Origin of the sequence: Brevibacterium sp. HMSC24B04 (genome assembly GCF_001806835.1) — a bacterium.
Lineage (GTDB): Bacteria > Actinomycetota > Actinomycetes > Actinomycetales > Brevibacteriaceae > Brevibacterium > Brevibacterium ravenspurgense.
In genome coordinates, this window is the sequence record NZ_KV786082.1 from 1 (window position 1) to 57,103 (window position 57,103).

General features: G+C 64.1%; 51 protein-coding genes, 1 tRNA gene and 2 pseudogenes (1 of these 54 cut by a window edge). 20 read left to right on the plus strand and 34 right to left on the minus strand.

The window, feature by feature from the left end; translation table 11 throughout:
• Positions 1-71: 71 nt before the first annotated feature.
• Positions 72-299 carry an amphi-Trp domain-containing protein gene (locus HMPREF3092_RS03090; protein ID WP_070423803.1) on the minus strand — a complete coding sequence of 76 codons (228 nt, stop codon included), beginning with the start codon at positions 297-299 and terminating at the stop codon, positions 72-74.
• 85 nt (positions 300-384) lie between these two features.
• Positions 385-1,008 (minus strand): PH domain-containing protein, encoded by a 624-nt coding sequence (locus HMPREF3092_RS03095; protein WP_070423804.1) that lies wholly within the window; start codon positions 1,006-1,008, stop codon positions 385-387.
• Between the two features lie 144 nt (positions 1,009-1,152).
• Between HMPREF3092_RS03095 and HMPREF3092_RS03100 the strand changes: the two genes are divergently transcribed.
• Positions 1,153-2,694 carry an AMP-binding protein gene (locus HMPREF3092_RS03100; RefSeq protein ID WP_256174363.1) on the plus strand — a complete coding sequence of 514 codons (1,542 nt, stop codon included), beginning with the start codon at positions 1,153-1,155 and terminating at the stop codon, positions 2,692-2,694.
• A gap of 159 nt (positions 2,695-2,853) precedes the next feature.
• Here HMPREF3092_RS03100 and HMPREF3092_RS03105 read toward each other — a convergent pair whose 3' ends face one another.
• From HMPREF3092_RS03105 to HMPREF3092_RS11295, 3 genes are all read right to left on the minus strand, one after another.
• Complete coding sequence (locus HMPREF3092_RS03105) at positions 2,854-4,500, minus strand: long-chain-fatty-acid--CoA ligase (protein WP_070423806.1); 1,647 nt, start codon at positions 4,498-4,500, stop codon at positions 2,854-2,856.
• A gap of 151 nt (positions 4,501-4,651) precedes the next feature.
• Complete coding sequence (locus HMPREF3092_RS03110; protein ID WP_070423807.1) at positions 4,652-5,170, minus strand: ferritin; 519 nt, start codon at positions 5,168-5,170, stop codon at positions 4,652-4,654.
• Between the two features lie 120 nt (positions 5,171-5,290).
• Positions 5,291-5,461 (minus strand): hypothetical protein, encoded by a 171-nt coding sequence (locus tag HMPREF3092_RS11295; protein ID WP_176745681.1) that lies wholly within the window; start codon positions 5,459-5,461, stop codon positions 5,291-5,293.
• 143 nt (positions 5,462-5,604) lie between these two features.
• Here HMPREF3092_RS11295 and HMPREF3092_RS03115 point away from each other — a divergent pair, with 143 nt between their 5' ends.
• The 3 genes from HMPREF3092_RS03115 to HMPREF3092_RS03120 all read left to right on the plus strand — a co-directional run bounded on the left by HMPREF3092_RS03115 (position 5,605) and on the right by HMPREF3092_RS03120 (position 7,727).
• Positions 5,605-6,006 (plus strand): DoxX family protein, encoded by a 402-nt coding sequence (locus tag HMPREF3092_RS03115; RefSeq protein WP_070423808.1) that lies wholly within the window; start codon positions 5,605-5,607, stop codon positions 6,004-6,006.
• 183 nt (positions 6,007-6,189) lie between these two features.
• Entirely contained in the window at positions 6,190-6,660 is a 471-nt protein-coding gene (locus HMPREF3092_RS11590) for a helix-turn-helix domain-containing protein (protein ID WP_370919358.1), read from the plus strand.
• Between the two features lie 50 nt (positions 6,661-6,710).
• On the plus strand, positions 6,711-7,727 hold the full coding sequence (locus HMPREF3092_RS03120) for a DNA-processing protein DprA (RefSeq protein WP_256174364.1): 1,017 nt from the start codon (positions 6,711-6,713) through the stop codon (positions 7,725-7,727).
• Positions 7,728-7,800: 73 nt separating this feature from the next.
• Here the strand turns inward: HMPREF3092_RS03120 and HMPREF3092_RS03125 are convergent, their stop codons facing one another.
• A complete protein-coding gene (locus tag HMPREF3092_RS03125; RefSeq protein WP_050992936.1) occupies positions 7,801-8,184 on the minus strand; it encodes a hypothetical protein in 384 nt (127 codons plus the stop codon).
• Between the two features lie 237 nt (positions 8,185-8,421).
• Between HMPREF3092_RS03125 and HMPREF3092_RS03130 the strand changes: the two genes are divergently transcribed.
• Positions 8,422-9,612 carry an integrase catalytic domain-containing protein gene (locus tag HMPREF3092_RS03130; RefSeq protein ID WP_062020688.1) on the plus strand — a complete coding sequence of 397 codons (1,191 nt, stop codon included), beginning with the start codon at positions 8,422-8,424 and terminating at the stop codon, positions 9,610-9,612.
• 116 nt (positions 9,613-9,728) lie between these two features.
• Here HMPREF3092_RS03130 and HMPREF3092_RS03135 read toward each other — a convergent pair.
• From HMPREF3092_RS03135 to HMPREF3092_RS03170, 8 genes and pseudogenes are all read right to left on the minus strand, one after another.
• Positions 9,729-10,730, minus strand: a pseudogene (locus HMPREF3092_RS03135) (conjugal transfer protein); the annotation flags it as partial.
• 661 nt (positions 10,731-11,391) lie between these two features.
• Complete coding sequence (locus tag HMPREF3092_RS03140) at positions 11,392-12,480, minus strand: ABC transporter substrate-binding protein (RefSeq protein ID WP_070423811.1); 1,089 nt, start codon at positions 12,478-12,480, stop codon at positions 11,392-11,394.
• Positions 12,477-13,529 carry an ABC transporter substrate-binding protein gene (locus HMPREF3092_RS03145; protein ID WP_070423812.1) on the minus strand — a complete coding sequence of 351 codons (1,053 nt, stop codon included), beginning with the start codon at positions 13,527-13,529 and terminating at the stop codon, positions 12,477-12,479. The genes HMPREF3092_RS03140 and HMPREF3092_RS03145 overlap by 4 nt, the downstream gene beginning before the upstream one ends.
• Before the next feature lie 194 nt (positions 13,530-13,723).
• Positions 13,724-14,560, minus strand: coding sequence for an ABC transporter ATP-binding protein (locus tag HMPREF3092_RS03150; RefSeq protein WP_070423813.1), 837 nt, complete (start codon positions 14,558-14,560; stop codon positions 13,724-13,726).
• Positions 14,557-15,540 (minus strand): FecCD family ABC transporter permease, encoded by a 984-nt coding sequence (locus HMPREF3092_RS03155; RefSeq protein ID WP_256174365.1) that lies wholly within the window; start codon positions 15,538-15,540, stop codon positions 14,557-14,559. The genes HMPREF3092_RS03150 and HMPREF3092_RS03155 overlap by 4 nt, the downstream gene beginning before the upstream one ends.
• Positions 15,541-15,626: 86 nt before the next feature.
• Positions 15,627-16,679 (minus strand): FecCD family ABC transporter permease, encoded by a 1,053-nt coding sequence (locus tag HMPREF3092_RS03160; protein ID WP_070423874.1) that lies wholly within the window; start codon positions 16,677-16,679, stop codon positions 15,627-15,629.
• Between the two features lie 58 nt (positions 16,680-16,737).
• Positions 16,738-17,802: an iron-siderophore ABC transporter substrate-binding protein gene (locus HMPREF3092_RS03165; protein WP_070423814.1), complete on the minus strand. Its 1,065-nt coding sequence runs from the start codon at positions 17,800-17,802 to the stop codon at positions 16,738-16,740.
• Between the two features lie 161 nt (positions 17,803-17,963).
• Entirely contained in the window at positions 17,964-18,803 is an 840-nt protein-coding gene (locus HMPREF3092_RS03170; RefSeq protein WP_141737945.1) for a helix-turn-helix transcriptional regulator, read from the minus strand.
• Between the two features lie 115 nt (positions 18,804-18,918).
• On the opposite strand from HMPREF3092_RS03170, the gene HMPREF3092_RS03175 reads away from it, so the two are divergent.
• Genes HMPREF3092_RS03175 through HMPREF3092_RS03185 form a run of 3 tightly spaced genes read left to right on the plus strand, consistent with a single transcriptional unit; the run spans position 18,919 to position 23,124 of the window.
• Positions 18,919-20,553, plus strand: coding sequence for an ABC transporter transmembrane domain-containing protein (locus HMPREF3092_RS03175; RefSeq protein WP_070423816.1), 1,635 nt, complete (start codon positions 18,919-18,921; stop codon positions 20,551-20,553).
• Positions 20,550-22,328 (plus strand): ABC transporter ATP-binding protein, encoded by a 1,779-nt coding sequence (locus HMPREF3092_RS03180; RefSeq protein WP_070423817.1) that lies wholly within the window; start codon positions 20,550-20,552, stop codon positions 22,326-22,328. The genes HMPREF3092_RS03175 and HMPREF3092_RS03180 overlap by 4 nt, the downstream gene beginning before the upstream one ends.
• Positions 22,329-22,332: 4 nt before the next feature.
• The gene (locus tag HMPREF3092_RS03185; protein WP_070423818.1) at positions 22,333-23,124 is read left to right on the plus strand and encodes a siderophore-interacting protein; all 792 of its coding nucleotides are present in this window, start codon (positions 22,333-22,335) and stop codon (positions 23,122-23,124) included.
• A gap of 166 nt (positions 23,125-23,290) precedes the next feature.
• On the opposite strand, the gene mobF (HMPREF3092_RS03190) is transcribed toward HMPREF3092_RS03185, so the two are convergent.
• The 5 genes from mobF (HMPREF3092_RS03190) to HMPREF3092_RS03210 all read right to left on the minus strand — a co-directional run bounded on the left by mobF (HMPREF3092_RS03190) (position 23,291) and on the right by HMPREF3092_RS03210 (position 30,597).
• On the minus strand, positions 23,291-26,746 hold the full coding sequence (mobF, locus tag HMPREF3092_RS03190) for a MobF family relaxase (RefSeq protein ID WP_256174366.1): 3,456 nt from the start codon (positions 26,744-26,746) through the stop codon (positions 23,291-23,293).
• Positions 26,747-26,933: 187 nt separating this feature from the next.
• Complete coding sequence (locus HMPREF3092_RS03195; RefSeq protein WP_034375273.1) at positions 26,934-27,941, minus strand: FecCD family ABC transporter permease; 1,008 nt, start codon at positions 27,939-27,941, stop codon at positions 26,934-26,936.
• Positions 27,938-28,948, minus strand: coding sequence for a FecCD family ABC transporter permease (locus HMPREF3092_RS03200; RefSeq protein ID WP_070423819.1), 1,011 nt, complete (start codon positions 28,946-28,948; stop codon positions 27,938-27,940). The genes HMPREF3092_RS03195 and HMPREF3092_RS03200 overlap by 4 nt, the downstream gene beginning before the upstream one ends.
• Complete coding sequence (locus HMPREF3092_RS03205) at positions 28,945-29,928, minus strand: ABC transporter substrate-binding protein (protein WP_218078998.1); 984 nt, start codon at positions 29,926-29,928, stop codon at positions 28,945-28,947. The genes HMPREF3092_RS03200 and HMPREF3092_RS03205 overlap by 4 nt, the downstream gene beginning before the upstream one ends.
• 69 nt (positions 29,929-29,997) lie before the next feature.
• Positions 29,998-30,597, minus strand: coding sequence for a TetR/AcrR family transcriptional regulator (locus tag HMPREF3092_RS03210; protein WP_070423875.1), 600 nt, complete (start codon positions 30,595-30,597; stop codon positions 29,998-30,000).
• Between the two features lie 54 nt (positions 30,598-30,651).
• On the opposite strand from HMPREF3092_RS03210, the gene HMPREF3092_RS03215 reads away from it, so the two are divergent.
• From HMPREF3092_RS03215 to HMPREF3092_RS03225, 3 genes are all read left to right on the plus strand, one after another.
• Positions 30,652-32,259 carry an ATP-binding cassette domain-containing protein gene (locus HMPREF3092_RS03215; protein WP_034375285.1) on the plus strand — a complete coding sequence of 536 codons (1,608 nt, stop codon included), beginning with the start codon at positions 30,652-30,654 and terminating at the stop codon, positions 32,257-32,259.
• Between the two features lie 86 nt (positions 32,260-32,345).
• A complete protein-coding gene (locus HMPREF3092_RS03220; RefSeq protein WP_256174367.1) occupies positions 32,346-33,851 on the plus strand; it encodes an ATP-binding cassette domain-containing protein in 1,506 nt (501 codons plus the stop codon).
• Positions 33,848-34,726 carry a siderophore-interacting protein gene (locus tag HMPREF3092_RS03225; protein WP_034375290.1) on the plus strand — a complete coding sequence of 293 codons (879 nt, stop codon included), beginning with the start codon at positions 33,848-33,850 and terminating at the stop codon, positions 34,724-34,726. The genes HMPREF3092_RS03220 and HMPREF3092_RS03225 overlap by 4 nt, the downstream gene beginning before the upstream one ends.
• Here the strand turns inward: HMPREF3092_RS03225 and HMPREF3092_RS03230 are convergent.
• A complete protein-coding gene (locus HMPREF3092_RS03230; RefSeq protein WP_218079000.1) occupies positions 34,723-36,156 on the minus strand; it encodes an MFS transporter in 1,434 nt (477 codons plus the stop codon). The two genes, HMPREF3092_RS03225 and HMPREF3092_RS03230, sit on opposite strands and share 4 nt — an antisense overlap.
• Positions 36,157-36,206: 50 nt before the next feature.
• Between HMPREF3092_RS03230 and soxR the strand changes: the two genes are divergently transcribed.
• Positions 36,207-36,668 carry a redox-sensitive transcriptional activator SoxR gene (gene soxR, locus HMPREF3092_RS03235; protein ID WP_034375295.1) on the plus strand — a complete coding sequence of 154 codons (462 nt, stop codon included), beginning with the start codon at positions 36,207-36,209 and terminating at the stop codon, positions 36,666-36,668.
• A gap of 131 nt (positions 36,669-36,799) precedes the next feature.
• On the opposite strand, the gene HMPREF3092_RS03240 is transcribed toward soxR, so the two are convergent.
• Positions 36,800-38,158, minus strand: coding sequence for an aminotransferase-like domain-containing protein (locus HMPREF3092_RS03240; RefSeq protein ID WP_034375297.1), 1,359 nt, complete (start codon positions 38,156-38,158; stop codon positions 36,800-36,802).
• 110 nt (positions 38,159-38,268) lie between these two features.
• On the opposite strand from HMPREF3092_RS03240, the gene HMPREF3092_RS03245 reads away from it, so the two are divergent.
• The 3 genes from HMPREF3092_RS03245 (at position 38,269) to HMPREF3092_RS03255 (ending at position 40,232) form a co-directional block, all read left to right on the plus strand.
• On the plus strand, positions 38,269-38,874 hold the full coding sequence (locus tag HMPREF3092_RS03245; protein WP_034375299.1) for a LysE family translocator: 606 nt from the start codon (positions 38,269-38,271) through the stop codon (positions 38,872-38,874).
• Positions 38,875-39,015: 141 nt separating this feature from the next.
• Complete coding sequence (locus HMPREF3092_RS03250) at positions 39,016-39,648, plus strand: ClpP family protease (protein WP_034375303.1); 633 nt, start codon at positions 39,016-39,018, stop codon at positions 39,646-39,648.
• Positions 39,645-40,232, plus strand: coding sequence for a ClpP family protease (locus HMPREF3092_RS03255; protein ID WP_034375306.1), 588 nt, complete (start codon positions 39,645-39,647; stop codon positions 40,230-40,232). Before HMPREF3092_RS03250 ends, HMPREF3092_RS03255 begins: the two co-directional genes overlap by 4 nt.
• A 30-nt stretch (positions 40,233-40,262) precedes the next feature.
• Here the strand turns inward: HMPREF3092_RS03255 and HMPREF3092_RS03260 are convergent, their stop codons facing one another.
• Positions 40,263-40,634, minus strand: a complete 372-nt coding sequence (locus HMPREF3092_RS03260) for a helix-turn-helix domain-containing protein (protein ID WP_081976562.1) — start codon at positions 40,632-40,634, stop codon at positions 40,263-40,265.
• A 601-nt stretch (positions 40,635-41,235) separates the two neighbouring features.
• On the opposite strand from HMPREF3092_RS03260, the gene HMPREF3092_RS11480 reads away from it, so the two are divergent.
• Both HMPREF3092_RS11480 and HMPREF3092_RS03270 read left to right on the plus strand, forming a co-directional pair.
• Positions 41,236-41,754 (plus strand): hypothetical protein, encoded by a 519-nt coding sequence (locus tag HMPREF3092_RS11480; protein ID WP_226998064.1) that lies wholly within the window; start codon positions 41,236-41,238, stop codon positions 41,752-41,754.
• A 30-nt stretch (positions 41,755-41,784) separates the two neighbouring features.
• A complete protein-coding gene (locus HMPREF3092_RS03270) occupies positions 41,785-41,997 on the plus strand; it encodes a hypothetical protein (protein WP_034375397.1) in 213 nt (70 codons plus the stop codon).
• Positions 41,998-42,041: 44 nt separating this feature from the next.
• Here the strand turns inward: HMPREF3092_RS03270 and HMPREF3092_RS03275 are convergent, their stop codons facing one another.
• Complete coding sequence (locus tag HMPREF3092_RS03275; RefSeq protein WP_070423823.1) at positions 42,042-43,613, minus strand: recombinase family protein; 1,572 nt, start codon at positions 43,611-43,613, stop codon at positions 42,042-42,044.
• A gap of 55 nt (positions 43,614-43,668) precedes the next feature.
• Entirely contained in the window at positions 43,669-46,221 is a 2,553-nt protein-coding gene (gene mobF, locus HMPREF3092_RS03280) for a MobF family relaxase (RefSeq protein WP_256174368.1), read from the minus strand.
• 480 nt (positions 46,222-46,701) lie between these two features.
• On the opposite strand from mobF (HMPREF3092_RS03280), the gene HMPREF3092_RS03285 reads away from it, so the two are divergent.
• On the plus strand, positions 46,702-47,379 hold the full coding sequence (locus HMPREF3092_RS03285; RefSeq protein ID WP_061942168.1) for a metal-dependent transcriptional regulator: 678 nt from the start codon (positions 46,702-46,704) through the stop codon (positions 47,377-47,379).
• Between the two features lie 34 nt (positions 47,380-47,413).
• On the opposite strand, the gene HMPREF3092_RS03290 is transcribed toward HMPREF3092_RS03285, so the two are convergent.
• Positions 47,414-48,070, minus strand: a complete 657-nt coding sequence (locus HMPREF3092_RS03290) for a metal-dependent transcriptional regulator (RefSeq protein WP_070423824.1) — start codon at positions 48,068-48,070, stop codon at positions 47,414-47,416.
• A 28-nt stretch (positions 48,071-48,098) separates the two neighbouring features.
• The gene (locus HMPREF3092_RS03295; protein WP_070423825.1) at positions 48,099-48,974 is read right to left on the minus strand and encodes a metal ABC transporter permease; all 876 of its coding nucleotides are present in this window, start codon (positions 48,972-48,974) and stop codon (positions 48,099-48,101) included.
• A gap of 26 nt (positions 48,975-49,000) precedes the next feature.
• Between HMPREF3092_RS03295 and HMPREF3092_RS03300 the strand changes: the two genes are divergently transcribed.
• Complete coding sequence (locus HMPREF3092_RS03300) at positions 49,001-49,438, plus strand: hypothetical protein (protein ID WP_070423826.1); 438 nt, start codon at positions 49,001-49,003, stop codon at positions 49,436-49,438.
• Between the two features lie 24 nt (positions 49,439-49,462).
• Here HMPREF3092_RS03300 and HMPREF3092_RS03305 read toward each other — a convergent pair whose 3' ends face one another.
• The 4 genes from HMPREF3092_RS03305 to HMPREF3092_RS03320 all read right to left on the minus strand — a co-directional run bounded on the left by HMPREF3092_RS03305 (position 49,463) and on the right by HMPREF3092_RS03320 (position 53,230).
• A complete protein-coding gene (locus HMPREF3092_RS03305; protein ID WP_062020602.1) occupies positions 49,463-50,425 on the minus strand; it encodes a metal ABC transporter solute-binding protein, Zn/Mn family in 963 nt (320 codons plus the stop codon).
• Positions 50,422-51,264 carry a metal ABC transporter permease gene (locus HMPREF3092_RS03310; RefSeq protein ID WP_061942160.1) on the minus strand — a complete coding sequence of 281 codons (843 nt, stop codon included), beginning with the start codon at positions 51,262-51,264 and terminating at the stop codon, positions 50,422-50,424. The genes HMPREF3092_RS03305 and HMPREF3092_RS03310 overlap by 4 nt, the downstream gene beginning before the upstream one ends.
• Positions 51,265-51,266: 2 nt before the next feature.
• Positions 51,267-52,010: a metal ABC transporter ATP-binding protein gene (locus HMPREF3092_RS03315; protein ID WP_070423827.1), complete on the minus strand. Its 744-nt coding sequence runs from the start codon at positions 52,008-52,010 to the stop codon at positions 51,267-51,269.
• 305 nt (positions 52,011-52,315) lie between these two features.
• Positions 52,316-53,230, minus strand: coding sequence for a phosphoenolpyruvate carboxykinase domain-containing protein (locus HMPREF3092_RS03320; protein ID WP_083274237.1), 915 nt, complete (start codon positions 53,228-53,230; stop codon positions 52,316-52,318).
• Positions 53,231-53,383: 153 nt separating this feature from the next.
• Here HMPREF3092_RS03320 and HMPREF3092_RS11595 point away from each other — a divergent pair.
• Positions 53,384-53,464, plus strand: a pseudogene (locus HMPREF3092_RS11595) (hypothetical protein); the annotation flags it as partial.
• A 598-nt stretch (positions 53,465-54,062) separates the two neighbouring features.
• Here the strand turns inward: HMPREF3092_RS11595 and HMPREF3092_RS03330 are convergent.
• The 4 genes from HMPREF3092_RS03330 to pstC all read right to left on the minus strand — a co-directional run.
• Positions 54,063-54,138: transfer RNA gene (locus tag HMPREF3092_RS03330), tRNA-Lys, on the minus strand.
• Positions 54,139-54,444: 306 nt separating this feature from the next.
• Positions 54,445-55,224, minus strand: a complete 780-nt coding sequence (gene pstB, locus HMPREF3092_RS03335) for a phosphate ABC transporter ATP-binding protein PstB (protein ID WP_070423829.1) — start codon at positions 55,222-55,224, stop codon at positions 54,445-54,447.
• A 110-nt stretch (positions 55,225-55,334) separates the two neighbouring features.
• Positions 55,335-56,495, minus strand: coding sequence for a phosphate ABC transporter permease PstA (gene pstA / locus HMPREF3092_RS03340; RefSeq protein WP_070423830.1), 1,161 nt, complete (start codon positions 56,493-56,495; stop codon positions 55,335-55,337).
• On the minus strand, positions 56,495-57,103 hold the 3' portion of the coding sequence (pstC, locus tag HMPREF3092_RS03345) for a phosphate ABC transporter permease subunit PstC (RefSeq protein ID WP_019175814.1). It continues 360 nt past the right edge of the window; 609 of the gene's 969 nt are visible here — the last part of the coding sequence; the start codon falls outside the window, past its right edge; its stop codon occupies positions 56,495-56,497. The genes pstA and pstC overlap by 1 nt, the downstream gene beginning before the upstream one ends.

Here is a 57,103-nt window from a genome sequence, read left to right on the forward strand (position 1 = left end):
GGTGCCGGTGCAGAATTCTGCACCGGCACCTCGTTTTTGTGTGGGCTGTTCGGCTGCGGCGGCTGCCGCGCTCACTTCCAGGTGATGGCGATTTCGATTTCGGACTTGCCGCCTTCTTTGACCTCGATTTCGTATTCGTAGGTCACGGTGTCGGGGACGTCGACGGTGACGTCGTGTTCGCCGTCGGTCACGCGGACCTTGTTCTGGCGGGCCAGGGCGTCGGCGAGTTCGCGCAGGCGCTCTGCGGCCTGTTCGCGGGTCATGGTTTCTTCGGTTTCGTGTTCAAAGAGTTTGCTCATGCGCCCATTCAAGCAGCGGAGTGTGAACGCGCGGTGAGCGGCGGCTGGGGCGGACTTGGGGCGCCCGGGGCAAACGATGACGCGCTTATGCGATGACGGCGAAGACGATGGAGGCCGCGGTGAGGCCTGCGAACACGAGCCACGAGGTGGCGTTCCAGGATCTGTGCACCTGCCGGGGTGCGCTGTTCTCCTTGTTTTTCTCTCCGCTGTGTTCGGCGATTGTGCGGCGGATCAGGTCGACTGTGCCCGGCTGTGCGTGATCGGGAATGGCCTTCGGGTCGAGGCCGGAAGCCAGAAGGTCAGCATCGGCGGCCTTTTTGCGCAGCTTCTGCTTGTGGGTGCGCACAGCGGACAGGGGAGCGGCCCATACGCGCGTGACTTCGCCGGCAGTGTCGGTCAGCTCGGCAAAATAACGGCCCCCCGCCTGGGCAATGGAGCCCCACGGCAGGAAAACGGTGCGCAGCGGATTGCGGACTTCCAGCCCGTCCCGGTGTGCGATGAGGGCGGGGAACACGAACAGGTTCAGTGAGAGCCAGCACAGAGCGGCACCTCCGAAGAAGACTGCCGTGGCGATTGTGAACCAGCCGCGGGCCGCACAGTCGATCACTGCAAGCAGCACCAGTACGCCGAGGACGGCCGTCCACACGGCGGCTGCCCTGGAGCGGGTCAGCCGGACGCTGCGGTCGGCGGGAGAATCGGAGTCAGGCATGCCCTTAAGCCTATGCGGTGGGGTGCTCGCGCCGTATCGTGCCGTGGCCGCGCAGCGGTGTGTCTTATGAAAAGAGACCCCTGCGCGGCCTGCATCGCCCGCTCGATACGATGACCTGAATCACACACAGAGATGGGAGTCACCATGGCAATTGATCAGACAACGGTCGATACGTGGCTGGAAGAAGTGCTGGCCGGTGATGTCGATGCCGCCGCGAAGCTGTGCGATAGCCACCCGCAGGATGCTGTCGCCTTCACTTTCGTCGACCACGACCTCAACGTTGCAAAGCTCACCTACGGTCAGCTGGAGGAACGCAGCCGCAAGCTTGCCGGCCATTTCAAAGCCCAGGGCATCGGCGAAGGCGACCGCGTGGGTGTTCTGCTGACCAAGCGCGAAGAGCTCGTGGTGACTCTTGTTGCCCTCGTCCGTTTGGGCGCGGTGTACATTCCGCTGTTCACCGCTTTTGCCACCCCGGCGGTGGAAATGCGCATGAAGGCCTCCGATGCGAAGCTCGTCGTGACGGAGGACTCGCAGCTGTTCAAGGTTGAACCGCTGGGTCTTCCGGTGTTCATGGCGGGTGAGGAATACCAGCGCGCGCTCGAAACCGCAGAGCCGGTCACCGAGAACTACCTTGCCGCGCCGGATCACCCGTTCCTGCAGCTGTACACCTCGGGCACCACGGGTGCGCCCAAGGGTGTGCCGGTTCCCGTGCGTGCGCTCGCGGCCTTCAAGACGTACATGAGGATCAGCCTCGATGTGCGCGATGACGACGTCTTCTGGAACGCCGCGGACCCCGGCTGGGCATACGGCCTGTACTACGGCGTGGTCGGCCCACTGGCCATCGGCGTGCCGAACATCCTGTACACCGGCAAGGCCGGTCCGGAGGACACTCTGCGCGTGCTGACGGAACTGGGTGTGACGAACTTCGCCGGCGCTCCGACGCTCTACCGCACTTTGGCGAAGGCGGACACGGATCAGAAGGCCAACCTGCGCAGGGCATCCTCGGCCGGTGAGCCGCTGACGGCGGATATCCTCGCGTGGTCGCCGGACGCTCTGGGCTGCGAGGTTCGCGACCAGTACGGACAGACGGAACTGGGCATGGTCATCTGCAGCCACTGGGCCGACGGCTACCGTCAGCCGGTCAAAAAGGGCTCCATGGGCCGCCCCATGCCGGGCATCGTGGCTGACGTCATCGAGGGCGTCATCGCCATCGACACCCAGAACAGCCCCAACTTCTGGTTCATGGGCTACCACAACGAACCCGAGCGCACCGCGGTCCGCTACTCGGATGACGGCCGTTGGTACCTCACGGGCGACCTCGGCCGGATTGACGAAGACGGCGACGTCTTCTTCGCCAGCCGTGATGACGACCTCATCCTTATGGCCGGCTACCGCATCAGCCCGTTCGACGTTGAATCCGTGCTCGTTGAACACGACTCCGTGGCTGATGTCGCGGTTGTCGGAAGGCCCGACCCGGAAGGCGTGCGCGGTGAAATCGCCGAAGCCTTCATCGTCCTGCGCTCCGGTTGGACCGGCAGCGACGAACTGGCAAAGGAACTTCAGCAGGCAGTCCGCGAAGGCTACTCCGCCCACGCCTACCCGCGCCGCTTCCACTTTGTCGACGAACTGCCCAAAACCCCGTCGGGCAAAACGCAGCGCTACAAGCTCAAAGAATACGAAGGCTGAGTCAGCAGCATGACAGTGCCCGGGTGGGAGGAAAACTCTCACCCGGGCACTTCTGTTCAGGTGACCCCGCTCCCGAGGTGCCGCCCGCTTCCCGGGGACTGGCACCTCGGGAGCGGCCCACCCGGACTGGCCCGGCACCTCGTGAGCCTTGTCAGCCGATCAGCCCTGAACGCTGCTGTCGTGGCCCTGCCAGGCGGTATTGCGCAGTTGGAACTTCTGGATTTTGCCGGTGGAGGTTTTGGGCAGTTCGTCGACGATTTCGACGACCTTCGGGACTTTGTAGCGGGCAATGTGTGTGCGCACGTGTTCGATGATCTCCTGCGGCTGCGCACTCTGGCCCGGACGCAGCACGACGAACGCGGCGGGGCGCTCGCCCCAGTCTTTGTCGGGAATGCCGATGACCGCGACCTCGCTGACAGCCGGGTGCGAGCCGACGGCGTGTTCGACTTCGATTGTCGAAATGTTTTCGCCGCCGGAGATGACGACGTCTTTGGCGCGGTCGCGGATTTCAACGTAGCCGTCCTCGTGCCACACCGCGAGGTCCCCGGAGTGGAACCAGCCGCCGGCAAACGCCTTGTCGGTGGCTTCTTGGTCGCGGAAGTACCCGGCCATGACGGTGTTGCCGCGCATGACGATCTCACCGACAGTCACACCGTCGCGCGGCACATCGACCAGGCGGCCGTCAGCATCGGGGGAGGCCTCAACTACGCGAATGGGGTCGGACAGCACCTGGGCAACACCCTGCCGTGCCTGGAAGCGTGCGCGGTGCGGCGCGGGCAGCTGAGCCCATTCGGTCTGCGGTTCGCACACCGTGTACGGCCCGTAGGTTTCGGTAAGCCCGTACACGTGGAGGACGGTGAAGCCGAGCGCTTCGACTTCCGACAGCGTGGTGGGGCTCAGCGGTGCCGCCGCCGAGGTGATCGTCAGCGGGTGCGCCAGCTGATGCGCCTCGGGGGCGTGGGTGATGGTGCGGATGACGGTGGGTGCTGCGCACAGGTGGGTCAGGCGGTGGTGCTCGATCAACCGCCATACTTCGTCGCTGCGCACTGACCGCAGACCCACCTGGAGGCTGCCGGCGGCTACGAGCGCCCACGGGTTCGTCCAGCCGTTGCAGTGGAACATCGGCAGCGTCCACAGGTAGCGGCTGCCGTGGTTCAGTCTCAGGTGGGTGATCTGGTTAAGCGCGTTGAGGTAGCTGCCGCGGTGCGTGTAGAGAACGCCCTTCGGTTTGCCGGTGGTGCCGGATGTGTAGTTGAGGCAGATGTGCCGGTTCTCGTCATCGACAGTCCAGTCGAGGGCGGCTGGCTCTGTCGTGGCTTCGCTTGCGGCCAGCAGGTCTTCGAAAGGCGTGCCCACCTGGGCGGCCGAGGTGCCTGCTGGGCTGTCGGCATGCGGGTCGGTGATGACGCCGATCGTGGTGACGGTTTCGAGTTCGTCGGCAATGTCGGCGATGGTCGGCAGGAACTCAGCGTCGATGATGAGTGCCTTCGCGCCGGAGTGATCGAGGATGTAGCGGACTTCTTCCTGCGCCAGGCGGGTGTTGATCGCCACGAGCACGCCGTCGATGAGCGGCACGGCGTAGTGGGCGGCCAGCATTTCCGGCACGTTCGGAAGCATGTAGGCCACCCGGTCGCCCGGTTCGATGCCCAAATCCAGGAACATGTGTGCGCGCTTCTCCGCGGCTTCTTTCAGCTCGGCGAATGTCCAGACGGTGTCCTTGTAGTCAATGGCAGGGCTGTCCGGGAACACCTCCGCTGAACGTTCGAGAAACGACAGCGGGGTCAGCTGCGTGATCCAGGGTTGCACGTGGTCTCCTTCGTGTGCGGTGTGCTGTGTATTGGGATCAACACAACCACGTGACCTGGCAGCGCGGAGGTGAAAATGTCACAGGCCGACCGCTGCGGGTGCAGTGGTCGGCCTGTGAGAATTCAGGTTCGTGCCCGAGGTGGACTCAGGCTCAGTCGTCGTCTTCGGTTCCCGCGCTGGTGCGGGCGCCCAGTTCGCTGTCCAGACGCAGCAGACCGGAGCCGTCACCGTCGATCAGTTCGAGCTGGCCGACGATTTCGCCGACGGTGTCTTCTTCTTCAAGCTGTTCGTCGACGAACCAGTTGAGGATGGGGCGGGCGTCGATGTCACCGGCTGCTTCTGCAGCACGGTAGAGCTCGCGGATGGCTTCCGAGACCTTCTTTTCGTGGTCGAGAGCGGCCTGGAAGATTGTCAGAGCTGACGGTTCAGCTGCGACCTTCGGGGCAGCCAGAGCGCCGATGATGGGCGAACCGTCGCGGGCCAGCAGGTGGTTGATGAACTTGTTGGCGTGCTCGATTTCTTCGTCAGCCTGTGCGCGCAGCCAGTTGGCGAAGCCTGAAAGGTCCTGTTTGTCAGCTTCGATGGCCAGCTGGCGGTAGACCATGTTGGCTTCGAATTCGAGGGTGATCTGGTCGTTGAACTTCGCTTCGAGTTCTGGTGTGAGTGTCATGTTTCCACTCTAGGCCTGCCACCTGTGTATTTGAAGAGAGCAGTGGTGGAAAACACCAGGAGAAAACAAGCGGGGCCCGGAAGCGCACGCTTCCGAGCCCCGAACAGGCGAATCAGCAGATCAGTTGTTGAAGATCTCGCCGACGGACTTCATGAAGCCGCCCTGGACAACACCCCGGGCGCTGCCTGCTGCAGCGAGCACGACACCGAGAACCACGGCGACGACGAGTGCGATTGCCAGGTATTCGATGGAAACGGCGCCCTTCTCGTTGACGCGGTCCTGTTCCGACATTCTGCCTACAATCTGCACAAATCGGGGCTTTTGAACTGAGAGGGAGTGGAACTACTCACTATCGACTATGGCCGTGACGAATGCGGCTTACCGAGGCGTAGGGTTGAAAGTGCAAGCAGATTTTCTCGACTGAAAGAAGATGCATGTTCAACGCCCTTGCCCGCACCGCCGGTCGTCTGGCCATTGCCCCGCTGTTCGTCGTCAACGGACTCGCCGCCGCCAAGGCGCCGGGCCCTCGACCCCAGATGGCCGCCTCGACGCTCGAGACTATGCGCGAGTACGTTCCGGCAATCCCGAATGACGATGAGCTCGTCGTGCGCATCAACGGCGGCATCCAGGCTGCGGCGGGCCTAACCCTGGGCCTGGGCTTGTTCCCGAAGGCTTCGGCCGCCGTGCTCGCCGGTTCGCTCATTCCCACCACGCTTGCAGGCCACGCATTCTGGAAGGAAGAAGACGAAGGTCAGAAAGCGGCGCACAAGACACAGTTCTACAAGAACGCGGCCATCGTCGGCGGCCTGCTCGCCGTCGTCGGCGCAAAGAAATAAGACGTCGCGCCCCATCCACACGCCTGCCCGCCCTGTAGCCGGTTTCTGCGCCTTAGCAGCTGCTTCTAAGCCGCAGAAACCGGCTTAGGGGAGTGTCAGCACTGCTAACGGGTGTTTTCCGGCTAAGGGGTGTGCGAAACGGCTTGCACGACTATTCGTGCAGGGCGTAAAGGGCATAAAAAAGTGGGCCTTCGTAGGTACTTCTCAAACCCCAGTAAGCCGCGAAGAACGTTGATTTCGCGTGTTCTCAAGGGATCGAAGACACAGCGACAGCGCCCTGGCACCCCTCACACGACAGATTCTAGGGGTCCGGTACGTGAAAATTCGAGTCAGTCTCAAACCCGTTTGAGTGCCTCGAATCGTGAAGAACTCCTCGTTGGGTACACCGAGGGGGTGCCGGTTCAGGAGCTGGCAAGAAGGTTCAATATCCATCGCGCGACGGTGCGAGAGATTGCTCGGCGAGCGGGTCATCCGAGCAGAGCCCCAGAACATTCACAACAGCTACGAAGTGAGGCGGCACGCCTCTACGCTGAGGGTTTCACGCTCAGTCAAGTAGCAGTGCAGTTGGGCATCGGCGACGAAGCCGTTCGCTCGGCCGTGGTAGCGAATGGGGGCACGATTCGACCCAAAGGCCGCCGTCGAATGAATGCTTGACTCGGGCGTCGAATGCTCACCTTCCCTTCAACGACGAAGGGACCGGGAACATGGACACGCTCTTGACATTCATGACGGACGAACGTGCGGCACGGATCGCCCTGACCATGATCACGGACCCCACTGATTCAACAACAGGGCATCTCCTTGCAGTTCACGGCGCAGTCAACACTGTCACGATGCTTGCCGATGACGCACCGGTACCCGGTTTGGATAACGTGGAAGCTCAGCTATGGCGTAAACGCTTGCTGCCCCGGGTGGAACCACGACTGATCCAAGAAGCACTCGACCTCACCGAGCACGGTAGCTTCAAGACGCTTATTCCCAGCGATGACAACTATCCGGCGTCGCTCCACGATCTCGGCGACGATGCTCCCTATGTCCTCTGGGTCAAAGGCGAGGAGTCACTACTCGCAATGCCAGTGAGCGATCGCTTTACGATCACGGGTGCACGCGCGGCAACCAGCTACGGCGTCCAGGTCGCGAACGAGATCTCTGCTGACCTTGCCAGTGACGGGAAAGTCATTGTCGCTGGTGGCGCATACGGCATAGATGGTGAAGTACACCGGTCTGCGTTGGCGGTTGCGGGTCATACGATTGCGGTGATGGCCGGTGGAATTGACCGTCCATACCCAGCGGGTCATCGAGATTTGCTCGAACGTGTGAGCGATGTCGGACTGCTGGTGAGCGAGCAGCCACCGGGAGCCACGCCGACACGAGCACGGTTCATGGTCCGCGCCCGCATCGAAGCTGCACTTTCGTGTTCAACGACGATCATTGAAGCCGGTTCACGGTCGGGCTCGCTGCTGGTGGCTCAACAGGCATACTCGCTGGGGCGCAGCGTCGGTGCGGTTCCGGGGCCGGTGACAAGTGCCACGAGCTTTGGCCCGCATCGGCTCATTGCCCAGGGCATCGCCAGTGTCGTGACTAATGCCAACGACGTGAGGGCGCTTTCCGAGAAACAGCCGTCTTCCGGCTCGATGCCGCAACTCAGCGCCGAAGCATTCCGTATGGACAGCTACTCGGCACATGTTCGTGCCGCTCATTCAGTTCACCGTGATCTCTGATGGAACCTACGAGATCAACGATCGCCGTACGGATCGTTTGGTCTTGTGATGCGTGTGTAGATAATGACGCGGATCAGCGCGCCGTTTCCAAATCACGATACTCAGCACCTTCGCCAAACACATGCTGGGTCATCTGCTGATTCCTGGGCTTGGCCTTCATCCGGTTGACCTGGAGACGCACAAGCAGCACCAGACTCAACGGGCCAATCCACAACATCTTGAGTCCGTTCCAAATGCTCAAGAGGACGAGCACATTAAGCCAAGCTGGGCCGCCATCCTTGATGACCTGTACCAGGATTGCCGCGATCAAGAAGTATGGGATCGCCAACAGCATCGCTGGCACACCCCATTTGAGACCGCGTGGGGTGCGGATCGCATCAAGCAGGATATTGGTCGGCATGTACCGACGCAGAAAATTTCGGGTATGGACGCTTCCAGTCCAGAGCAAGCGGATCACGATCTCGTTCCTCTCCATCGCACAAACAACTCCGACGAGGCGATGCGTTGAAGAGTGACCAGGAGGGTCTGCCACAAGTGGCGCGTTGGAAGGAGTATCCGCCTCTGTGACCAGGATACGACGAAGCACTGACAGGAGGGAAGCCCGCGAGTTGACTCATCGGAAACCTCCGCTTGTGCGGGGTCGTTGCCTCAGGTAAGGAACTTCGCGTGAGCACCATCGTGGATGGAGCTGACGATGAGTCAACGCAAGGCCGTGACGAAGAAGAAGGCGCTGGCCTACCGCAGCGCGGACCGGGCGGATAAGTCTCGGATCTTGGATGAGCTGGTCGAACTGACTGGCTGGCACCGGGACTATGCGCGGGCAGCGCTGCGCCAGGCGCTGGTGATCCGGGAGGTGAAGCCACGCAAGGCGCGCCCACGGATCTATGGCGATGATCTGTTGCCGGCGCTGATCCGCTGTTGGGTGCTGCTGCGGGCCCCTGCCGGCAAGATCATGGCCCCATTCATGCCGGTACTGGTGCCGCTGCTGCGCGCCGAGGGCGAGATCAAGGTCACCGATGCCCAGGCCGAGCTGCTCAGCGGGGTCTCGGCGGCCACGATCGACCGAATGCTCAAGACCGAACGGCAACGGATGACTCTGCGGGGACGTTCGCGCACCAAGCCCGGTTCGCTGCTCAAGCACCAGATCCCGATCCGCACCTTCGCTGACTGGAACGACGCCGAGCCCGGGTTTGTGGAGATCGACCTGGTCGCCCATGACGGCGGTGTGGCGGCCGGGGAGTACTGCTACACCCTGACCATGACCGACATCGCCACCGGCTGGACCCTCAACCGCTCAGTGCCCAACCGGGCACGGGTGTGGGTGATCGAGGCGATCGACCACGCTGCGGCGATGTTCCCGTTTCCGATCCGCGGGATCGACTCCGACAACGGATCGGAGTTCATCAACCACCACCTGCTGGCCTACTGCGAGCAGCGCGAGATCACCTTCACCCGCGGGCGGGCGGGCAAGAAGAACGACGGCTGCTACGTGGAACAGAAGAACTGGGCCCGGGTGCGCGAGCTGGTCGGCCACTACCGCTACGACACCGGCGACGAGCTGGATGTGCTCAACCAGATCTGGGAGGCCGATGACGCCTTCGCGAACTACTTTCTGCCCAGCCTCAAGCTCGCCTCCAAGCACCGCGACGGGGCCAAAGTCGTCAAGAAGTACCACCAGGCCGCCACCCCACACCAGCGCGCCCGCGCCCACCCCGCGATCCGCAAACGGCCCGTAATCACCATGAACGCCCGCTTCAAGCGACTACGCCTCGGCGCACTACAACGCCAGATCCTCGACCTCACCAGGCGCCTCGAGACCCTCGCCCAAGCCAAGGGCCGCACCCGCCACAACCAACAAGCCCGAGCCGGTCAGCTCACGGGGTAACCGGAGGAAATAGCTGAGTCAACGACCCACCACCCCCGGAGATCGGCACCTGAGGCAACGATCAACTCATCCGGAGGTCTTGACATGAGGCATCACGGCCCGAGACCTTCTTGGCCTCAGAGTCCGAGGGCGTGAATGACCTGTCGCTGCTGTTCACGGTGTGAAGGTGGTTGAGTCGATGGACGAAATTGTATGACCGCTGCTTGGGCTCGTGCATAGTCAATCTTCTGCGCAGTACGCTCCGGCACTGGGCCAAGTGGATCACTGCTGCTGACCTGGTACCGGTCGCGGTAGGCAGCGATGACGCGTGCACGCCGCCGCCAACCAGTCATCATGTGCTCGTTCTGACGTTGTGGGAAGAGCGGCTGCACCCAATCGGCTGCTTCATCGACAGCGTGGTCAACGAGTGCATCGGCGCGTTGCTCGATCAGCTCGCGCCGCTCATTGAGTGCCTGCCGCATTTCTGGACTCATGGTTCCTTCGGCGTGTGGGATAAGTCCTGCGATCAGGCGTGGCTGTTTTCGCGTCCGTCCTGACCCGGCTGGACGAGCAGTGGCTTTGACGAGTCGCGCGTGCAGTACCGATGCGATGTCATCGGCATCCTCGACGCTGCGTGCCTGTACGAGGCGTGGCAGGAGCCGATCCACATCGTGGTGATTCGCTTCCGCTCGTCGCAACTCCGCCGATAGTGCACCATACGCATCGGAGGTAAGCGCGTCTTCAGCCTGTTCAGGTGTGAGGCCACTCGCACGTAGCAAGGTCGCCCAGCGGTCGTATTGTGCTGCTTGCGCGATCGTCTCGTACTCGGCCGCGAGCTGCGCGATCGAGCCCCACAGTTCCTGCTCCGCCGTGATGGTTTCGTGGGCGGAGAGTTCAGCGCCGACGTGTTGCATGACTCCGTAGAGCACGGATCTGGCAGTGGCATCACTGTTATCACCGGGGTGGGGCTGGCTGTGCGCATCATCGGGTTTGTCTACGGCGACATAAGCGTGGTTGGCGTTGCGGCCGCGGGTCATCGCGACGTAGAAGTTCTCCCGTGTCGTTGTCGTAGTCACAACTGTATGTGCGGTGTCGGTGGTGATGCCTTGTGCTCTGTGGGCGGTGACGGCGTAGCCGAGGTGCCCCAAACACACTCACCTGTGATTGTGTGCGTTTGCGCGGCTCCAGTCTACGGGCGGCGAGATATAGCGCCGAAGCCCTGGCGTATCGCTGAGCTTTCAGACGCGTGGGTGTCGGCGCTCCAGCCTGGCGGCGAGCTTGTCGGCTCGACCGGCTTTGTATCCGATGGTGTATACGCGTGCGTGAAGCGTGAGCGCACATCGACTTCTCGTGGCGGCTTCGCCTCCGGGAGATAGACGCTGACGGGAGCCGATAGATCGCGTGTGCCTGCGCGGTGAGGTTGTTCGACGATCCGGGCGGTCACGGTCTTTATGACCGATCCCCATTCGAGCATCGAGGCACCTTGGTCCAGCGCTCCCGACTGTTCGGCCGTGATTTGTCGCCGTCACGGATGTCACATGGAATCTCTGACGTCAGTAGTTGCCGGCAGCTGTCAGTCGTGGCGGCGCTTTCGGGTTCGCACCGATCCGTCCGCCACAGAATCTGGTCTGCGGGTCTGTATCGGCCGCCCCGGGGCCCGACAGCTGGAGCGGGGCCTGCGGCGGCTGCGAAACATCATCGTGAGCCAAACCACACCGCCCGCTTCCACCCATTCGCGATGACGTCATCTCTGCCATCTACGTGCCGGCAGACGGCGCCGTTCACTGCTCAGGGCGACGGCTATTCGTCGCCGGTGCGTATAACCGCATCGGCCCCGAGCGCGGACGTGATGTCATCCAGGAATCCGTGCTGGACGGCCCAGGGGACGCTCAACACGGAGGGAGTGGTGACTGCCATCAGAAGCTCTGGGTCTTCCAAGTAGTAGTAGCGGCCTTCGGCAATCGGAGCCCACCGCGACATCAGCGGATGGGCGAGAGTCTGCGCGATCTTGTCTCGGGAGTTCGACCATCCGATGAACACATCGGTGGTGAGCGCATCCAGTCTCTCGAGGCTGACAGATCCGTAGTAGTCGTCACCGAATGAGCCGACTTCCTGAGCGACGGACGGGGCGTCGGTCATGCCGAACTCACGGAGCAGCGTAGGACGGGGGTCATCGGGCGAGTAGACGGCAAGGTCCGTGGAGCCGTCTTCCAGCCACTCTCCGAAGACGAAGCTCCTCCCCTCGAGCTGAGGGTGGGCATCGCGCGCTGAATCGACCGCTGCCTGTGTTCGAGAGATCAGTTCCGCAGCCTGTTCGGGGCGTCCCAGCGCGGTGCCTGCGAGTTCGACGATGTCCGACCACGTACCGTAAGTCCACGGTGTGCGCGCATAGGCGATCGTCGGGGCGATGTCACTGAGTTGCTGATAGTCGGCTTCGGTGATCCCGGAGTATGGCGCGAAAATCAGGTCCGGGGCGTAACTGAGGATCTCCTCTGGGTCGTAAACACCGTCCTTTCCTGGGGAGAGAACCGGCGGCAGTTCGGCACCGAGCTCGGCAGTCACGTGCTCTCGGAACCAAGCGGTGTATCCGTCCGGCGTACCGTATTCTTCGGGGACCGCGACGGGGACGACGCCCAGGGCGGCGACCGCGTCTTCGGCGCTACCCCCGAGGACGACCACACGTTCTGGGGTTGACGGGATACTCGTCTCGCCGTGCGCGTGCGTCACGGATATCGGAAAGCCGTCCGGCTGCGGTCCTGAGATCGGGCGCTTGTCTGCGGATGATCCGCACGCTGTCAAGGACAGTGTCAGAGCCAGAACGACGAACGGAGCCAGCGCGCGGCGAGGTCCGGCCGGACGTGGCGCCTCCTTCATGGCATCGGAGGTCACGATGCGCTTCCTTCCCCACGGTTCTCGGTGACGACGCGGCTGATGTCGTCGGCGATGGCGTCGATGCCCCAGTCGATGCCGAGCGGGGTTGCGGTAGAGAGCGCAAGCCCGGTGGCCGCGTCTTCGATCAGTGCGACCCGGTTCTCCAACACGGGCGCCCAGCTTTGGAATGCGGCGTTCGCGGCAACGGCTTCACGCCAAGTGTCTTCATCGGAGATGACGATGTGGACATCGGGGTTCAGCGGCAAGAGCTGTTCCATGCTGACGGTGAAGCTGCTGGGGTCGCCGGCTTCGTGCTGCAGCTCTAGAGTGCCGTCCAAGGGCTCAAGCCCGAGGTCTTCGAGGATCTGGGCTCGGGGATCGATGGATCCGAACACGACGACCTGTCCGTCGTCGGAAGGCAGGAAGCTGTGCAGGTACGTGACTCCCGACAATTCGGGGTGCGCTTCCGCGACATCGGCGACTCGCTGTGCGGTCTCCTTCTCGATTTCGGCGGCATAGGCCGGGCGCCCGAGCGCGGCACCCATCATCTGAATGTGCTCATCGACCGTGGTCGCCCAGGGCTCCGCGGGGAAGGCGATCGTCGGTGCGATGTCGGACAGCGCCTCATACTCGGCCTCGGTGATTCCGGAGTTGATGGCGACGATGAGGTCAGGCTGCTGCATCAGGACGTACTCCAGGTCGACCTCACCACGCTCCAATGAAGGGTCAAGGGAGGGGAAGGGGGCACCGAGCTTCTCGATTGCTTCGGAGACCCACGGGTAGTAGTCGTCCTCGATTCCGGTTGCGTTGCCTTGTGCGACCGGAACCGTGCCGAACTGGATCGCAATGTCGGCGGCGCTCCATCCGATTGCGACGACGCGCTGCGGCTGGGTTGTGACCTCGGCGGACCCGTACGCGTGCTCGATCGTCACCGGATACGCACCATCCTCCGGCTCGGCGAAGACGCGCTGATCGGTCTCCGCGGGCGGAGCCGAGGACGCGCATCCGGAGAGAAGAAGAGCGCAAGCCAGCACGGCCAGCGCAACGCGTCGGGAGACAGAGAACATGGACGCTCCTCACGGGTTGTGATGATTCAGTGGAATAAGGCAAGCCTTGCTTCCGACGTTATCCGTCGCTGTTTTCGCTTGGCGGACATCTGCCGTCGTCCTCGCGACAGATCCCCGGAGGGCGCGGGCAAGCGATACCCGGGGGCGTGAACGAGCGCCGTGAGACGTCGCTGACAACCTTGGCGATTGCTGTTTCAGTCGGCAAGCGGTCGTCTGACGATGCGACGAGGGATGACCAGCGGTGTGCCGGTCTCGGGGTCGGGTTGGATGCGGCAGCGGAGGTCGTAGACGTCCTCGACGAGCTCGGCGGTGAGGACCCGGGCTGGCGCACCGGACGCGACGACCGCGCCGTCCTTCATGACGATGAGGTGGTCGGCATACCGGGCGGCCTGGTTGAGGTCGTGGAGGACGACCACGATGGTGCGGCGCAGCTCGCTGCGGAGTGTCTCGAACAGTTCGAGGAGCCCGTACTGGTGGGAGATGTCGAGAAACGTGGTCGGTTCGTCGAGGAGTAGGACTGGGGTCTGCTGGGCGAGGGCCATCGCGACCCAGACGCGCTGGCGCTGCCCGCCGGAGAGTTCTTCGACGAGTCTTCCAGACAGGTCAGCGGTGCCGGTGGCTTCGAGGGCGGCGGTGACGGCGGCCTCGTCCTCGGCGGACCACCGGTCGAACATACCCTGGTGCGGGTAGCGCCCGCGGGCGACGAGATCGGCGACGCGTATCCCGTCCGGGGCGAGAGAGGTCTGCGGAAGCAGGCCGAGCCGGGTGGCGAGCTGTTTCGGTGGCAGACGGTGGATGTCGTCTCCGTCGAGCAGGATCGCGCCATCGAGGGCCGGGAGGACGCGGGCAATCGTGCGCAGCAGGGTTGATTTTCCACATGCGTTGGGGCCAATGATGGCGGTGTACGAGCCGCGAGCGATGGTGATGTCGACCCCATCGACGATGATCCGCTTGTCGTACCCGGCGCGCACGGCGACTGTGCGTACTGCGTCGACGGCGACGGTGCCGGTGGCGGGATTGGTCGTGGTCATGTTCTCCTCCGAAACTCCGAGATTAGCAGCCAGGCGAGGTATGCGCCGCCGAGTGAGACGGTGACGACACCGACAGGCACCCCGATGCGCTGGGCGAGGACGTCGGACGTGAGCAGGCTAAATGCGCCCACGAGCGCCGAGGGGACGAGCAGTAGTCCCGATCCGCGCACCAGGCGACGCGCGATCTGCGGGGCGGCCAGGGCTATGAACGAGATGGGGCCGGCGGCGGCGGTGACAAGCGCGGTGAGGGCGACGCCGACGACGACGGCGAGGGCGCGGGTGCGGTTGGCGCGTACGCCGAGCGATTGGGCGGTGGCGTCGCCCAGTTCGAGCTGGCGCAGGCCCGGGGCGAGCATCGTCACGGCGGCGAGCAGGATGAGCAGGAGCGCTGACATGGGCCAGAGCTGGTCGTGGCCGAGTGCGTTGAAGGATCCGGCTGCCCAGACGGCGGCGAGCATAGCGGTGTCGACGCTGGTGGACAACATGAGTGCGGAGTTGAGCGAGGAGAGCAGGGCGGCGACGCCGATGCCCATGATGATCAGCCGGAACGATTGCACGGATCCGCCCACCGTGGCGAGGAGATAGACGATAGCGGCGGTGATGATGCCGCCGACGATGGCACCCGTGGCGATGTCGAGGTAGCGGGTGGATCCGAGAAGGAGCATGACGAGGATCGCGCCGGTGTAGGAGCCGGAGGAGAAGCCGATGATGTCCGGGGAACCGAGCGGGTTGCGGGTGAGGGTTTGGAAGATGGCGCCGGCGATGGCGAGAGCGATGCCGCAGGCGATTGCGAACAGTGCCCGCGGCAGTCTCCATCCCAAGACGAGCATGTTCGTCTGCTTGCTGGCGGTGCCGGTGAGCGCGGCGACGACGTCGCCGAGGGGCACGGGGTAGGTGCCGAGGGTGAGGGAGATGATCGCGAGGATCAGGGTGAGCAGTGCGAGGGTGGCGCAGACCGCGAGGACACGTACGCTGACCACGCCCGAGACCCGTGGCACGCGAATGACGATCGCGCGGTATCCGTGGTCGAAGGTGTCGCGCCCGGGACTGCGGCGGGAGTAGGTGCTCACAGGCCGCTCACCCCCCGTCGTCGTGCGAGGACGATGAGCACCGGGGCACCGATGACGGCGGTGACAAGGCCTACGCGCAGTTCTCCACTGGGGAGGATGACTCGGCCGAGGATGTCGGACAGCAGCAGCAGAATCGGTGAGACGACGATCGTGTAGGCGAAGATCCATCGCTGATCGGGGCCCACGAACCAGCGCACGACGTGCGGCACCATGAGCCCGACGAACCCGATCGGTCCCGCCAGCGCGGTCGCCGTGCCGGCGAGCAGGGTGACGGCGACGATCACGACGATCCGCACCCGCCCGGCACGAACCCCGAGCGAGGCGGCGAGCTCGTCTCCGAGCGCGAGGGCGTTGAGCGCTCGGGCGGTGCCAAGGCCGAGCAGGAGCCCGAGAAGAATCAGCGGCGCGAAGGAGAGGACGATATCGAGCTGTCGACCGCCGATGGATCCGACGCCCCAGAATCGGAGGTCGTCGAAGGTGTCACGGTTGCCGAGAACGATCGCGGTGGTGAGGCCGCCCAGCACTGCGCTGATCGCCACACCCGCGAGGGTGAGCTTCGCCGGGGTGGCTTTGCCGCCGCCGACGGCGCCAAGCGCGTACACGAGTATCGTGACAGCGCCGGCGCCGAGCAACGCGAACCATACGTAGCCCAGCGGGGCGGCGATGCCGAGGAACCCGACCGCCATCGTCACCGCGAACGTCGCCCCGGCATTCACGCCGAGGATGCCGGGATCAGCGAGGGGGTTCCGGGTGTACGCCTGGATCAGTGCCCCGCACATCCCGAGCGCCGGGCCCACGACCAAGCCGACGACCGTGCGCGGCACGCGCAGCTCGAGAATTATCACGTGCTCATCGATCGTGTGATCATACGCCCACAGCGCGTCCCAGATCGTCGGCAGTGCGATAGCTCGAGCTCCGACGCCAACGCTGAGCATGACAACGACAGCAAGAACGGCGGTCGCGACACCGAGACCAGCCAGTCGAAACGCCCCGGAGCGGGCCACACCGGACGGTGCCGCCCGCTCCTCGAGCGCACGGGCGGCTGTCACTGTCGGGACGCTCACCTGCTCGAATCCGGATCGATGGGATGAACCCTGGAGCACCGTGTCACTGGGCCCTGCGCACGACGGCGCCACCGTCGATCGCCGCGGAGATGTCCTTGATGTAGCCCTGCTCGATCGCCCACTGGATGCTGAGCACGCTGGGACCGCTGGTGGCCATGCCGAGCGTGTTGTCCTCGGCGATGAAGTAGCGGCCGTTCGCGATCGGGTCCCACCGGTTGAAGACCGGGTGCTCGAGCGTGTGCTTGGTGTCGGCGTCGGCATACGACCACGCCAGGACGACATCCGCCTCCACCGAATCGAGCTCCTCGAGACTGATGCCGCCGTACCAGGTGTCCGCCGGCACGTCTGCGGTCTTCGCAGCGAGCTGCGGAGTGTCGACCATGCCGAACTCGTGCAGCAGCCGCACGCGCGGGTCCTCGCTGATATAGGCGGTGATCTCCGTTGCCCCCGAGGAGAAGGTCGTGCTGTAGAGGAACGAGGCCCCTTTGAGGTTGGGGTACTTCGCGGCTTCCTCGGCGATGGCTGCCTCGGTCTGTTCGATCAGCTCGGCGGCTTTGTCTTCCTCGCCGAGGATCTTACCGATGATCTCGGTGTGCTCCTGCCACGTGCCGGCAGTGAACGGCCGATCCATGTACCCAACGGTCGGGGCGATCTCGCTGAGCCGCTTGTACTCTGTCTCGGTGAAGCCGGAGTACACGCCGATGATGACGTCCGGCTGGAGGGCCAGGATCTGCTCGTAGTCAGGGCCGTCCTCGGTCACGGTGATGACCTCCGGCATCTCCGCGTCCAGCTCGTTCTCGATCTGGTCACGGAACCACGGGGTGAAGCCCTCCTCGTCTCCGCCCCACGTTTCGGGAACGCCGACCGGGGCGACGCCCAGCGCGGCGACGATGTCGTGGTTCATCCAACTCAGCGTCACCACGCGCTCCGGCTTCTCCGGGATCGTCGCCTCGCCCAGCGCGTGCTCGATCGTGCGAGGGAAACCCGATTCCGTCGCAGCCGCCCCGTCAGGGGCTGCAGTCGAGTCGGCCGTGGACGAGCAGCCGGCGGCCACAAGGACCAATGCGGCGAGTGTGACGAGCGCGCTGGTGCGACGCAGAACGGACATGGGACCTCTCAGGACGTGTTCGGGTGTCTCCGGGGAAAGACGACCGGCGGCCAGGTTAGGCGTGCCTTAGTTCACGTTACACAGCCAGGCTTGCCGATAGCGGACACCTGTTTGCGTCGCACGGACACAAACTCACCGCTGCGCCGATCACATCTCTTTCGTCAGTCGTCATTATTGGCGGGCAGGAATCGGTGCGGCGGACGCCCCATGACACGGTGGAATGCGGCGCTGAAGGCGCTGAAGGTGGCATAGCCGACTCTGCGTGCCACCATCCCGACGGGGGTCCCGTCGCTGAGGAGACGGACCGCGGCGGACATGCGTGCGGCCATGCGCCACTGACTGAACGTCATCCCGGTCTCGGCACGAAACGCACGTGCGAGTGTGCGAGCGCTGGTAGAGGTGATCCATGCCCAGTCCTCGATCGAGCGGTCATCGGCAGGGTCACGCATGATCGCCCGGGCGATTGGAGCGATGCGCGGATCCCGCGGGAGCGGCAGTTCGATCACAGGGAACACTTCATCTGCAACGAGCTCGAGACAGACCCGCTGGGCGCGCAAGCGCTGCTGGCGAGGCATACCGGTGATCGCCAGATGTGTGAGAAGCTCACGCAGAGCGGCGTTCACGGTGACCGGGCGCACCTCCGCTGCGGGGCCGTCCCACGCCTCGGGTAGGAGGTGCAGAGCAGCGAGCGTGGTGGAGGGGGCGCGGCTTGCCGCGTGCCGCGTTCCGGCGGGCACCCACAGCCCCTGCCCGACGGTGAGTCTGCGTCGGATGCCCTCCACCTCGATCTCGGCTGAGGCGCGTTCCGGCCAGAACACGACATGTTCGGGGTGCGCGTGCTCGCCCGGCGAGCACCCATCGGCGTCATCGACGTACGCATATCGCAGGAACCGGGTGGTCAGCAGGTACCCTTCGGGCACGATCCGCTCCCGTACCGGCAAGCCCACAGCATCATCGATGCACTCGCCGGTCGACGACGAATCGAGCAGAGTCACTAGCACCCCTCACTGTCCACGGCCATAGGTCTACTTAGGCAAGCCTAATCTATTTTGCAGTGTCTGATCGGCGACAACATTCGTCATCCCCGCGGTCACCCGCACGCCTAGCGTCTCAAGAGTGACCACCGACACTCCCCTCTTGACGCCACAGACGCCTGGCCGGGTCATACGCGTCGCGCTGTCGCGTGGCGGACGCGGGTGGCGACTGTCGGCGGCGACCGCGGGGCTCATGCTTCACCAGGCGAGCGAGGCAGCGGTACCGATCCTCATCGGCGTGGTCATCGACCGGGCGGTGCTCCCTCGTGATCCGGGCGCGCTGGCGCTTTGGCTGGGTGTGCTGGGAGCGGTGTTCCTCATCCTGTCGTTCAGCTACCAATGGGCGAGCCTGGCGATGGTTCGCATCTACGGGCACGGTGAGCATGACCTGCGGCAGCTCGCGGTCGCCCGGGTGCTGCATCCGCGAGGAATACGAACGCGCCGCACGGGCGAGGTGTTGTCCGTCGTCACGAGCGACACGTATCGGGTTGCCGGCGTCGCGTGGAGCATCGCCGAACAGGCCGCCACCATCGCGGCGCTGCTCACCGCGGTGACTGCGCTGCTACTCATCTCGATCCCGCTCGGCCTCGGAGCGCTGGCTGGGGCGCTGCTGGTGCTGTGGGGCATGGCCGCACTGGCTCGGCCGCTGGAACGTCTGGGCATGGCCGAGCAGAGCGCGGTCTCGCGGGCGAGCGACGTGGCGACGGACGCCATGGAGGGGCTGCGGATCATCCACGGCCTCGCAGCCCATCCGCAGATCGTCGCCCGCTACCGCGAAGCGAGCACAGCCTCCCGCGACGGCGCGATCCGCGCGTCTCGGTCGCTGTTGACCTACCAGGCGGTGAGCACGGCAGTATCGGTCCTCTACCTCGGCGCGCTGGCTGCCGTGGCCGGGTGGATGGCGATGCACGGGACGATCACACCGGGGCAGTTGATCACCGTGGTGGGGTTGGCCCAGTTCCTGCAAGCCTCCCTCGACCACATCGGCACATTCGGGGCGAACTGGGCGCACAAGCACGCATCAGCCCGACGCCTGCACGACCTGCTCACCGAGCCGCACACTCTCCCCGACGGACAGGACACGGACCCGGATCACAGCATGCTGCGGTGGGCCACGATGGACGGTCGTGTGATCGAGTCGCAGCCGGGACGGATGATCGGCATCCGGGTGGCCGGCGCCAGGCACGCTCACGACGTGGCCACCCGGCTGGGGTTCCGCAGCGTGCCCGCACCGGGCGAACTCATGCTCGGCGGGGTCGACGCCCTGACCATCGGCCCGGATGCCTACCGGAAGCATGTGCTGGCTCCGCCTCATGATGCGTTCGTGTTCACCGGCAGCATCCGACACAACGTCACCCTCGCGACCTCCCCTTCCTGCGCGTTGAACGACGATCTGGTGAAAGCGACCGCGCTGGACGACGTGATCGAGCATGTCGGATCACCAGACGCGCCCATCGGTGAACAGGGGCGCCGCCTGTCCGGAGGACAGCGACAGCGACTGCTGCTGGCACGAGCGCTGCACACCCCGGCCGATGTTCTCGTGCTCGAGGAACCGACGACCGCGCTCGACCCCATCACGACGCATCGTGTGGGAGCCGGCCTCGCACGATGCGGCCGCACCATCCTGCTGATCACAAGCGACCCGATCCTGCTCGACAGCTGCGCGACGGTCATCGACCTCACCGCGCCCCCGGTTGCACAGGCGGTGCACACGTGACCGAGACGCTGCCCGTCGCATCGATCCGCGACACCCTGCGCACCGTCCGTGGTCTCCTGGCGCGACGACGAGGCCTGATCACCGCGACAGTGGCGTTGCTGCTGACCGGATCTGCCAGTGCATTGGCGATCCCTCCCGTGCTGGGCTGGATCGTCGACATCGTCCTCTCCGGCGTCGACGCGTGGCGCATCCCGTTCGCAGCCGGCATCCTCGTCGCAGCCGGGACCGTCTCGGCCACGACCGCCTGGTGGGGCGGACGGCTGCTGGTGGTCTGTGTGCAGGGGATGCTTGCGCAGCTGCGCGAGGAGGTATTCACCGCCGCGATGCGGATCGATGCCACGACCGTTGAACGGGCGGGAAGCTCGGACGTGGTGTCGCGACTGACGGGTGATGTCGAGGCGGTCACCGAGGCCGGGTCAGGAGTGCTGCCGCGCTTTGTCGGCGCCCTGTTCACGATCGTGCTCACGGCAGTTGGAATCGCCGCGCTTGATCCGCTCCTCGCGCTGGCCGCGCTGATCGCCGTCCCGCTGCAGCTGGTCGCGGTGACGCGGTTCCTGCGCCGCTCGCGCCCTCTGTACGTGCGACTGCGCCGCGAGGAGTCTGACCGCGGACAAGCGATAATCGAGAGCGTCGCCGGAGCCCGCACCATTCGCGCCCATCGTCTCGCCCCTGCTCGTCTCGGACTGATCGCCGAGCGAAGCCTAACCGCGGTAGACACCGCTCGCACGGCCGGCAGGGCGCGAAACGTGTTCAACGGCACGCTCAACCTGGCCGAGTTCGCAGGTCTCGCCGCCGTGCTCACCGTCGGATTCTGGCTCGTGGAGACGGCCGGAATGACCGTCGGGACGGTGACCGCCGCCGCGCTGTTCTTCCACCGCCTGTTCGGCCCCATCGGAGCCTTGCTGTCGAGCATCGATGATCTGCAACGCGCCCAGGCGGGACTCGAGCGTCTCGTCGGCGTGCTGCACAGCACCGCTCCGGCAGCCCCGCGACAACCGATTCGCGATGCCTCCGTCGAGCTCCATCACGTGACGTTCACCTATCCCGGGGCGGGATCGGAACGACCCGCCATCGCCGATGTCAGTATCAAGATCGCCCCGGGGATGCGCGTCGTGCTCGTCGGGGCAAGCGGATCGGGGAAATCGACCACCGCGAGACTCATCGCAGGACTGGCCGAGCCTGACCGGGGCGCCGTGCTCGTCGGGGAACGACCCGCAACCCGAGCCGTGCAGGACTCGAGCAAGCCCGCGGTCATGCTCGTCACGCAAGAGACGCACCTGTTCTCCGGCACACTCGGCGACAACCTGCGACTCGCTCGCGCGGACGCCTCCGACGACGAACTGCGAACCGCCCTCCACGCGGTCGGCGCCCACTGGGTCGACGACCTTGCGCACGGGCTCGACACGCCCGCCCCACAGGATCTCGACGAGCAACGCCTCCAACAAATCGCGCTGGCCCGCGTCCTGCTCGCCGACCCGCCCATCGTGGTGCTCGACGAGGCTTCCGCTCACGCAGGGGCGGACCCTGCACTCGACTGTGCTGTCGATGCCGCTGTCCACGGGCGCACCGCAATTATCATCGCTCACCGTCTCTCCCACACCGAGCAAGCCGACACAATCGCTGTGTTCGAGGCCGGCCGCATTATCGAGCAAGGCGACCTCGGCGACCTCCTCGACCGTGGCGGCGTCTTCTCCTCACTCTGGGACGCCTGGATACGTGGACGCGACCAGACTTCCCGACCTCAGCCATCGCCCGCATCTCTCGAGGAGGAATAGCCCCATGACCGTCCCTTGCTCCCCCGCCCGCGTCGAACGCGTCGCACGACTCACCCCGCACATGATCCAGATCTCGTTCCAGACCATCGGCGACTGGCGCTGGCCCACCGACGGCACCGGCGACGAACGCATGGATATCGCGATACCCCGCCCCGGCGAGACCGAAGCCGATCTGACGACGTTCAACTCGCCCGAGTACGGGCCCGGGTGGACCGGCGAAGAACCCCCGTGGCGCCATTACACTGTCCGCCGCGTCTACGACGACGGCCGCCGTTTCGATATCGACTTCGCGATCCATGGCGAAGGAATCGCCTCGAACTGGGCCGAACGCGCAGAGCCCGGCCACATCATCGGCGCCTTCCATGGTGGCGGCTCCTACTACCGCCCGCCATCAGACGCTACGTTCCAACTCCTCATCGCCGACGCCACTGGGCTTCCCGGCCTGGGACGCATTATCGAAGAACTCCCCGAGACCACCCGAGCCCTCGCCATCATCGAAGTACCCGAGACCGGCGACATCCAAACCATCGACGCCGCGGCCACCATCGAGTACCGCTGGTTGATCGGAACCGGAAACGGTCAGGGCCCCAGCGCGCTGCCGGCCGCAGTGGCAGAGTTCACCCCGCCCGATGAGCCCTGGTACGCGTGGGCGGCCTGCGAAGCGGCCGCCAGCCGCTCCATCCGCACCGAGCTCCGCAAACGACTCGGCTCAGCCCGCGACCGTCACCACGTGATCGGCTACTGGACCGAAACCAGAGCCGGAAACCAGCCCGCCGATTTAGGGGGCTCTGACTAACAGACTCCTGAAGTGCCACACCGCGATTCTGACGCCACACCGGTTGCAGAGTTTCCGAGCAGAACGCTACACCGAGGACCGGGACCCAGTCGTCACGGCCAGAGGAAGACCACTCGGAGAATCCATGGGGTGTGACACCAAGATGAACGCGCTGCCGTAGTGCGGGTCATAGTCCCAGCCCGTGTCCTGATCGCCCATCTGGATTACGACGCATCGACCCAGCGGGAGAGGAGAGTTGGCGTTGACGCCGTTCGGCTTCATGTTGCGCAAGTTCCCGCTCTACGCGTTTGGCCTCGATAAGCTCAGCTGCGTCATTCGCGGGAATGCCGCGGATTTCCTCGCTCTCGGCACGAAGCAGCGCTGCACGAGCGCGGGCGGCGCGGGCATTACGAGCAGGGTTGAGGGCGCGCATCCCGTGCTGGCGAGCACGCGCGTTCTCCGGCCCGTACTCGCTCGCCAGGAGCACCAGGCGCTCGTTCCGATGACGCTCACTTGTTGCGGCTCGTTCGGTGCGAGCGAATTCGACAGCATGGTCAGCGTCTCGCACTCGGGGATCGGCCTCTGCTCGCCGCCCCGTGACCTGCACAACCCACTCGGGTAGCGCGCTGGGTGTTCGTGGCGGCTCAGCCTCCCACGCATCCCGGACGCGGGCTCGCGTGATCTGCGTTTGTTCGCTCGCGGCGCGGTACTCATCGCGGACCTTGCGCCGCCCGAACCGCCCGACAGTTGCCAGACGTACGCTCGCTGTCCGCTCTGCTTCGACGGTGGCGAGGTACGCCGCGCCGTCGTGCTCGGCTTGCTCGACGAGAGGCGCGGCTACCTCGGCACGCACACGTCCGGCTTCTTTCTCGGCCCGACGAAGCACGGCGATGCTCTCTTCGTATTCGTCACGGTGCCTGGCACGTTGGGCGTCGAGCTGCTTGGCGGTCTGCTCCCACCGCTGCGCCGCCTGTTCTGCGCGCTTGGCTTCCCTATCGAGCCTGGCGAGTTCTGCGTTGACGCGCTGAATCGGGCCGTTCTTGACGATGCCGCGCACTGCTTCCGCAGCTTGCGCGGTGGCGTGCTCGAGGCCTCGGTCGGCGGGGTCGCGCTGCATCGCTGTGACGAACTGCCCCCGAGCATCGGCCAGGTTCTCGGCGATGACGTGCAGCCGGTTGTTCTTTCGGCCTCGGGTCATGCCGACATAGATGCCTGCCGCGCTCGTCGCCTCCGACAGAAACGTGTGGGAGGTGTTGACCGTTGTGCCTTGGACGCCGTAAGCGGTGGCGGCGTAGGACAGGTGCGCGTGTTCGCTCACATACTCGGCAGGTATAGCGACGGTGCGCGGGTTCCGCCGCCCGCTCGCGACTTCCCTCGCATAGAGAGTGCCGTCCTCAGCGACGTGCTGCACAATCCACTGTTGCCGGTTCGCCACGCCCAAACCGGTGTCGTTCTTCCGCGTCTGGATCAGATCACCCCGACCGATGGGCAGATCGTCGCTCCCGGTCACCGTGATCGTGTCGTCGACCTCACCGCGTTCGATGCGTCCCATGCGGATGCGCTCGTTCAAGGCGGCGGCTTCGTCGTTCAAGGCGACGGTGATCGCCTCATCTTGGCTAGCGTTCTCGGTGATGTGGTCGCGGGCCGACTCCTCACCAGTATGGAGCGTCACGAAGCCCATTGCGGCGAGTCGGTCGAACACCTCGCCGGGGTTCTGTCGGTCGCGCATCGTCAACGTGAGTGCTGCGTACTCCGCGTCAGCAAACCTGTGCAGTTCGGTCATGTCGTAGGTGCGGCCGCGTATCTGGGCGGCCATATCGAGCACCCCGCCCCGGCCCACGGCAGGGAGTTGTGCGCGGTCGCCCACGAGCGCGACAATCGCGCCTGCCTCTTGGGTGATGGTGAGGAGGGCGTGGGCAGTGTCTTGGTCGAGCATCCCGGCCTCGTCCACGATCACCCGCTCACCCCGCAACAGCACCGCATCCCGCGCGGGGCCGGTGTAGATCCGTCTGGTGTCGGGGTCGGTGTCACCGGGATTCAGGCGTGTCCATACGCCGTCGCGGTTCCACCGCCATCCGTGGGCGTGCACGAGCGCCGCGACCGATGTTGCAGGTACGCGGAGTTCTTCGTGTGCGACCTGCGCTGCGCGCAACGTCGGTGCAACCACCCGCGACGCCCGCCTGTGTTCGGCGGCAACTTCGATGGCGGTGCGGAGCATCGTCGTTTTCCCGCTCCCCGCAGCGCCTTCCACGATCACGAGCGGGTCGGCCGAAGCGACCGCAGCAGCAGCGGCACTCTGTCCAGCGTCGAGCCCTGCCGCCCGCGCGGCCTCGGTCACGTCCGGGTGCGCATGCTCCTGCCCTGGTGACGCAGCCGCCAGTTGGTCGCGTAGCGCGGTCTCGGCGGCGACCACGGCGAGGCTAGTCAGGTGGGCGACATGCTCCGGCGTTGCCGCCTCTGGCGGGAGGACGGAGAAGCAATCGGAGAGCGCAAGGTTAGTTGCGAGTGCGATGAAGTCGCGCAGCTCGGCAGGTGTGGTTTGCACGCCGTGTTCGGTGGTGATGCGGGTGACGTGCTCCTGAACTGTGTGCGTTGTCCATGCTGATGATGCGGCGGCGCAGCGATCCAATGCCCGTGATGCAACCTCCTGCACCGCAAGCTCATCCAGCGTCACCGCGCGCTGCACTGCACGCTGTTCGACACGTGCGGGATCGTATCCGGCGTCGCGAAGTTCCTGCACCCACCACTGCTCATTCTTCAAATCCGTGGGCTTCTTCCCTGGCCGCTGGTGCGTCCACGCGATGCCCTGCAACTTCGCGCTCATGACCGGGCCGAGCACTTCGCCCGGACGGTCAGCTTCCCATTCGGCTTCGAGCCGGTCAAGGTTGCGTCTGATCTGCGCCGACCGCTTCGACATGACACCGTTGAACGGCTGCAACTCCGTCACCTCCCCGGACACGGGATCGAGGGTCAGGCCGTGCTCTGCGAGGGTCTGCGCGAGGTGCGGGTGCGCGGCGATGACCGCCGTGCCGAGGGCACGAATCACGCCCTGCTGCTTGAACAACGCGGCGGTATCCAGTGCCCGCCACTTTCCAGCCGCCCACACCCGGGTACCGATCTGCATGTGGATATGCCGGTGCGGGTCACCCGCCCGAGAGGTTTTGTGAGTGATGCCGACGACCTGCATCCGCTCGATAGGCAGCACCTCCCGTTGGTCGCGCGGGCCGACCCTCGTCACGGATTGCTGGCCGAGCCAGCGTCGAATCTCTCCCAGTGCGTCCTGCTGCGCCTGATCGAGCGCGGCGGAGACTTCGGGGTGGAGGGCGGCTGCGACCGACAGGCTCTTGGGGGCGTTGATCGCCATCTCCGCGAACAACGGCGACCCCTTCGACCTCTCGCCGGGTTTACGCGGGGTGCCCATCGACTCGCCCGTGAGCGGGTTTATCCAGTCCACCCACCCCTCATACTCCGCGGCGCTCAGGGAACGGGTGGCGGTGACCTCGCCACGAGCATCGAGCACGGTGTATTCGGCGACGGCGTTGTCCGCGCCGAGGTAATACTCGTCAGCGCGCGAACGGTCGGCCTCGACATAACGGCGCGCGGCAGCACCGTTGCCGCGGAACAGGATCACGCCGCCCTTCACCCTGGCCTCCCTCATGAGTCGTCTCATGAAGGAGGTGCGCACACCCCACCCACGGTGGCATACGTGCATAACTGTGTAGATGGTGAAGGCTAAGCGATCTTTCGAGAGGATCTGTTGTGCTCAGGCCTATGCGGGATGGAAGGTGCCGTCTGGCCGTGTGACGCTTCTTCGGCAGGTTCGGGACTGATCATTGACGTCGCAGCAGGATCGAGAGTGTGAGGTAGAGTCCGCCGAGGGTGACGGTGATCGCGCCGACGGGGAGCTGGGTTGGTGCGAAGGCGTGGGCGGCGATCCAGTCGGCGGCGGCGAGCAAGATCGCGCCGGAGACAGTGGCGGCGAGGATCGGTCGGCTGCGTGGGAGCAGGGTCTTTGCGATGTGGGGCGCGGCGAGGGCGATGAACATGATCGGTCCGGCGACCGCGGTGGTGGTGGCGGTGAGGAGTACCGCGGAGATGGCGAGTGTCGTTCTCGTGCGGGGCACTCGTAGGCCGAGTGCTGTGGCGAGGTCGTCGCCGAGGGCGAGGATGCGGAGCGTCGGGAGAACAGTGGCGGTGGCGATTCCAATGATGGCCAGGGTCGTGAGGGCGGGCCAGGCCTGTGCCCAGCGTATGTTGTCCAGGGTGCCGGCGGCCCAGATGGAGCCGGTTGTCGCGGTGGCGGTGTCGGTGCGGTACAGCAACCAGGTGTTGACCGCGGCGAGGAGGGCGCTGATGGCGATCCCGGTGAGGATGAGGCCGCGGCGGACCCCGCTTCGCGTGTGACGGGCGAGGGCGAGCACGAGGACAGCCGTCACGAGGCCGCCGACGATGGAGGCCATTGCGAGAGTGAGGAACCCGCTTGCTGGGAGGAGGAGCAGCGTGAGGAGAACCCCGGTGTATGCGCCGGTGTTGAAGCCGATGACGTCGGGGCTGCCGAGCGGGTTGCGGGTGAGGGATTGGAAGATCGCGCCGGCTGCGCCGAGTGCTGCGCCGAATGCGAGGGCGGTGAGTGCGCGTGGCAGCCGCCAGGTCAGGACGACGGTCGTCGTGAAGTCGTCGGCGCGTCCGAGGAGCGCGTCGAGTACCTCCTGCGGGGTCAGCGGCAGGTCGCCGGAAGTGAGTGAGGCGAGGATCAGACCGGTGAGTGCGAGGGATGCGATCGTCCACCGCCATGCGGTGCGATCACCGGGTCTGTGGTTGGTCGGGCGTCGGGTCATTGGTGTCTCCGGAGGAGGACGAGCATCGCGAGCGCCCCGAGGGCTGCGCAGACGACGCCGACGGGGATCTCTCCTGGCCAGAGGATGATGCGGGACAGGATGTCGGCGGTGAGGACCAGGCCGGCGCCCGTGAACGCGGATATCAGGAGGAGGGGTGCGGTGCGGGGGCCGGTGAAGGGCCGGACGATGTGCGGCACCATGAGGCCGATGAACCCGATGGGTCCGGCGATCGCGGTGGCGGCGCCGACGAGGCACACGGCTGCGAGCCCGGTGCCGGCACGGGTGGCCAGGGGGTGGGAGCCGAGGCCGCGGGCGAGGTCGTCGCCGAGGGCGAGCGCGTCCATCGGGCGGACCAGCAGAAGGGCGATCAGAGCGCCGGCGGCCAGTACCGGGAGGGAGAGGGCGATGACCTCGCGATCGGGGCTTGCGAGCGATCCGGCGGACCAGGCTCGCATCGCGTCGAGAGCGCGGGGGTTCAGCAGGGTGATGGCCGACTGGATACCGGAGATGGTCATGCTGAATGCGACTCCGGCGAGGATCAGCCGAGAACCGTCCGCACGCCCTCGGAGGCCGAGGATGAGCACGACCGTGGTGACCGCTGCGGCACCGATGATCGCGGAGGCGGCGATCCCGAGGGCGGAGCGGAGTCCGAGCCAGCTCATGCCGATCGTCACCGCGAATGCGGCCCCTGATCCGACGCCGAGAAGTCCCGGGTCTGCGAGGGGGTTCCGGGTCATCGCCTGCATGAGCGCCCCGGCCCAGGCCAGTGCAGCACCGACGAGCAGCCCGGTGAGGGTGCGCGGCAGACGTACCTCGCCGACAAGGGTCCGCACGTCCTCCGATCCTTGCCCGCTGACGAGCGCCATGATCTCGGCGGGGCCGACGGGTCGGGAGCCGATCAGTATGCTGGCGGAGGCGAGCAGGCCTACCAGGATGGCTGCGAGGAGCACCGCTGAGAGGAGGCGTGGCCAGCGGGCGGGCCGCGCCTCCTCGAGCGGGCGGGTCACGTCGCGGGGATGAGTTCGAGGCCGGGGCGCAGCTCTTCGAGCAGCCACGGCACGGCCGCGACGTTGGGGTCCTGCAAGGCGGTCGCGGCCTCGAGGCCGACGGGGAAGTACCGCTGCTGCATGATCGGCTGCTGGGACACGATCGGGTCGGACTCGAACTTCTCCTGCAGGGCGTCGGACTGGTACGTCATGAACAGCACGCCGGCGTCGTTGAACAGCGGGGCCTGTTCGAAGCTCACGTCGATCGAGCCGGGCACGGAGCCCTGTCCGCCGAGGTCCGTGATCGCGGGGAGGGAGATGAGTCCGAGCTGCTGCATGAACCGGGCGGTGACGTTCTCCTGATCGACCAGGAACACGACCACGCCGTCGCGGGCCTGCCCGTACAGGAAGGTGCCGCCGTCGAGGTTCGGCAGTTCTTCCTTCATCTTCGCGATGGCGTCGTCGGCCTGCTGGATCAGCTGAGCTGCGGCCTCGGGGTCGCCGAGGGCTTGCCCGACGCGCGCGGCGGATTCCTCACTGGTGGCTTGGTAGAGGCCTTCCTCGTAGGTGACGACGGGTGCGATGTCGCTGAGCTGCTGGTACATGGCCTCGTCCAGTGTGAACGCGGCGGTGGCGAGGATGAGGTCAGGCTTAGCGGAGGTGACCTGCTCGACGTTGATGCTCATCGGGTTCACCCAGGTCGTGTCCTCGGGGAGCGGGTCGATGTACGGCAGGTTCTTGTCATCGCCTGCTCCGGCGACCGACGTGAATGATTCGGGCGCGAGCACCACCTCCGCACCCATCGCCGATGCCAGCGCCACGTCGGCGTAGCCGAGGGCGGCGATCCGTTCGGGCTTGTCCGTGATCGTGACGTCGCCGTAGGCGTTGTGCAGGGTCAGCGGGAATGCGCCGTCGCCGGGTGTGGATCCGTCCGTGGAAGGCGCCGTAGGCCCGGAGGCACAGCCGGCGAGTAGCAGCGCGCCGGCCAACACTGCAGCCATCGCGGAGGCGGTACGGGTATGTGCGGATCTGAGCATGGATCTTTCTCGTTTCTTTGCTGGGGTATGGCCTTAGGCGGCGGACAGGATGCCCGCCACGGCTTCGAACACTCGCGCCGGGGTCTGCGCCGCGTCGAGTTCCTGCCAGCGCGGCGCCAGTTCCGTGACGACGGGGAGCAGCACGCGGGCTCCGTCGTGTTCGGGGAGAACGCTCGGGCGGTCCCGCTTGGCGCAGGTGATGGTGGCCTGCCCGAGGATGGTTGCGAACATGGTTCGGTAGAACACGAACGCTGCCTCGTCATCGAGCCCGGCGTGGCGTGCGCAGGAGAGGAACCCTTCCGGGAACCGGAGGCCGGCCGGGCTTGCGAGCCTGCCGGTGGAGATCAGGCGGATCATCCATGGGTGCTCGACGAGGAAGCCGTGCAGGCACAGGGCGAGATCGACCGAGTCCCGTACGGGGTCGTGTGAGGGTACCGGGAAGGCGATCGTCTCGGAGACGCGCTCCACCAGTGCGAGTAGCAGCGCGTCGCGATCTGCGAAGTGGTGGTACAGCGCCATCGGGGTCACACCCAGCTTCGTGGCAAGGGAACGCATCGAGGGCGCAACCTCGCCATCGGAACGTATGACGGCGAGGGCCTCGTCCACGATCTGCGCGGGAACCAGTTTGTTCACAATGTCATCCAATTCGTTTTAGGTCACCCTAACTATACGCGTATAGTTTTGGGGGTGACAACCACGACACCTCTCTTCGACCCCGCCGTCCTGCGACTGCTGCGTCCCTCCCTCCCGGCGCTGGCCGTTGCAGCGGCTGGCGCGACGCTCTCGGGTCTGTGCGGTCTGGCCGCGATGTGGCAGATCGTGCGCATGATCGACACCCCGGCCCCCGAAGGGGTGGGTTGGGCCTGCGGCGCCTGGCTGTGCGCGGCGCTCCTGGCTGCGGGTGCTTCGTGGCTCGCGCACGCTGTCGAGGGGCGGTTCGAGGCGCGTGTGCGACGCGAGGTGGCCGGTAGTCTGCTCCGGCTGCCGGCCGATCGTTTGGCCGCCTACCCGACGGATCGGTCGCGTCGGCTCGTCTCCGAGGACGTCGCCGCGCTGCACCACATGATCGCCCACCTTCCCGCGGAGGCAGCCACCCTCGTCGCGGTCCCCATGTGCGCCGTTCTACTGATGCTGGCACTCGCCGGGCCCGTATCCCTGCTCGCCCTCGTCCCGGGGGTGCTCGCCGGGGCGGCCTACCTCACGGTGATCCCACGACTCTCGGCGAGACATGGTGCCGAGCGGGGTCGGGTGATGGGCGAGATCACGACCGCGATCGACGACTACGCCCGTGGCATCCATGTCTTCCGCAGCTACGGCGCAGCGGAAGGCGCCCTCGCGGACTATACGGACGCCGCCCGGCGCTTCACCACCGGCATGCTCGCCTGGGTGCGACGCGTCGCCACTCCCGCCGCGGTCGCCGTCGGCCTGCTGCAAGCGGCCGCGAGTTACGCCATCGCCTACGCGGTCGGCTCCGCCCGGGAGCCCGCCGTGCTCGCGGCAATCCTCCTGCTCAGCCTCGCCCTCGTCACGCCCGCACTCCGGCTCGGACACGGCCTCGACTACATCAGCGCGGGGCGGGCCGCTGCCTCACGCATCGGGGCGCTCCTCGCCGAACCTGTGCTGCCGCACGGCAGCGCGAACCCGATTGATGGGCCGGCGGGCGTTCTGGCGGACGGGATCGTGGTCTCGGTGGGCGAGCGGAGGATCCTTGACGGGCTCGCCCTGACCGCGCCGGCGTCCGCGGTGACGGCGGTCACGGGCCCGAGTGGTGCGGGAAAGAGCACCCTCCTTCGCGTGCTCGCGGGCCTGCAGCCGCCTGTGAGCGGCATCGTCAGGATCGGCGGAACCGACGTGTCGGCGTTCTCCGAAGAGGCACGGCCGGAGGCGGTTCTGCTGATCCCGCAGGGCGGCGACGTGCTTCCCGCAAGCATCCGCGAGAACCTTCGCCTGACCGCCCCCGATGCCGACGACGCGACGCTGACGGCCGCCCTCGCTCGCGCCCAGCTCGACCTCCCGCTCGATACCGACGCCGCCCTGCTGTCAGGTGGAGAGCGCCAGCGCGTTTCGCTTGCCCGCGCGTTCCTCGCGCCCGCGGGCGCGATCCTGCTCGACGAGCCCACGAGCGCCCTCGACGACGCGACAGCCACCCGCTTCTGGGACGAACTCGAAGAACTCGCCCGCGCTGACGGGAAGACCGTCGTGGCGGTCACCCACGATCCGCGCCTCGCCGACCGAGCCGACCATGTCCTCAGGCTCCTCCCGGCGGCCGCGCCTACGGAAGGAGACGACCGATGAATCGCAGCACCTCTGCAACCGAGCAGGCGCGGCCGGGCTTCCCGACCCCGGCGAGACGGCGGATCGCATGGATCGGCACCGGCTGGGTGCTCGTAGCCCTCGCCGAAGCTACCGCCTACACGGTCCTTGCCGTCGCGATCCGTGACCGGGGCGGCGTCCTGCCCGTGCTCGCCGCAGCGGCGGTGTCGCTGGTCGCCACCGTGCTGGTCTCCCGCACCGGGTATCTGGGCGGCGCGCGATTGGCCGGCGACCTCTACGCCCAGCTCGGCCAATCCCTTTCGGCCGCGAAGCTGTCCTGGTTCACGGCAGATAACCGCGCACTCGTGACCACCGTTGCCGGACGCAGCATCCCGGCGCTGATGGGTGTGCCCGCCCATCAGCTGCAGACAGTGATCTGCGCGCCGCTCGTCCCTCTGCTCATGATTGTTGCGGTCGGACTCGTGTCCGGTGCTCGCGAGGCAGGCGTGCTCGCCCTCTTACTTCTGGCCGCCCTCGCCGCGCAGATGCTCGCGCAACGCCATCTGCAACGCGCTGACGCCGAACGTCATCGCATCGAGCAGGAGGCGACGCGCGCGACGATGGAACTCGTCGACCACCTCGAACTGATCCGCACCGCAGCCGGTCCCCGAGGTCTCGTCCGCGCAGATGAAGCATGGGCACGACAGGAACAGGCCATGGCGCGAACCAACCGTGCCGCAGCGCCCGCAACCCTCGTGTCCTCTCTCGCATCGGCCACGCCCGTTGCCGGGATGCTGATCCTTCTTGCCGTGTCCGGACAGTTCGCGGCCCCGGCGGCAACCCTCGCGTTGCTGGTGCTCACCATCCGAGCGTCCGCTCCGATCGACGAACTCGCCCTCGCCGGCGTCAGCCTGAACGACGTACGCTCACACAGCTCGGCCTACCATTCCGCCGCGACGGCGCCAAGCCTTCCCGCCGCCGCTCACCCCGTACCTCCGGCAGGTTCAGAGATCGAACTCCGCAACGTCGGACATCCTCCCGCCCTGCGAACGATCACCGCGACCATTCCCCCAGGGGCACGTGTCCACGTCGCCGGACCCAGCGGTGCGGGCAAGAGCACCATCCTCGGACTGTTGCAGCGCTTCGACGACCCTGCCGAGGGCACCGTCACACTTGGCGGCGTCTCGCTCTCCGCACTCGAGGAGGCGGAGATCACCGCAAGAATCGCCTACGTCCCCCAGGATCCCGTCGTGCTCACCGGCACGCTCGCCGAGAACATCAGACTCGGCCGCCCCGGAGCCTCCGACGACGAGATCATCCACGCGGCCGAGCGCGCCCAACTGGGCGAGGTGATCGCTCGCGACCCGCTCGGCATCCACCAGCACCTCGGCGTCCACGGGCAAGCGCTCTCCGGAGGTGAACGTCAACGCGTCGCGCTCGCACGCGCTCTCCTCAAGAACGCACCGGTGCTCGTGCTCGACGAGGCCACCTCCGCTCTCGACGCGGCCACAGAACAGCGGATCGCCGACGCCCTCGCTGACATCGATGCGACTCTCGTCTTCGTCACACACCGCGACCCCGCCATCTGGCACCCCGACCACACCATCCCCTTGGAAGGACCACAGCCGGCATGACTACCATCCGCCGTCGCATCCGCGAACTCACGCAGCAGACCATGCGTCCCGTCTCCGCCAACGCCGAGATCACCAGCATTCACAGCATCGCCCCGAGCTACACGCGCGTCACCCTCGCCTCGGCAGGCCTGGCCGACTACAAGCCCACACTGCCCGCAGACGGCATCAAAATCGCCGTACCTGGGAAGAACGGCGCGCCCGAGATGCGAGCGATGACCGTCTCACGCCGACTCGCACCCGAAACGATCGAGATCGACGTCCTCACCCATACGAGCGGTATCCTCCTGCCCTGGCTGGCCCAGGCCCGCCCGGGCGACCACGTCGATGTGTATGCTGTCCGCCGCGAGTGGGCGCTCGGTGATGAGGTCATCGAGCACATTCTCATCGCTGACGCCAGTGCACTCCCCGCAGCTGCCACGATCCTCCACGCCATCCCGGAAGCAAACCGGGTACATGCCTGGCTTCACATCCCAGAATCCGACGATAGCGTGCTCATCCCGACGCACCCCGGCCTCCAACTGCATCTCCGCACAGGTAACGGGTGGACACCGACAGAACTCTGCGACGAACTCGATAAAACGCTCCCCACGATCCCCCTCAAGACTGGAGTACAGACCTGGCTCGCTGCCGAAGCCTCGACCGTCGCAGAGGCACGCCGATGCCTCATCCGGCACGGACAGGATCGAGACCACCTGTTCGCCGCCGCCTACTGGAAGCACGGCCAAGACAGCACAACACGCGACGAACACATCCGACACGCCTTCTCGGAGACGATGACGCGAGACCTCGACCTCACTGATCCCGACACGCGCGCCGAGACTGAAATGCTCGCGGACGATATCGACGCTAAGCCAAAGGCTGCGCCTGCCTCTTAACGTGCTGTTCGAGGCTTCCTGGTGACAGAAAGCGCGGTAAAAATGCCGACGAGGGTGATAACGGCGATTCCCAGGATGAGCCAGCGGGCTGCTGTGAGGTCGCTCGCGCCGCCGAGGACGAGCAGGTTTCCTGCGATCGCCGAGGTGAGGGTGAACGCAATCAACTGCGTCGTGCTGACAGCGGCTGCGGCCTTTGCACCTTCGACCTCGTCGTCGCTGCTACTCATCGCTGCGACCGACAGGTGCGGGAAAGCAAGTCCGATACCGACACCCGCGATCAATAGCACGACCACCCACAATACGACCGTGAGCGCCGAAGCGTCCGTGACTTGCAATAGCCCGTAGGCGACCAGGCCAAAGGTGAGGAGCACTGGACCGGTACGAGTAAACGCGCGAGCTACGTTCCCGGTGGCGTTCGCACTGAAAAGTTGAGCAACCACCCACCCAAGCGAGAGAACCGCCCCCAGGAGGCCTGCCAGCAACGGGGAGAGGTTCGCGAGCTGCTGTCCAAACAGCGGGATGAAATTCTCGGTCATGACGCCCGCACATAGCGCTGCGACCGTGAGGTACACCCATTTGAGTTGGTTGCCGCGGGTATAGGTGAGTCGAGGAAGCACCCCGTTAACGTCACGAGCATCGACCGCGAGAAACACGATGAGAAGAAGCAGCCCTGCGCCGATCATCACCGGCACCCAGTTACTTGAAAGGGTGGAGCTGAGGCTGAGTGTTGCTGACGTGAGGGCGAGGGCGATGATTGAAGGGATCGGCACTCGAGCCTGTGGAGACTTCGCAGGTTTATGTCGGGGCAAGGCACGCAGCGTCACGAACGTTAGGGCGATCGCAAGCGCGGCGAGCACACCGAACGCGGGGCGCCATGCGTCGAGTTCGGCGAACACGCCGCCGAGTGCAGGACCTACGAGAGTGCCGATGCCGAACATCGCGGACACCACTCCGGTGCCACGAGTCCAGAGGGTCTGGGGTAGAACGCTGCGGATCACCGCGTAGCCGAGGCCCGTGAGTAGGCCCGCGCCAAAGCCTTGTACTGCTCGCCCGGTCACGAACAGTTCCATCGTTGGGCTTGCTGCGCTGATGAGGGTCCCGGCAGCGAAGAGCAGGTACGCGGTGACGTAGGCTCGGGCAGCTCCCTGCGTGGTGAGCATGCGGCTGACGAACATCGTCGCTATCACCGCTGTGATCAAATACCCGGTTGACGCCCAGGCGTAGTATTGCTCACCACCGATCTCTGAAACCACGGTTGGCATGAGCGCTGCGGTGAAGTACAGGTTCATGGCGTACAGGCCGACCCCGCTCGCCATGACGATGACTGCCGATAGGTGCGGCTTCGAGAAGAGCGCCCTCCACCCGGATTGGGTTTCAGGAATAGCGGAGGGCGTGGGCTGCTGCGGGTGTTCCGGTGTCGATGAAGTCACATCAGCTACGCTAGAACTTCAAGTTCACTTGAAGTCAAGGAGAAGGCGCTGTGAGCTACGCACCCACGGATCTCCTCACGGTTGGGGAAGTCGCTCGACGCGCTGGAATCGCTACCAGCGCGGTCAGGTTCTATGAGGATCAGGGTTTGATCTCTTCCGTTCGTACGGCTGGGAACCAGCGCCGGTATCCCAGGTATGTGCTGCGTCGGATCGGGATCATCAGCGCTGCCCGTCGTTTTGGTATTCCTTTGGCCGAGGTTGCGCAGGTGTTCGAGTCACTGCCTGAGAACCGGATGCCGGGAAAGGCCGACTGGCGAAAGATCTCTAAACGCTGGCACGAGCGACTTGAAGCGAGACGACGAGAACTGGAACGTCTTGAAGAAGAACTCGTTGGCTGCATCGGCTGCGGTTGCCTCTCGCTCAATACCTGTCGCATTCTCAACCCCGATGACCAGCTTTCCGCTGAAGGCCCTGGTGCCAGACGATTGCGATACTCCGCCGAAGGGGACTGAGGTTGAGCCAGAGGTCCGGCACGGTTGCCGTCGACGGCTCGTGAACTGCGACGCGGGAGACGAGGACCCAACCCGCTGGGCTCTCGATCGTTCGGATGCTTCCACCTTGCGTGCCTCTGTGGCCTTCCTCTTTAGGGCATCGTCTCAATGAGGCGTTTGAGCCGCGCGAGCCCGCGTTCGAGTTGCCGAGGATCGGGGCGGCCGATGCACACACGGAGACCCGATTCTTCACTCGACGGATCAGTGAGCGTTGCTGTCGGAGGCGTGACGAGTATGCCTTCGCGCGCTGCCAGGTGCGCGGTTTCCTCTGCTTGGGCCCTGGGCATCGGGAGCCAGAGGTGGAAGCCGCCAGAGGGAAGAAACGGGATACGGTCGGCGAGCATCGACCCGGCGAGGTCGAGCCGTTCTTCGGATTCGGCGCGCAACGCGATAGCGATATCGGCGGCGGTGCCGTCAGAGATCCATCGCGCGACAAGTTCAGCCATTAACGGGCTGACCCCCAGGGTCGTTGCTTGGAGGACGGCACGTCCCTGGAGCTGGTTGTTTTCGGGAGAGACGAGGGTACCGACTCGGAGGCCTGGACTTAGGCTCTTGGAGAAGCCGTTGACGTACCAGGTTCTTTCGGGGGCGAGCGTTGCCAACGGTGTTGTCTGGGCGGCTCGGAACACCGAGTAGACATCGTCTTCAATGATGGTGGCATCATACTTGCGGCACACGTCGACGATGCTGGTCCGTCGTCGTTGATCCATGACGTAGCCGAACGGGTTGTGCAGAGTTGGTGTCAGATACACGATCCGAGAAGGTGCGTCCTGAGTTGATCTCAGCACGTCTGCGAGCACGTCAGGGATCACTCCGTGGTCATCAGTGCGTACGGAGATGAGTTGTTTCCCGGTTTGCCGGACCGACTCAAGGGCTCCTGGATAGGTATGTGCTTCAGTGATCACGACCCCTCTGGGCTCACCTGCAGCAGCGAAGGCGACAGCGAGAGCATGTTGTGCGCCATGTGTGATCAGCACTCGTTCAGCCGTAACCGGCATGCCCTGGGTGCTCAACCAAGTGGCGATCGCCTGTCGATGACGCAGCATGCCGAGTGGGTCGGAGTAGGTCGAGAGGTCGGTCGTTGATACAAGCTGAGGCAGGGCTGTCAACGTGCTTGCCAGCTTTCGGGCGGCAAGCATCGGCGGCGGAACGTTGACAGACAGGTCTATGAGCTCAGTCCCGTCGCGTGGACAGTCCGGCGCAGCAACGAATGTGCCCCGTCCATGTTCGCCAGTAACCAGCCCTCGGCGTTCAAGGTTCATGTAGGCACGCGTTACCGTGCCCACCGATATACCCAACCGCCGGGCTAGATCACGATGTGCAGGCAGGCGCGCCCCGGGGGCAATCTCGCCACGGAGAATGTCGCTCTCAAGTGCTCCCGCGAGTCTCTCGTGGAGGGCTGCTGTGCCACCGTCCTCGATCCACGGGTGCCAGGTCGATCGTGTACTCATCGGAAGTCAAGTGTACTAGGACACCTGCCGCATTGAGCCGATGAGTGTCACACTCGCAGTGTGTGTGAAAGATCCAATCCTGCGCCCTCCCTGCCGGGGGCTGTCCCCGGATGAATACTGACACGCTCCTCGCTCTGGGGTTCTATGCTCTGGTCACTTCGATCACTCCTGGACCGAACAACCTGATGCTCCTCGCCTCCGGGGTCAATTTCGGCTTCGCCAAGACGCTCCCGCACCTCGCCGGGATCAGCATCGGATTCGGAGTGATGGTATTCGGAGTCGGGCTCGGTTTTGCCGAACTGTTCACCGCGTACCCGCCCCTCTACACCGGGGTACGGATCGTTGGGGCGCTGTATCTCGTTTGGCTCGCCTGGCAGATCGCCACAGCCCCCGCACCGTCCGACAGCGGAACGCGCCGGAGACCCCTCGGATTCCTTGGCGCCGCCGCGTTTCAGTGGGTGAACCCGAAAGCATGGGTGATGGCAGTAGGAGCGTCCGCGAACTACCTCCCAGCCGGGGCAACCGTGGTGCAGGTAGCGGTCGTCGCCATCATTTACGCGCTGGTCAACGCGCCGAGCGTTGCGTTGTGGGCGCTGTTCGGATCAAGTGTTCGAGGTTGGCTCCAGCGCGCTCAGAACAGGCGCATGTTCAACATCCTCATGGCGATTCTTCTCCTGGCAACCCTGTACCCCATGCTGACGGCACGCCTCGGCTAACAACGAAGCCTGCCGTCAGGTAGATCGACAGAAAGCTGCAGCCGTGTAGTCCGATCTGGCACCGGTGCCTCTCTGCTGTGGGCAGCTCTGCCAACAGCAGATACCTCAACGCGCTGCTGCGCTGAGAGCGACGATTGAAGCATGAGCGATTCCCCGAAACAGCCACTGTTCACCGAATCCGTAAGACGCGAACTGTACGAGCGAAGGGTGCTCGTCCTCGATGGGCCGCTCGATGACGACAACGGCACCTTGCTCGCAACACAACTCATCAGCCTTGCCTCGATTGACTCGTCAGCCGATATCGCACTGTGGATTCATTCTCCTGGCGGATCGGTACCGGCGATGCTCGCGATCCGTGACGTCATGAACACGATCCCCAACGACGTTTCAACGCTCGTTTTCGGTATCGCATACAGCGCCGGACAGTTCCTGCTCTCCGCGGGCACCAAAGGCAAACGGAAGGCGTTCCCACACGCCCGCGTACTCATGCACCAGGGCTCGGCCGGAATCGGCGGTGCCGCTGTGGACATCGCGTTACAAGCGGACGACCTCCGCCACACGCGCGATACCGTTCTCGGGTTGATCGCGGAGGACACCGGACAACCGGTCGAACGCATCTTTGAAGACTCCTTGCACGACCACTGGTACTCAGCTTTGCAGGCCCGCGAGTACGGCTTCATCGACACCATCGTGGGTTCCTTCGACGACTACCGGCCCCAGCAACGCCAGACGGTGACCGGGTTCACTTCCGAGCCGAAGGGGTCAAGCCGATGAGCAGCTACACCATTCCCAATGTCATCGCGCAACATCCTCGTGGTGAACGCATCATGGACGTGTATTCCCACCTGCTCACCGAGCGTGTCGTCTACTTAGGAACCGGGATCGACGCGGGAGTCGCCAACGCCCTCATCGCACAACTGCTGTACCTCGAAGCAGACAGTCCTGATAGTGACATCCAGCTCTACATCAACTGCGAGGGCGGCGACCCGAGCGCTATGCTCGCCATTTACGACACGATGAAGTTCATCAAGCCTAATGTCGCCACAACATGTGTCGGGCAAGCGGTATCCGTCGGAGCAGTGCTTCTCGCCGCTGGCGCACCAGGGAAACGTGCGGCGCTGCCGCACGCACGGATCGTGCTCCACCAGCCAGCCGCGCAAGGCCGAGGGACGATCCCCGATCTCATCTTGCAAGCCGATGAAGTCATCAGACTACGCTCCGACATCGAGGGCGTACTCGCGCACCACACGGGCCAGAGCATCGAAACGCTCCGCGCGGACACCGACCATGATCGGGTGTTCACCGCGAGCACCGCCCGCGATTACGGACTTCTTGACCATGTGATCGCGCAACGGTGATAGCAGGATGGCTGGCTCACAGACACGGGATCAGGCAGCAAGCGCAAAGAACGACTGCGATACCGAAATCTCGACCTGTGTGTCACTCGTCATCGCGAGGGACCGAGCAACATCCAAGGTGAGATCAAGCAGCGTGATCCCTAATGCGCCTCCAACCGCAGCGATAATCTCGCTCGAAGGTTCCTTCAGCCCCCGCTCGATCTCGGAAAGATACTGCGGCGATACCCCCGCGCGCGCGGCCACCTCGTTTAAGGTCTCACCGCTATCTGTCCGCCGCTCTCTCAGCGATTCACCGAGCATGTGCCGCCACAGGGGTTCGCGGGATTCGGGAACCCTGGATTCACCATCGGCATCAGTGCTTTTGGGGCTGATCGGGCTCGCAGCCGTGGGCGTTTCAACCATGCTTCATGATAAAGCCCCCGCCCCCGAGCCCGCAGCCGAATCTGCTCACAGCGGAGACGGTGTCCAGATCAGCGCCTTCTAGCGCAATCCATTCCCAAGGGGTCGGAGGCGATCCTCTGCGTCGCAGAGCGAACAAGTCCGCAGATCACGCTCACATACTTGTCGCCCACCCAGGGCACTACCCGCCTGATAACGCTGGGATTGAAAAACCGGTCGCGGGTTCCGCTGTCGCACCTCCCTTGTGGGAGGCGTCACCGTGGACGAGCACAGCACACCAGCCGCGAGCATCGATGCCGCGGCCCCAGCAGATTCATTCTGCCACGAATTCGAGAGCCCGCATGGACTGCGGGCCCTCCTTGTCCGGTTACATGAGTCCGGGCCGGGCGCCTGGCGGGGTGACCGTGAAGCATCAGAACTTATGCGGTACACCGCTACGAAGTACCGGCCACTCGCGCGTAAGCACGGACTGGACGCCTGGGAGGTCGCCTCTGCCGCGTTCGAGGTTATGCTCGCTCCCTCGACGCGGAACGCGGACAACCCGTGGGCCGTGGTCACCCGTGCCGTGCAGATCACTTGTCACGCGGAGACTCGTGCCGCAGGAATGCTGACCTCTGCCAACAAGGTGCGTCACACCGCTCGGATCGTCGGGTTTCATGATGCTGTGCGGTTCGCCGAGCGAGAGCGCTTGGCCGACTATCACCCCGCATTCACACACAACGACGACGACGCGGACGAGAACGAGCATGAGGCACGAGTGGCCGCGCTGCTGTCTGCGACGGTCGCGCTATTCGTCTCGGCGGGCTGGGATACTGCGCTCGTTGCCGAGTGCGTTGAGCATGTGGTCTACCGGCTCGCTGATCTGTCCTCGCGTCAGCGCGGGGTCGAGGTACTGCGCCGCGACCGCACGATCCCGGTGCTGCTCGGTCTGCCGCCCCGCTCGTGGTCGACCTTGTTGCGGATCGTGCTCGGGCATCCCGACCGGAAACATGCTGGTACCCCGGTCGGTGACGGTGTGCTGCTGCGATTACTGCGCGGCGAAACGGTGGACGCTCTGCGCGACGACGAGGCGCTGATGGATGCGATCCGCGCCGCCCATCCCGACAAGCACAACCCACGATGAATCTGGGGGCGGGGCTCCGCACCTAACGGTATGAACACCCACACCGCCATCCCCGCCGCCGCCCCTGTTCCGTCGTCTGCTGCCACGCTCGGCGCGCGGCTCGCCGCCGCCTCCCGTAGTGCGCAGGGCTTCACCACCGTGGTGGCCGATCCTGCGGTGCTGGCCGAACTGCGCGAGCTCTGCACCACGCCACGCCCCATGAGCCCGGCTGTCGCTGAGAAAGGCAACGGCCCCGCCCCCTAATCTGCTTTGCTGCCAGGGGCGGGGCCAATCACGCACGATCCGGCTTATGCGCGCCAGATGAACTCGACCCGGTGCGAGAGGACTTCGGCACGGTACGCAGCACGACGCACATGGAACGCTTCGACGCTCTCGTTACGGCGACGGGCCGGGGTCGCACCGTTCATGCCCTGCGGGAGCGCGTGCACGAGTACGGCTTGGAGAATGAGGCTCGCCGCTTGGTACTGCCACATCGGGGTGCGGCCCTCCCATTCGGTCGCAACCGTAGTGACGTCGATGCTCGACCCAGCGTGCTCAGGCATGGCGGCGGTGTACTCGCGGCGGGTCGCCTCGATCCGCTCCGCGATCCTCGCGCGCTGCCGCACCCACATCGCTTTATCGATCAGCCCGTCGTAGTAGTCGTCATCAAGCCTGGCCAGGCGCTCCCGGTCCGCGTCGAGCATCGCTGTGAGCCCGACTCGCGCCACAAGGTCGCCGCTGGATCGTTGGCGTTCTTTGGGGTGGAGAGTGATCTGCTCGAACGTCGCCAGCACAGCCTCTTCCACGAGCCTCTCGATTTCGGCAGAACGGATCGAACGGTGACACCCGCCCCGCGTGGGCTGGATGCACTGGTACACGCCGCCCCGGTGAATCATCGCCGTCCCGCACTTCGAACAGCGGATCAGCCCCGAGAAGGGATACATGCGCTTCGCCGCCCCGGTGCCGGGTTGGTGGAAGCTCCGCGCTTGCTTCCTCGCGTCGAGCACATCGGAGACTTGCTGCCAGGTGTCCTCATCCACGAGCGCGGGCCACGCCGCTTTCACTTGCATTTTCGAGGTCTTCGCGCGACTCCCGTCCGGCATGACGGGCCGATACTCGCGCACACCCTTGTTGGAGGGGTTGTAGAGCACCATCTTGAGTGTCCGATCTGACCAGGCGCACCCGTGGGTGGTGAGGATGCCGCGCGCATTCCACTCCTTGCGAATGCGATAGAGCGAGTCACCGGCCAGCACCCGCTGATACATCTCGACTACCAGCGGCCCCGTCACCGGATCGGTCACAAGCGCGCCTGCCTCGGCGCGGTATCCGAATGGCACCCTGCCGCCGTGCCAGGCACCCTCGATTGCCTGCTGTTTCGCCGCCCGTGCGACACGGCGGGCAGTGTCAGCGGACGACTTGTTCGCCATCGCCACCAGCACCCTGGCCATCGCCACGTCAGAGTCCGTATCCAACCGAAGTGAGCCGGTGACTGAGCGGACGGTGAACCCGCCGAGCACCTTCGCATCGATGAGGTCTTCCAAGTCGCGCGGGTCGCGCACCGCACGATCCAAGTCGTAGGCGACCATCACCTGCGCGTGACCGTCGGTGAGGTGTGTGAGCATGGCGCGGAACTGAGGACGGATCACCCGCCGCACCCGCTCACCAGACGGGAGCGTGATCGTGCGCTGCTTGAACGCCGACGTGTCATTCTCACGAAACACCGCTGCGACTTCCCACCCGTGGGCGGCGGCGTAGGCTCGGCAGTCCGACGCCTGCCGATCCACGCCGCGTTCGGTGCCCTCGGGGTCGTCACTGATGCGGACGTACACCACCGCCCGCAATGGCTCCGTGGTCTGCTCTTGCTGCTCGTTTTGGCCCATGCTCCGGCCCGCCTTCCTTCTCGTGTGAGAGGTAGGTGCGTTTACAGAACCTCGGCTAGCCGAGATCAACATGCTCGGACACGTATGCGGCAGGCAGTACGATCGCGCCTCCGAAACGACGCCCGATGGCTCGTACGGTGAGTGAGCCGTCGTCACGGACCTGGGTGATGTGCCAACGTGCACCGTTGCGCACCCATGTGTCTTTCGTGCGCAGTCGCCGGTCGTTGCGTCGAGTAATAATCGTGTCCCCGACACCCGCCAACGACCCGTCATTGAGTTCCACCTCACGACTCGGGTGTAGAGCACCGTCAAGAATCAGATCTGCCCGGGCACGGTTGTTGAGTGCGGTGACGGTCTCATTGGTCTCCGCGATCAACACCGATGAAGTGCCCGCCGCGGTGTCTTCACGCCAGGCAGCATATGCGGCGTCTGTCATCGTGTCTTCGCCACCGTCATGGATGCGGCCATGATCGAGGTAGGTGTCGATGATGTCGGTGCGGCCGTGCCGAAGTTCAAGGGATGCGGTCTTTTCCCACTCATGGGTGAACCGGTGAATATCGATCAGTTCGGGTGCGTCGTCCCGGTCACCGGCCAGCAGTGCGAACGCTCCGCCTGCGTCTACGGATTGCAGTTGCGCATAGTCACCAACGAGCAGTATCTTCGCGCCTGCCTTTTCGGCAAGTCCTGTGATGCGATCGAGTGAATGAGTACCGGCGAGGCTCGCTTCGTCAATGATTACGAGTTGACCTGCCGTGAACGTGGTGCCGTGGGTGAGGTGGTTGTGCCACCACTTCGCAGTGTTCTCTGTAGTGATACCGAGGTCTTCAGCGAGAACGTCTGCGGCGACAGCTGACGGTGCGAGGCCGACAACCGAACCGGCTCCGTGTTCGTGTTCCCATGCACGGCGGAGCGCGTTCATCGCGGTGGTCTTCCCGGCACCGGCTGCCCCTACAAGCACGTCGATAGTCCTGCCCGACACAGCGATCGACGCGAGTGCGGTCGCTTGATCATCGCTCAGCATCCGCCCATCAGCATCGGGACGACGGGTGATCTGCTTGACCGTCGTAAGCTCCACAGTAGGTGACGCCGTTGAACGGGAACGTTGCAGGAGGCGGTCTTCTGCTTCCAGCAGGGTTTCGGAGGAATACACGGTGGAGTGCTTCGGTCGGAATCTGCTCGTGCCATCATCTCGTTGGAATACGACCGGGCTTGATGCCAATTCGGGTGGCGTCAACCTGAGGGACGCGTTCTCAGCTGCATCAACCACAAGCCCGGTGATGGCTTCACGATCCAACATGGAGGCGAAGCGCCATCCCATGAGTTGACGGGATGCTTCGGCGTGCAGGTTCCAGCGCCGCCACGTCGACCGTTTCTCACCCACTACATCCACGATGTTCTGCCCGATCTCAGCAGTCACATCGAGGGGTACATCGTCAGCACGCAACAGCATCGCGGACGCGTTCACTGCAACGTCTTGCGCCCACTGGGTTGCATCTTCACCGAGCAGGCGAGTTGCGCGGGTGCGCCAATCTGAGGTGAGTTCTGCCAGGGATCGCACCTGTTTTTCGGGTCGGGTTGCGAGGGTTGCCTGGGCTCGGAGCTTGAGAATCGTCGCCGTGGACGGCTGCTTGCCGTGCTTGTCGATATAGGCGTCGATGAGGCGGTTCTTCTCGACCTCAATATGGTGGGAACGAGTCGAGAACTCCGACACCAATTCCTCAGGCACAGCGGTGATTGCCCATGCCGGGTTACGATCACGACCCATATCCCGGGCTTCCCATTCGATACCGAACGTGCGGGTCATGTGATCGGCAAACACCGCCTCGTGGAGTTCTGAAAGTGCGACGACGGCGGCGTGCATCGGCCTGCCGTCAAGGGAGCGCCACTTGCCGTCTTGCGCGGTCTGGACCTTGTTGGAGATCACGACGTGCGTGTGCAAGTGCGGGTCACCGGCACGGGAGTCGTAGTGATCGAATGCGGTGGCGATCACCCCAGTGACATCGACTTGAGCTGCGGCACCATCCGGCCCGGTTGCACCGACTCGCGTGGCTGCAACCTCACGCTCGATGAATGCAACCACCTCCGCAATCGCCGCATGGTGCGCTTGCGCGATCAGCGCTTGCGTCCCTGCATCGGCAACTGCCCACAACACCGACGCGGACTTCGGTATCGAGAACGTGTAATCAAATCCAGCTACGGCACGACGGGTACCCCGCTCGGTTTCCTCGGCTTCGATCTGTGCGACTTGTTTCGCACGGGCGGCGGACGACAATGACGCATCCAGCTCTGATACTCGGTGCTCGATGCGCTCCGAAACGGGCGTAAAGGACTGATATGCACGGCCGAGGGGGTCACCGGTGATCGGGTCACGGCCCATCCCAACAAGCAGCTGGAGTTGCGCTTCGGATACCTGGTCACCGGTGCTGAGTTGTCCTGCTCCGATCCCGGCGAGGCCTTGCCCGATCCAGCGCCCGGGTGGTGATCCCTGCTCGGCGTAGTAGCGGGTCAAGGGAGTCGAGAGCGACCAATCTCCATCACCGGCGGCCACGGTGCGCAGCAGATATTTGTAGCCGTCCCCGGCGGACATCACCCGCACCGAAACCGTCATCGCTCCTACCTCCTGAACGACAGGTAAGCCTCAGAGACCGCTCCGACTGCCGCGTCAGCTCAGGGTTGATTCGCGGGCTCGCGCCTCTTCTGCAAGACGCGTGGCGGCTCGTGTTGGGACCCAGACAGATGATCGTCGAGAACGTGCTCGGCCCGCTCTCGACCACGAAATATGCCCACAGAGGTAAGGAGCAACCGGAGATGTTCACCGTACCTTCCTGGTGGCCCGAAGATGTGGCCTCATGGCGACTATCAACGTTCTTTAGAAAGTTAAATACCGCCGCACAATGAGCGTTCACCGATTTGGGAATGATGATCGAGGCTGTAGCGAGGCTCGGATGCTCGGTACCTGATTCCGAGAAAAACCTCCCCTATGTGCCACCGGCATTTTCACCGATGAGATCGACAGTGGCATCAACGCCGCTGGATCGGTCAGAAAAGTTTCGTCGTGCCGTAGTTTGATGTTTGATAAACTGCGGTTATGTCGGTGTCTACGTTGTCGGAGAGTACTCAGAACTATCTCAAGGCGGTGTGGAGCCTTGGGGAGTGGTCCGATGTTCCGGTGACCGCGTCGATGGTCGCGGCACGCACGGGGGTAGCGTTGTCGACGGCATCGGACGCGATCCGGAAGCTCAGTACACAGGGCCTGCTGGAGCATGCCCGCTACAGTGCGGTGAGCTTGACGCCGGAGGGCCGCTCGCATGCGGTAACGATGGTGCGTCGGCATCGACTGATCGAGTCGTTTCTGGTCGAGGTGTTGCGGTATCGGTGGGATCAGGTGCATGAAGAGGCGGACATGCTTGAGCATGCCGTGTCGGATTTCATGATCGACCGCATCGATGAGCTTCTCGGACATCCAGAGCGCGACCCACACGGTGACCCGATTCCTGCGGCGGACGGGACGGTGACGAGGCCCGATGCGGTGCTGCTCACGAGCGTCGGCGCGGGGGCACGGGTTCGGGTAGAGCGGATCTCTGACGATGACTCGGAGCTGCTGCAGTTTTTCGCGGATCATGGCATCGTATACGGGACCGTTCTGGAGACGAGAGCCGCGGCTCCCTATACGGACACGCTCGAGGTGGCTGTCGTGGAACACGAGGCAGTGCTGCCGCTTGGACGTTCTGCGACGGATGCGGTCTGGGTGGCAATGCTCGAATAGTGGTGTGCGTCGGGGTGAGCCGATCTGTTGCCGCTTAGGCTGTGACGGCATGTATCTGACCAGCGACGGTAAGTCCCAGGCTTGCTTTCCCGGTCGAGGTGTCCAGCTCAATGACACCGATTGCGTGATCGATATGTGTGATTTGCGCTGGCGAGTTGGGGGTGAGTCCCAGCATCTGGAAACGTTCGAGGAGTTCGCGATCACCTTCCACCACCCGTGTGATACGCAGATCTACTGCTACGGGGTGGCTTCTCAGTGCGGCATCGGAAACCTTACTGAGGTGGCCGGTGATATCTGGGATGGGGTGCCCGTACGGGTCGACAGTCGGTGATCCGGCCTTCTGGAACATACGCTCTGCGAGGGTGTTAGTGAGGGCAAGACTGATTCCTGAGGCCTCCTCTGCAATATTTGGCCAGGGTATGCCGAGCACGTTGCAGAGAAATGCGCGCGCTATCCGTTCGTGTCGGATTGCGAGGAGCGCGGTACTGCGTCCCTTGTCGGTCAGATCGATGGGGCCGTATCGTTCGTGGTAAACGAGGCTCGCCTCGCCCAGTCGCTTGATGGCCTGCGAGACCGTGGCCGGGGCTCTGGCGAGACGGTGGGTGAGGGCGGTGACGCTGACGGAGGCATGGTGGTGCTCCTGCAGATGCCAAATTGCTTTCAAGTATTGAATCGCGGTGCTCTCCTGCATGGTCTGATGTCACGTCGGGAGGCCCGGTTTACGCGGAGGCTAGTGCTGAAATCTCGTGGTGTGCGAGTTTTCTTCGGCGTTGTGCAAGCCGTGTGCCTGCCAGCACGGCAGCGAACATGAGCCCGTAGAACACGGCCATCCCGGCACTCGTGGCGGCGTCGAGAACGTACGCGACCCAAAAACCTGCCACCGCACCAACAATGGCGATGATCACGGTGAGCGTCATCATCACGGGAAGGCGCGTGCTGAGCAGGTAGGCAGTCACGGGCGGCACGACAACGAGTGCGATCACGAGGATCGCGCCCGACGCGTTGAACGTCACCGAGACGAGGAACATGAACGCGGTGTTGATGAGCCCGGTACGAATGCCGAGGCTGCCCGCGAACTCGGGATCGAACGTCATGACTTTGAGTTTCGAGTAGAACACGGTGAGGAAGGTGACGTTCACGAGCAGGACCGCGAGCATCACGTACATGTAAGACGGGCCCAGCGAGACACCGCCGATGATCAGGTGCCGGAACGCGGCGATGTTGAGGTCCCCTGCGAGCACCATGTGAGTGTCGAGGTGGATGTTCGCGAAGTTTATGCTCACCAAGATCACCCCGCCGCTGAACAGTGCCGGGAAGATGAGCCCCTGCGGGGCATCTCCGGTGAAGAGGCCGGTGCGGGTGACCCATTCTGCGCCAAGGACCACTAGCAGGCCTGCGAGGGCAGATCCGATGATGAGGAGGGGTGAGTCGAAGTTGCGGGTGATGAAGTAGCCGACAACGATGCCAGGGAGTACCGAGTGGGCGATCACGTCGACGAGCATCGACCCGCGACGCAGCACCACGAAAGTGCCGGGGAGCGCACAGGCGACGGCGGTGACGACGGCGAGCAGCATGGTGCCAATGGCGAAACTCATTGCACGGTCCTTTCCATGAGGAGTTCATGCTTCAGCATCGCGCGTGCGCGTCTGCGCGAGAAGACACGGGTGATGATGCTGCGGCGCGGGGAAAACAGCAGAGAAACTACGAAGATCGCGAACAGGGTGAGCACGATCAGTGGCCCAGTGGGTATGTTGCCGAATGCGATCGGTGCCTGCACGCCGAAATGGATATTTACAAGTGGACAATGAAGCTCGGCCCGCTCGTGCCCGGTGAACTCCTCCTCGACACCTTTGATCTCGCGCTCGATATTGGGCGGGTCGACATGCAGGCCTCGCCCTACGACGTGAGCGAGTACGGTCTCCCGCCCGTGAAAATTGAAACGCCCGAGGGTAAAAGCGAGTATGCCGCAATGCAGCGCGGCTTCATGGAGCGCGGCAACGCCCTGCGGGTGCGGGTGCTTGACGCGATCACCCGGGCCCGCGAGAGCGCCGCCGCATAGCTACTCGGTTAGCTACTCCAGCAGTTACCCGAGCGCGGCGGTGAGCACCCTGAGATTGTATTCAAGGTACTTCGCGTAGGTGTTGGCCTCCGGATGTTCGGCGTCACCAATCTCATCGGAGTAGATGGGGTCTTCAAAAATGGGGATCCCCGTCTCTTCTGAGATCTTTTCCATCGGTCGAGTATCAACGTTGGATTCAACAATGAGGTACGGCACCTCAACCTCTTTCAGCTTTGAGATGAGCCGGGTGAGTTGCTCAGCCGAACCGTTTTCTTCCGTGTCGATCTCCCAAATATAGTATTCGGTGAGGTCGTAGCGGTCGGCAAGATACTGGAAGGCGCGCTCACTCGTCACGAGCACACGCTGATCCTCGGGGATCGCGTCCAGCCCTTCCCGGTACTCCGCCTCAATCTTTTCGAGTTCATCGAGGTAGACGTTCGCCCGCTCCGTGTATTCCGCCTCGTGTTCCGGTTCGTGGGCGATGAGTCCGTCGCGTATCGCCTCCGCCATCATGATGCCGACCGTTGGGTCGATGAAGGCGTGCGGGTTGATCTCACTCTCGGCGGTGCCCTCGCCGATCATCATCGGCTCCACCTCGTGAGAGGCGATGATCACGGTGTCTGGGTCGGTGCCGACTGACTCGGTGAGCCGCGCAAACCATCCCGCGTCTCCTCCCTCGAGGTTCAGCCCGTTCATGATGAGTAGGTCAGCGTCTGCTACCGCTTTTGTGTCTTCGGGGAGGGGCTCGTATTCGTGCGGGTCGGTGCCGGTGGGTACGAGGTTGTGCACCTCGATGAGGTCACCGCCGATCTCTTCGGCCATGTTTTCCAAAATGGTGAACGAGGTGACCACCCGCAGTGGCTCCTCGCCCGAGGCGGGTGGCTCACCGTTATCGGCAGCTTGGGTGCAGGCACCCAGGAGCAGTGAAACGGTGATGAGGGCTGCAGCCGCGGTGAGCCGGGCCCTGCGGCGAGGGTGATGGGTCATTGAGGTTGTACCTTTCTGTGTGGGATGAGGAGCCCCTGGCGGGGTGAAAACAGCATGGCAAGCACAAACAGTACGGCGGCGATGATCGCGATGACGGGCCCAGAGGGGAGGTTCGTCGCAAAGCTCACGACCATGCCCACAAAGGAGCTCACCGCCCCGCAGGCCGCGGCGATGATGAGCATCGGGGTGAGGCGTTTCACGAGCAAAAATGCGGTCGCCGCAGGGGTGACGAGTAGCGCGATGACGAGCACCACTCCGACGGTTTGCATCGAGGTGACCGTGACGAGGGTGAGGAGCACGAGCACCAGGTATTGCAGGTTGCGGGTTTTGAAGCCGTACACTTCAGCACTCGCCTCATCAAAACTTGAAATGACAAGCTCTTTGTAGAGCAGTGCGACTACCGCGATGACGACGGCGCCGACGATGATTGAGAGGATCATGTCTTCCGTTTTTACCGCGAGGATGTTGCCGAACAGGATTTTGGTGAGGTCGATCGCGCTTTGTGCTTTCGCGATGAGCACGATCCCGATCGAGAACATGGTTGCGAGGATGATGCCCATCGCCGCATCCTGTTTCACGGTGGTGCGGTTTTGGATGAACCCCACGCCAAACGCCGAGAGGAGGCCTGCCGCGATGGCGCCCCAGAAGAAGTTGATGCCGAGCAGGTAGGAGACGGCGACGCCGGGCACGACGGCGTGTGAGATCGCGTCGCCCATGAGTGCGAGGCCGCGGAGCATGACGAGGCTCCCGATGACCCCGCTGATGATGCCGGTGAGCACGGAGACGATGAGCGCTTTTTGGAGAAAGTCGTAGGCGAAAAGGTCGGTGAAGAACTGCATGGTTATGCCGCCCCTAGGTGTGGAATGCCGAACACGGTCTCGAGGTTTTTTGCGGTGAAGGTTTCTTTCGCGGGCCCGATGCGTGCCACCCCGTGGTTGACGAGGGCGACCCAGTCGCAGTAGTCGAGCACCGTCATGAGGTCGTGGTGCACCATGAGGATGGTGACCCCCTGGGCACGCAATTCTCGTAGCGTTTCAACAATCGTGGTTTCGCTTGTTGCGTCAACCCCCTGAAAGGGTTCATCCATGACGAGGAGCTCGGGTTGCCCTGCGAGCGCGCGTGCGAGGAGCACCCGTTGGCGTTGTCCGCCTGAGAGCTCCCCGATGGGTCGTTCGGCGAGGTGGGTGAGCTTCACGGTGTCGAGAGCGGTGGCGGCGCGTGCCCGCTCGGTTTTGCCGGGGCGTTTCACCCAGCCGAGCCCGGCGTAGGTGCCCATGAGCACAACGTCTCGCACCGTGACCGGAAAGCTCGGGTCGAGGGTGAGGGACTGTGGCATGTACGCCACGCGGGCGCGCACCCGTGACAGTGGGTGATCGAGAAACCGCACCTCGCCGGTGGTGCCGGGCAGGAGGCCGAGCATGGCTTTGAGGAGTGTTGATTTCCCGGCACCATTGGGACCCACAATGCCGAGCACGACACCGCGGGGCACCTCGAAGGAGACGTCAGTAAGTACTGGGTTATTGCGGTAGCCGGCGTGGAGCCCGCGAACCCGGACCACCGGGTCAGACACAGAGAGATTAGCCATGAAGAATCCTTAAGTTTAGTGCACCGAACTTTTTGGATGCTCCTACCGTAAACCCTCCGCTTTCACCCGTTAAATCGCGAAACACACGGGCGCACGAGATCCTCTGAGGCAGACCCCTCTGCCCGCTAAGGAGCGTAGCTGCCGCCATGACTCCCAAGCCGGTCACCAATCGTGATTGAGTGCGCATTGAACATCTTTCTCTTGATTTCCAAACTTATATGTTTGGAATGCCGTAGTTGAAAAGCATAGCAATCGTGTTTTTTGGTCACGTCGCCCCGACTCTGTTCTCAAGGTCGCTGAACTTACTACTCCTCAAGTTGCGTGGTGATGCGTTTGTGTACGTCACGAATAGGTTTGGGGAGGTTCGGGAATTGGGCGAGATGCTCGCTACGGTGGCCCATCTCAGCACCCCATCGCGCACGGTCGATATGAAGCAGCCGGTCGAGATCGCCCGCTTGGAGGTTGAGTCCGTCGAGGTCGAGTTCGTCAGCTGTGGGGAGAATACCGACCGGGGTGTGCTGCCCGGTCGCGCGTCCGTGATGGTGGTCGATAAGCCAAAGGAGAGCACGGAGGTTGTCACGGTACCCCGGCCAGAGGTAGCGGCCATCGTCTGGATCTCGCTGGAACCAATTGACGTGAGCGAAGATTGGCGGGTGGGCAAGGTTGCCGAGGATGGAGAGCCAGTGCTGGGCATAGTCCCCTTCCGGGTAGGAGAGGAAGGGTCGCATGGACATCGGGTCATAGCGCAATTGCCCGTCGAGGCCCTCGGCTGCGAAGGTGGCCTCGGCACCCAAGGTGAGTCCGTCGTAGACACCCTCCGCGAGGTCGGTGATCGCGCGGATCAGGGGTTCACGGTCACTGGTGCGTCCACCAAAGATGATCGCGTCAATTGGTACTCCGGCGGGATGGTCAGCGGCAGGAGCGAGCGTGGGGATGTTGGTGAGTGCGGTCGCGAATCTACTGTTCGGGTGCGCCCAGGGGGCATTTCTCGTGCGCTCGTCGCGGTCGGTGATGAGGTGACCGGCCCAGTCGCGCCATCCTTCGATCTGCGTTGGCGGCTCTGGGGTTTTGCCTTCCCACCACACCTCCCCGGTGAGGTCGTGGCGGGCGACGTTCGTGAAGATCGCACCGCTTCCGGGGCCCATTGCATCGACAGCTACAGGGTTCGTGGTTTCGTTGGTGTCTTTCGCGACACCAAAGATCCCGTTTTCGGGGTTCATGCCGTAGTGGACTGCTCCCCACTCGTCGGCCCCGAAGTCTGGTACCGAGTCCAATCAGTGCTCGGCGCAAAACAAGTATCAGGCGAGAAAACCCAAACCCACGATCACTATCTCAAAGGCACCGTGTTCTGCGGTGAGTGCGGCTCCCGACTCATGGTCACCAACGCCAAGAGCCGCCGTGGCGTCATCTACCCGTACTTCATCTGTGCCGGTCGTCACGCCAAACGCACCAACTGTGAACGCAAAGCAATGTATGTGCCTGATGTTGAAGCCGCGGTCGAAGACTACTACCGGCGCATCCAAATCCCTGAGCACACCATCCAGGGATTGCGTAGCCTCATCACCGCGCAATTCTCTCAACTCCACGCCACCGTCAAGCAAGAACGCAACGCACACGTGCTCGAACACGACGACCTCCAGGCAGAGCGTTCCAAACTTCTGCAAGCCCACTACGCGGGGGCGGTGCCGCTTGATCTCCTCAAGTCAGAGCAGGATCGCATCGGCAGACGGCTCGCGTTCCTCGAAGCACAGATCGAAGCCGGTGACATGGAGTACGAACTGGCAAGTGCCCACCTGGACGACTGCCTCGCACTGGGCAGAGACTGCTACAAGCTATACATGAGCATCGATGACTCGCTGCGGCGCATCGCCAACCAGGCGTTCTTCGACAAGCTCTACCTCAGTGAGGAGGGCACCGTTATCGGTGAACCGGGGGAACCGTTCAACGCGTTCTTCGACCCTGGTGTGCAGACGATAGCGGCCCGCCACGAGGGGCGGGCCGCTGAATCGAGGTCTCAAACCGGTAATGTCGCCGGTTTGAACAACGACCTTCTGGTGGGCCCCGTGGGGATCGAACCCACGACCCACGGATTAAAAGTCCGTTGCTCTACCAACTGAGCTAGAGGCCCGCGCACACAGCGCCTGACCAGTTTATCCTTTGCCATGCCGCGGCTCAAATCATCGGATGCCTCCCGCCTCGTACGGCGTGCCGGATGAATTCCACCGGTCTCAGACGGCAGACAATAAGAATGCGGGGGTGGAAGGAGGACTAGTTCCTTCCACCCCCGCGGGGGATGAGCCGTCCAAAGGGAGAACCTACCCAGAAACTCCTCGGTGAACGCCTCAGACTGTGTGGTTCAGACCCAGTGGGCCTGCAGGGAGCGGCCTGCCTGCACCGTCAACAAACCGTGCAGGCAGGCGGTTTCAGTCGCAGATCATCCGAAGCGGCCAGAAATGTAGTTCTGCGTCTCTTCCTTATCCGGGTTCGAGAAGATGTTCGAGGTTTCGTTGAACTCGATGAGCTTGCCGGGCTTGCCGGTTCCCGCGATGTTGAAGAACGCGGTCTTGTCGGACACACGGGCGGCCTGCTGCATGTTGTGGGTGACGATCACGACGGTGTATTTGTCCTTGAGGGTGTTGATGAGGTCCTCAATGGCGAGCGTCGAAATCGGGTCAAGAGCTGAACACGGTTCGTCCATGAGGATGACTTCCGGTTCGACGGCGATTGCGCGTGCAATGCACAGACGCTGCTGCTGACCACCGGAAAGACCCGAGCCGGGCTTGTCCAGACGGTCCTTGACCTCTTCCCACAGGTTCGAGCCGCGTAGCGCGCGTTCTGCGAGGTCGTCGGCTTCAGACTTGGACAGCTTGTTGTTGTTCAGGCGAACACCGGCGAGCACGTTTTCCTTGATCGACATGGTGGGGAAGGGGTTGGCCTTCTGGAACACCATGCCGACTTCGCGGCGAACGTTGACGGGGTCGACGCCGGGGCCGTAGATGTCTTTGCCGTCCATCTTGACGGATCCCTGCACGCTGGCGCCGGGGATCACTTCGTGCATGCGGTTCAGCGTGCGCAGCACGGTGGACTTGCCACAGCCCGAAGGACCGATGAATGCGGTCACGGACTTCGGTTCGATGGTCATGGACACGCCTTCGACAGCGCGGAAGTCGCCGTAGAAGATGTTGAGATCTTCGATGTCGATCTGCTTGGACACGTTTCCTCCAAAAATCTGTTGCGGCTTATGCCGTTTCCCCGGGATCCGGGGTGCCGACTGAATTCACGAGGTGGAAGTCGGCTGAATTCTTGTCTGTTGGGCTGGGTGGGTCAGCGGCCGGTCTTGGGGGCAAGGACCTTTGCCATGATGCGCGCGCCGAGGTTGAGCACCATCACGATGATGATGAGCACGAGCGCTGCGGCCCATGCGCGGTCAACCGAGGCGATTGCTGCGCTGCCCGGTGCGGTCGGTCGGGTCACGGAGTCGTAGATGTATGTCGGCAGGGTGGACATCCAGCCGGAGAATACGTTCCAGTTGACGCTTGCCGCGAAGCCGGCTGTCACCATGATCGGTGCGGTTTCACCGATGACGCGAGCAATTGCGATGGTGACACCGGACAGGATGCCCGAGATCGCGGTGGGCAGGACGATCTTGACGATTGTCTTCCACTTGGGAACGCCGAGCGCGTAGGAAGCTTCGCGCAGGTCGTGGGGGACCAGGCGAAGGATTTCTTCCGTGTTGCGCACGACCACCGGGATCATGAGCACAGACAGTGCCACGGCCGCTGAGATACCCGATTTCGCGGCCGTGAGGCTTTCGGGTGCGACGAGTCCGATGACAGTTGAGAACAGGGAGAAGGCGAACAGACCGGCAACGATCGACGGGATGCCCGTCATGACGTCGACGAAGAAGGTGATTGAACGGCCGAGCGCGCCGGCCTTCTTGCCGCCGGAGTATTCCACCAGGTAGACGGCGCACATGATGCCGACCGGAATCGAGATCAGTGCAGCGAACAGAGTGATGAGCAGCGTACCGACGATGGCGTGGTAGAAGCCGCCCAACAGTTCACCTTCACCGGCGGCGAACTCCTTGTCGTAGATGCCCTTCATCCCTTCCATGGAGCGGGACATGAGGGTGGAGTTCTCGACGAGGACGGGGCCGCCCTTCTCAAGCGACATCCACAGAAGTGAGATGAGCGGAATGAGCGCCAGCGCGAATGCCGAAGCCACGAGTGTTGTGGCCACACGGTCGACTGCCTTGCGGCGGCCTTCGACCGTCCACGACCACCCGACGATGATGGCGAGGTTGATGACGCCGGCGAGGAACGCGGCAAGCGGAACGTTGAAGCCGTGTGCGATGACGAACGTCAGGACGATCGCCAGGATGATGGAGCCCGCGGCGACGAACAGGGGTGCGAACTTGGGCAGTCGCTTTGTGACCAGATGCGATGAGCTGCGGTTCTTGTCAACAGTGTTTGTCTGGGTGTTCATCACTTCCCCTTCACGGTCGTGCGAGCAACGATCCAGCGTGCTGTCATGTTGACCACCAGCGTGATCGCGAACAGGACGAGGCCGATCGAGATGAGTTCAGAGAGGCGCAGACCTGCGGCTTCTGGGAAGTTGTGGGCGATTTCCGCTGCGATCGTCTGGTTGCCCGACAGGAGAAGCGACACGATCAGGCCGCCCGAGGACAGAACCATGGCGACGGCCATCGTCTCACCGAGAGCGCGGCCCAGGCCGAGCATAACGGCGGACACAATGCCGGACGTGCCGAAGGGCAGAACAGCCATGCGGATCATTTCCCAGCGAGTTGCGCCAAGAGCCAGCGCGGCTTCTTCCTGCAGACGGGGGGTCTGGAGGAAGACTTCGCGGACGAGCGACGTGATGATCGGCAGAATCATGATGGACAGGACGAAGCTCGCGGTGAGCAGGGTGCGGCCCGTCTGTGAAATGGCTCCGTCGTCGTCGGGCGCGAAAATCGGGATCCAGCCGAGGTACTTGGCCAGCCAGGCGTAGAGACCGACGAGGTTGCTCGACAGTGCCAGGCCCCACAGGCCGTAGACGACCGAGGGGATGGCGGCCAGAAGGTCGATCGTGTA

Excerpts from the sequence above, each read along its gene's own strand:
- HMPREF3092_RS03110 (WP_070423807.1), bottom strand. The coding sequence starts at position 5,170 with ATGACACTCACACCAGAACTCGAAGCGAAGTTCAACGACCAGATCACC.
- HMPREF3092_RS03240 (WP_034375297.1), bottom strand. The coding sequence starts at position 38,158 with ATGAGTACACGATCGACCTGGCACCCGTGGATCGAGGACGGTGGCACA.
- HMPREF3092_RS03205 (WP_218078998.1), bottom strand. The coding sequence starts at position 29,928 with ATGGCTGCAGTGTTGGCCGGCGCGCTGCTACTCGCCGGCTGTGCCTCC.
- HMPREF3092_RS03260 (WP_081976562.1), bottom strand. The coding sequence starts at position 40,634 with ATGGTTGAAACGCCCACGGCTGCGAGCCCGATCAGCCCCAAAAGCACT.
- HMPREF3092_RS03320 (WP_083274237.1), bottom strand. The coding sequence starts at position 53,230 with ATGAACCCCGAAAACGGGATCTTTGGTGTCGCGAAAGACACCAACGAA.
- HMPREF3092_RS03115 (WP_070423808.1), top strand. The coding sequence starts at position 5,605 with ATGTTCAACGCCCTTGCCCGCACCGCCGGTCGTCTGGCCATTGCCCCG.
- HMPREF3092_RS03120 (WP_256174364.1), top strand. The coding sequence starts at position 6,711 with ATGGACACGCTCTTGACATTCATGACGGACGAACGTGCGGCACGGATC.
- HMPREF3092_RS03270 (WP_034375397.1), top strand. The coding sequence starts at position 41,785 with ATGAACACCCACACCGCCATCCCCGCCGCCGCCCCTGTTCCGTCGTCT.
- HMPREF3092_RS03165 (WP_070423814.1), bottom strand. The coding sequence starts at position 17,802 with ATGTCCGTTCTGCGTCGCACCAGCGCGCTCGTCACACTCGCCGCATTG.
- pstA (WP_070423830.1), bottom strand. The coding sequence starts at position 56,495 with ATGAACACCCAGACAAACACTGTTGACAAGAACCGCAGCTCATCGCAT.
- HMPREF3092_RS03090 (WP_070423803.1), bottom strand. The coding sequence starts at position 299 with ATGAGCAAACTCTTTGAACACGAAACCGAAGAAACCATGACCCGCGAA.
- HMPREF3092_RS03300 (WP_070423826.1), top strand. The coding sequence starts at position 49,001 with ATGCTTCAGCATCGCGCGTGCGCGTCTGCGCGAGAAGACACGGGTGAT.
- HMPREF3092_RS03130 (WP_062020688.1), top strand. The coding sequence starts at position 8,422 with ATGAGTCAACGCAAGGCCGTGACGAAGAAGAAGGCGCTGGCCTACCGC.
- HMPREF3092_RS03185 (WP_070423818.1), top strand. The coding sequence starts at position 22,333 with ATGACCGTCCCTTGCTCCCCCGCCCGCGTCGAACGCGTCGCACGACTC.
- HMPREF3092_RS03250 (WP_034375303.1), top strand. The coding sequence starts at position 39,016 with ATGAGCGATTCCCCGAAACAGCCACTGTTCACCGAATCCGTAAGACGC.
- HMPREF3092_RS03150 (WP_070423813.1), bottom strand. The coding sequence starts at position 14,560 with ATGACCACGACCAATCCCGCCACCGGCACCGTCGCCGTCGACGCAGTA.
- HMPREF3092_RS03195 (WP_034375273.1), bottom strand. The coding sequence starts at position 27,941 with ATGACCCGACGCCCGACCAACCACAGACCCGGTGATCGCACCGCATGG.
- HMPREF3092_RS03310 (WP_061942160.1), bottom strand. The coding sequence starts at position 51,264 with ATGCAGTTCTTCACCGACCTTTTCGCCTACGACTTTCTCCAAAAAGCG.
- HMPREF3092_RS03290 (WP_070423824.1), bottom strand. The coding sequence starts at position 48,070 with ATGCAGGAGAGCACCGCGATTCAATACTTGAAAGCAATTTGGCATCTG.
- mobF (WP_256174368.1), bottom strand. The coding sequence starts at position 46,221 with ATGACGGTTTCGGTGCGGGTGATGTCCGCCGGGGACGGCTACAAATAT.
- HMPREF3092_RS03225 (WP_034375290.1), top strand. The coding sequence starts at position 33,848 with ATGACTACCATCCGCCGTCGCATCCGCGAACTCACGCAGCAGACCATG.
- HMPREF3092_RS03275 (WP_070423823.1), bottom strand. The coding sequence starts at position 43,613 with ATGGGCCAAAACGAGCAGCAAGAGCAGACCACGGAGCCATTGCGGGCG.
- HMPREF3092_RS03305 (WP_062020602.1), bottom strand. The coding sequence starts at position 50,425 with ATGACCCATCACCCTCGCCGCAGGGCCCGGCTCACCGCGGCTGCAGCC.
- HMPREF3092_RS03295 (WP_070423825.1), bottom strand. The coding sequence starts at position 48,974 with ATGAGTTTCGCCATTGGCACCATGCTGCTCGCCGTCGTCACCGCCGTC.
- HMPREF3092_RS03285 (WP_061942168.1), top strand. The coding sequence starts at position 46,702 with ATGTCGGTGTCTACGTTGTCGGAGAGTACTCAGAACTATCTCAAGGCG.
- HMPREF3092_RS03315 (WP_070423827.1), bottom strand. The coding sequence starts at position 52,010 with ATGGCTAATCTCTCTGTGTCTGACCCGGTGGTCCGGGTTCGCGGGCTC.
- HMPREF3092_RS11480 (WP_226998064.1), top strand. The coding sequence starts at position 41,236 with ATGCTGACCTCTGCCAACAAGGTGCGTCACACCGCTCGGATCGTCGGG.
- HMPREF3092_RS03095 (WP_070423804.1), bottom strand. The coding sequence starts at position 1,008 with ATGCCTGACTCCGATTCTCCCGCCGACCGCAGCGTCCGGCTGACCCGC.
- HMPREF3092_RS03100 (WP_256174363.1), top strand. The coding sequence starts at position 1,153 with ATGGCAATTGATCAGACAACGGTCGATACGTGGCTGGAAGAAGTGCTG.
- HMPREF3092_RS03145 (WP_070423812.1), bottom strand. The coding sequence starts at position 13,529 with ATGTTCTCTGTCTCCCGACGCGTTGCGCTGGCCGTGCTGGCTTGCGCT.
- HMPREF3092_RS11295 (WP_176745681.1), bottom strand. The coding sequence starts at position 5,461 with ATGTCGGAACAGGACCGCGTCAACGAGAAGGGCGCCGTTTCCATCGAA.
- HMPREF3092_RS03255 (WP_034375306.1), top strand. The coding sequence starts at position 39,645 with ATGAGCAGCTACACCATTCCCAATGTCATCGCGCAACATCCTCGTGGT.
- HMPREF3092_RS03245 (WP_034375299.1), top strand. The coding sequence starts at position 38,269 with ATGAATACTGACACGCTCCTCGCTCTGGGGTTCTATGCTCTGGTCACT.